This window comes from Trichormus sp. NMC-1 (assembly GCF_001858025.1).
Classification (GTDB): domain Bacteria; phylum Cyanobacteriota; class Cyanobacteriia; order Cyanobacteriales; family Nostocaceae; genus Anabaena.
Map to the genome: position 1 here is coordinate 565,405 of NZ_LZQD01000001.1, position 57,671 is coordinate 623,075.

General features: G+C 40.6%; 47 protein-coding genes (2 of these 47 only partly in view). 17 read left to right on the forward strand and 30 right to left on the reverse strand.

The genetic code is table 11. The annotated features are described in order from the left end of the window. Together A9Y75_RS02510 and A9Y75_RS28140 are read right to left on the reverse strand one after the other, a co-directional pair. Positions 1-761: the 5' portion of a branched-chain amino acid ABC transporter permease gene (locus tag A9Y75_RS02510; RefSeq protein WP_071187907.1), read on the reverse strand. 373 nt of this gene lie to the left of the window's left edge; the window shows 761 of its 1,134 coding nt (coding positions 1-761); the start codon lies at positions 759-761; the stop codon falls past the left edge of the window. Between the two features lie 193 nt (positions 762-954). Continuing rightward, positions 955-1,113: a hypothetical protein gene (locus A9Y75_RS28140; RefSeq protein ID WP_177176078.1), complete on the reverse strand. Its 159-nt coding sequence runs from the start codon at positions 1,111-1,113 to the stop codon at positions 955-957. 8 nt (positions 1,114-1,121) lie between these two features. Here A9Y75_RS28140 and A9Y75_RS29270 point away from each other — a divergent pair, with 8 nt between their 5' ends. The 6 genes from A9Y75_RS29270 (at position 1,122) to A9Y75_RS02535 (ending at position 4,282) form a co-directional block, all read left to right on the forward strand. Then, positions 1,122-1,319 carry a hypothetical protein gene (locus A9Y75_RS29270; protein ID WP_071187908.1) on the forward strand — a complete coding sequence of 66 codons (198 nt, stop codon included), beginning with the start codon at positions 1,122-1,124 and terminating at the stop codon, positions 1,317-1,319. 45 nt (positions 1,320-1,364) lie between these two features. Beyond that, positions 1,365-1,625 (forward strand): cytotoxic translational repressor of toxin-antitoxin stability system, encoded by a 261-nt coding sequence (locus A9Y75_RS02520; RefSeq protein ID WP_071187910.1) that lies wholly within the window; start codon positions 1,365-1,367, stop codon positions 1,623-1,625. Then, positions 1,618-1,776, forward strand: a complete 159-nt coding sequence (locus A9Y75_RS28145) for a hypothetical protein (protein ID WP_177176061.1) — start codon at positions 1,618-1,620, stop codon at positions 1,774-1,776. Before A9Y75_RS02520 ends, A9Y75_RS28145 begins: the two co-directional genes overlap by 8 nt. A 120-nt stretch (positions 1,777-1,896) precedes the next feature. Beyond that, complete coding sequence (locus tag A9Y75_RS02525) at positions 1,897-3,483, forward strand: glucose-6-phosphate isomerase (RefSeq protein WP_071187912.1); 1,587 nt, start codon at positions 1,897-1,899, stop codon at positions 3,481-3,483. A gap of 128 nt (positions 3,484-3,611) precedes the next feature. Beyond that, on the forward strand, positions 3,612-3,923 hold the full coding sequence (locus A9Y75_RS02530; RefSeq protein WP_071187914.1) for a hypothetical protein: 312 nt from the start codon (positions 3,612-3,614) through the stop codon (positions 3,921-3,923). Continuing rightward, positions 3,920-4,282, forward strand: a complete 363-nt coding sequence (locus A9Y75_RS02535) for an aspartyl protease (RefSeq protein ID WP_071187916.1) — start codon at positions 3,920-3,922, stop codon at positions 4,280-4,282. Before A9Y75_RS02530 ends, A9Y75_RS02535 begins: the two co-directional genes overlap by 4 nt. Positions 4,283-4,329: 47 nt before the next feature. Here the strand turns inward: A9Y75_RS02535 and A9Y75_RS02540 are convergent, their stop codons facing one another. The 6 genes from A9Y75_RS02540 to A9Y75_RS28150 form a co-directional block, all read right to left on the reverse strand. Beyond that, positions 4,330-5,736 carry a DUF1802 family protein gene (locus A9Y75_RS02540; protein ID WP_071187918.1) on the reverse strand — a complete coding sequence of 469 codons (1,407 nt, stop codon included), beginning with the start codon at positions 5,734-5,736 and terminating at the stop codon, positions 4,330-4,332. A 10-nt stretch (positions 5,737-5,746) separates the two neighbouring features. Continuing rightward, positions 5,747-7,663, reverse strand: coding sequence for a hypothetical protein (locus tag A9Y75_RS02545; protein ID WP_071187920.1), 1,917 nt, complete (start codon positions 7,661-7,663; stop codon positions 5,747-5,749). Between the two features lie 38 nt (positions 7,664-7,701). Next, complete coding sequence (locus A9Y75_RS02550) at positions 7,702-8,364, reverse strand: hypothetical protein (RefSeq protein ID WP_071187922.1); 663 nt, start codon at positions 8,362-8,364, stop codon at positions 7,702-7,704. Between the two features lie 690 nt (positions 8,365-9,054). Beyond that, a complete protein-coding gene (locus tag A9Y75_RS02555) occupies positions 9,055-10,185 on the reverse strand; it encodes an aldo/keto reductase (RefSeq protein WP_071187924.1) in 1,131 nt (376 codons plus the stop codon). Positions 10,186-10,295: 110 nt separating this feature from the next. Further along, a complete protein-coding gene (locus tag A9Y75_RS02560) occupies positions 10,296-10,793 on the reverse strand; it encodes a bifunctional nuclease family protein (protein WP_071187925.1) in 498 nt (165 codons plus the stop codon). An 11-nt stretch (positions 10,794-10,804) separates the two neighbouring features. Continuing rightward, positions 10,805-10,963, reverse strand: a complete 159-nt coding sequence (locus A9Y75_RS28150; RefSeq protein ID WP_177176079.1) for a hypothetical protein — start codon at positions 10,961-10,963, stop codon at positions 10,805-10,807. Between the two features lie 170 nt (positions 10,964-11,133). Between A9Y75_RS28150 and A9Y75_RS02570 the strand changes: the two genes are divergently transcribed. After that, positions 11,134-11,811 (forward strand): riboflavin synthase, encoded by a 678-nt coding sequence (locus A9Y75_RS02570; protein ID WP_071187929.1) that lies wholly within the window; start codon positions 11,134-11,136, stop codon positions 11,809-11,811. A 100-nt stretch (positions 11,812-11,911) separates the two neighbouring features. Here the strand turns inward: A9Y75_RS02570 and A9Y75_RS02575 are convergent, their stop codons facing one another. The 8 genes from A9Y75_RS02575 to A9Y75_RS02610 form a co-directional block, all read right to left on the reverse strand. Further along, positions 11,912-13,558, reverse strand: a complete 1,647-nt coding sequence (locus A9Y75_RS02575; RefSeq protein ID WP_071187931.1) for a M23 family metallopeptidase — start codon at positions 13,556-13,558, stop codon at positions 11,912-11,914. A 92-nt stretch (positions 13,559-13,650) separates the two neighbouring features. Then, positions 13,651-14,463 carry a biotin--[acetyl-CoA-carboxylase] ligase gene (locus A9Y75_RS02580; RefSeq protein WP_071187933.1) on the reverse strand — a complete coding sequence of 271 codons (813 nt, stop codon included), beginning with the start codon at positions 14,461-14,463 and terminating at the stop codon, positions 13,651-13,653. 82 nt (positions 14,464-14,545) lie between these two features. Then, entirely contained in the window at positions 14,546-14,764 is a 219-nt protein-coding gene (locus tag A9Y75_RS02585; RefSeq protein ID WP_071187935.1) for a hypothetical protein, read from the reverse strand. Positions 14,765-15,002: 238 nt separating this feature from the next. Further along, positions 15,003-20,009 (reverse strand): response regulator, encoded by a 5,007-nt coding sequence (locus A9Y75_RS02590; protein ID WP_071188796.1) that lies wholly within the window; start codon positions 20,007-20,009, stop codon positions 15,003-15,005. Positions 20,010-20,615: 606 nt separating this feature from the next. Then, positions 20,616-23,570, reverse strand: a complete 2,955-nt coding sequence (locus A9Y75_RS02595) for a methyl-accepting chemotaxis protein (RefSeq protein WP_071187937.1) — start codon at positions 23,568-23,570, stop codon at positions 20,616-20,618. A 16-nt stretch (positions 23,571-23,586) separates the two neighbouring features. Next, the gene (locus A9Y75_RS02600; protein ID WP_071187939.1) at positions 23,587-24,114 is read right to left on the reverse strand and encodes a chemotaxis protein CheW; all 528 of its coding nucleotides are present in this window, start codon (positions 24,112-24,114) and stop codon (positions 23,587-23,589) included. A 13-nt stretch (positions 24,115-24,127) separates the two neighbouring features. Next, positions 24,128-24,493, reverse strand: a complete 366-nt coding sequence (locus A9Y75_RS02605; protein ID WP_071187941.1) for a response regulator — start codon at positions 24,491-24,493, stop codon at positions 24,128-24,130. A gap of 195 nt (positions 24,494-24,688) precedes the next feature. Beyond that, the gene (locus tag A9Y75_RS02610; protein ID WP_071187942.1) at positions 24,689-25,894 is read right to left on the reverse strand and encodes a response regulator; all 1,206 of its coding nucleotides are present in this window, start codon (positions 25,892-25,894) and stop codon (positions 24,689-24,691) included. Between the two features lie 623 nt (positions 25,895-26,517). Here A9Y75_RS02610 and hmpF point away from each other — a divergent pair. Continuing rightward, complete coding sequence (hmpF, locus tag A9Y75_RS02615; RefSeq protein WP_071187944.1) at positions 26,518-28,278, forward strand: pilus motility taxis protein HmpF; 1,761 nt, start codon at positions 26,518-26,520, stop codon at positions 28,276-28,278. A 71-nt stretch (positions 28,279-28,349) separates the two neighbouring features. Here hmpF and tilS read toward each other — a convergent pair whose 3' ends face one another. From tilS to A9Y75_RS02645, 6 genes are all read right to left on the reverse strand, one after another. Next, on the reverse strand, positions 28,350-29,345 hold the full coding sequence (gene tilS / locus A9Y75_RS02620; RefSeq protein ID WP_071188797.1) for a tRNA lysidine(34) synthetase TilS: 996 nt from the start codon (positions 29,343-29,345) through the stop codon (positions 28,350-28,352). Positions 29,346-29,402: 57 nt separating this feature from the next. Further along, complete coding sequence (locus A9Y75_RS02625) at positions 29,403-29,669, reverse strand: type II toxin-antitoxin system ParD family antitoxin (protein WP_071187945.1); 267 nt, start codon at positions 29,667-29,669, stop codon at positions 29,403-29,405. Between the two features lie 150 nt (positions 29,670-29,819). Beyond that, positions 29,820-30,878, reverse strand: a complete 1,059-nt coding sequence (locus A9Y75_RS02630; RefSeq protein WP_236721308.1) for a LuxR C-terminal-related transcriptional regulator — start codon at positions 30,876-30,878, stop codon at positions 29,820-29,822. A gap of 742 nt (positions 30,879-31,620) precedes the next feature. Further along, positions 31,621-32,481 (reverse strand): metal ABC transporter permease, encoded by an 861-nt coding sequence (locus tag A9Y75_RS02635; protein ID WP_071187949.1) that lies wholly within the window; start codon positions 32,479-32,481, stop codon positions 31,621-31,623. Next, positions 32,481-33,257: a metal ABC transporter ATP-binding protein gene (locus A9Y75_RS02640; RefSeq protein ID WP_071187951.1), complete on the reverse strand. Its 777-nt coding sequence runs from the start codon at positions 33,255-33,257 to the stop codon at positions 32,481-32,483. Before A9Y75_RS02640 ends, A9Y75_RS02635 begins: the two co-directional genes overlap by 1 nt. Positions 33,258-33,335: 78 nt before the next feature. Next, positions 33,336-34,319 (reverse strand): metal ABC transporter substrate-binding protein, encoded by a 984-nt coding sequence (locus A9Y75_RS02645; RefSeq protein ID WP_071187952.1) that lies wholly within the window; start codon positions 34,317-34,319, stop codon positions 33,336-33,338. A 671-nt stretch (positions 34,320-34,990) separates the two neighbouring features. Here A9Y75_RS02645 and topA point away from each other — a divergent pair. The 5 genes from topA to A9Y75_RS02665 all read left to right on the forward strand — a co-directional run bounded on the left by topA (position 34,991) and on the right by A9Y75_RS02665 (position 40,516). Further along, the gene (gene topA / locus A9Y75_RS02650; RefSeq protein ID WP_071187954.1) at positions 34,991-37,639 is read left to right on the forward strand and encodes a type I DNA topoisomerase; all 2,649 of its coding nucleotides are present in this window, start codon (positions 34,991-34,993) and stop codon (positions 37,637-37,639) included. Between the two features lie 56 nt (positions 37,640-37,695). Continuing rightward, entirely contained in the window at positions 37,696-37,896 is a 201-nt protein-coding gene (locus A9Y75_RS29275; RefSeq protein ID WP_236721309.1) for a hypothetical protein, read from the forward strand. A gap of 1,012 nt (positions 37,897-38,908) precedes the next feature. Continuing rightward, the gene (locus A9Y75_RS28160) at positions 38,909-39,046 is read left to right on the forward strand and encodes a hypothetical protein (protein ID WP_177176081.1); all 138 of its coding nucleotides are present in this window, start codon (positions 38,909-38,911) and stop codon (positions 39,044-39,046) included. Continuing rightward, on the forward strand, positions 39,024-39,524 hold the full coding sequence (aroQ, locus tag A9Y75_RS02660; protein ID WP_071187956.1) for a type II 3-dehydroquinate dehydratase: 501 nt from the start codon (positions 39,024-39,026) through the stop codon (positions 39,522-39,524). Before A9Y75_RS28160 ends, aroQ begins: the two co-directional genes overlap by 23 nt. Before the next feature lie 80 nt (positions 39,525-39,604). Continuing rightward, the gene (locus A9Y75_RS02665; RefSeq protein ID WP_071187958.1) at positions 39,605-40,516 is read left to right on the forward strand and encodes an ADP-ribosylglycohydrolase family protein; all 912 of its coding nucleotides are present in this window, start codon (positions 39,605-39,607) and stop codon (positions 40,514-40,516) included. A gap of 72 nt (positions 40,517-40,588) precedes the next feature. On the opposite strand, the gene A9Y75_RS27185 is transcribed toward A9Y75_RS02665, so the two are convergent. Then, positions 40,589-40,813 carry a hypothetical protein gene (locus tag A9Y75_RS27185; RefSeq protein ID WP_143046347.1) on the reverse strand — a complete coding sequence of 75 codons (225 nt, stop codon included), beginning with the start codon at positions 40,811-40,813 and terminating at the stop codon, positions 40,589-40,591. 155 nt (positions 40,814-40,968) lie between these two features. Here A9Y75_RS27185 and A9Y75_RS02670 point away from each other — a divergent pair, with 155 nt between their 5' ends. Both A9Y75_RS02670 and A9Y75_RS02675 read left to right on the forward strand, forming a co-directional pair. Continuing rightward, complete coding sequence (locus A9Y75_RS02670; RefSeq protein ID WP_071188798.1) at positions 40,969-43,566, forward strand: HD family phosphohydrolase; 2,598 nt, start codon at positions 40,969-40,971, stop codon at positions 43,564-43,566. Between the two features lie 166 nt (positions 43,567-43,732). Continuing rightward, positions 43,733-44,875: a cold shock domain-containing protein gene (locus A9Y75_RS02675; protein ID WP_236721310.1), complete on the forward strand. Its 1,143-nt coding sequence runs from the start codon at positions 43,733-43,735 to the stop codon at positions 44,873-44,875. A 134-nt stretch (positions 44,876-45,009) separates the two neighbouring features. Here A9Y75_RS02675 and A9Y75_RS02680 read toward each other — a convergent pair whose 3' ends face one another. From A9Y75_RS02680 to A9Y75_RS02690, 3 genes are all read right to left on the reverse strand, one after another. Further along, the gene (locus A9Y75_RS02680; RefSeq protein ID WP_071187962.1) at positions 45,010-46,245 is read right to left on the reverse strand and encodes a DUF445 domain-containing protein; all 1,236 of its coding nucleotides are present in this window, start codon (positions 46,243-46,245) and stop codon (positions 45,010-45,012) included. A 129-nt stretch (positions 46,246-46,374) separates the two neighbouring features. Then, a complete protein-coding gene (ubiE, locus tag A9Y75_RS02685; RefSeq protein WP_071187964.1) occupies positions 46,375-47,064 on the reverse strand; it encodes a bifunctional demethylmenaquinone methyltransferase/2-methoxy-6-polyprenyl-1,4-benzoquinol methylase UbiE in 690 nt (229 codons plus the stop codon). A 339-nt stretch (positions 47,065-47,403) separates the two neighbouring features. After that, entirely contained in the window at positions 47,404-48,357 is a 954-nt protein-coding gene (locus A9Y75_RS02690) for a response regulator (protein WP_071187965.1), read from the reverse strand. 177 nt (positions 48,358-48,534) lie between these two features. Here A9Y75_RS02690 and A9Y75_RS02695 point away from each other — a divergent pair, with 177 nt between their 5' ends. Then, on the forward strand, positions 48,535-49,620 hold the full coding sequence (locus A9Y75_RS02695) for a RuBisCO accumulation factor 1 (RefSeq protein ID WP_071187967.1): 1,086 nt from the start codon (positions 48,535-48,537) through the stop codon (positions 49,618-49,620). A 46-nt stretch (positions 49,621-49,666) separates the two neighbouring features. Here A9Y75_RS02695 and A9Y75_RS29280 read toward each other — a convergent pair whose 3' ends face one another. Further along, on the reverse strand, positions 49,667-51,517 hold the full coding sequence (locus A9Y75_RS29280) for a glycosyltransferase family 39 protein (protein ID WP_236721311.1): 1,851 nt from the start codon (positions 51,515-51,517) through the stop codon (positions 49,667-49,669). A 99-nt stretch (positions 51,518-51,616) separates the two neighbouring features. Between A9Y75_RS29280 and A9Y75_RS02705 the strand changes: the two genes are divergently transcribed. Next, positions 51,617-54,046, forward strand: a complete 2,430-nt coding sequence (locus tag A9Y75_RS02705) for an ATP-dependent helicase (RefSeq protein ID WP_071187969.1) — start codon at positions 51,617-51,619, stop codon at positions 54,044-54,046. 175 nt (positions 54,047-54,221) lie between these two features. Here A9Y75_RS02705 and A9Y75_RS02710 read toward each other — a convergent pair whose 3' ends face one another. The 3 genes from A9Y75_RS02710 to A9Y75_RS02725 form a co-directional block, all read right to left on the reverse strand. Then, entirely contained in the window at positions 54,222-55,778 is a 1,557-nt protein-coding gene (locus A9Y75_RS02710) for an NAD(P)H-quinone oxidoreductase subunit N (RefSeq protein WP_071187970.1), read from the reverse strand. A gap of 410 nt (positions 55,779-56,188) precedes the next feature. Next, complete coding sequence (locus tag A9Y75_RS02720; protein ID WP_236721312.1) at positions 56,189-56,983, reverse strand: PAS domain S-box protein; 795 nt, start codon at positions 56,981-56,983, stop codon at positions 56,189-56,191. Between the two features lie 306 nt (positions 56,984-57,289). Continuing rightward, on the reverse strand, positions 57,290-57,671 hold the 3' portion of the coding sequence (locus A9Y75_RS02725) for a CheR family methyltransferase (RefSeq protein ID WP_071187974.1). Its footprint extends 1,481 nt past the window's final position; only the last 382 of its 1,863 coding nucleotides appear in the window; the start codon falls outside the window, past its right edge; the stop codon is at positions 57,290-57,292.

A 57,671-nucleotide genomic window follows, 5' to 3' on the forward strand; every position in this document is an offset into this window, starting at 1 on the left:
CCTAATGCTTTGGGAATTTCTTCATCTTCACGGATAGCTTTAAGAATTCTACCCCAAGGCGATCGCACTAAAATTTCTAACCGCCAAAATACAAAAGCCAGTACTAACAACGTTAACAGCATCAAACCGGCTTTAGGGTTGTAGTTATAAAGTCCAGTCACACCAGACACATAAATTGCTAATGTCAACAATCCCAGGATTACACCCACTCCTATGCGGGATAAAAATTCTTGTTTGCTACTGTTGGTTTTAGCTACATCGTTACTTAAGGATGTTTTCGCTGATTTTACCCAACGCCCTAAATAAAAAATAGTGACAATTCCTAACAGGGTAAGTATCCCAATCATTACCAATCGCAAAAATAAACTGGGAGTTGCATTCCAGGGTATGGCATAACTTTGGATACCAAAAGTCCCAGCTACCCAAGCATCACCTACAGGTAACTCCTGATTATTCACAACCAAACGAATCAGTTCTCCTGTCCCGATTGTGACAATTGATAAATAATCTTCCCGTAACCGCAAAGTGGCAAAACCAATTACTAAACCTAACAAAGCGGCGACAATTGCCCCAATTAATGCTGAAAATAATAAGGGTACACCTTTTAAACTTAACAAAACGGTAGTGTATGCTCCCAAAGTCATAAAAGCAATATGACCGAAGTTAATTAGCCCTGTAAAGCCCCATTGTAAATTGAGTCCTAGTGCGAACAGCGCAAAGGTTGCGGTAGAAATGGCTAGAAAAATCAGATATTCAATCATAATTGGTGATTAAGTTATTCGTAACTCCCCATCTATTAGTGTCAACTTAAGCTTAAACGCTAGTCCCACAGCCGTTCTACCCCACCCCTTAATCCCCTCCCCTCATGAGGGGAGGGGAGATTTTGCTTTAGCAAAAGCGGGGGTGGGGTTCTTCTGGATTGATTGGTAATTGAGTAAGTTTGATATAACGTCATTACAAGGCTTTCACGTTAAGTTGGCACCAATGCTCCCAATCTCCCCATCTCCCATGCGGACGAATAGATCGTAGTGTACGGTATTGTCGGAGATTGCTGTAAATCATTGCTATGCTGGTGGAAAAAGTATTCTTATTAAATACAGTGTTGATATTCATTAAATTTTATGAATTTACTGCGAATTAGAATGCATCATCTGATTGAGCAATTAGCTAATGAGGATTTACAGACGGCTTGGGAACTAGTCCAAGCTGTACATTTTGACTCTTATATGCTTAAAAGTATGGAACAAGTCAAGTCATTGCAGCAGCCGTGGGACATATTAACCCATGACGAGGCGATACGATTATTAATGTTCCTTTAAGATTAGACATCAAAGTTAGCAAAAAAATACATTTGGTGAGCAAGAGTGAATTTGGAAGTGCGCTATGCTAGGTCTTTTCTAATCGACCTGAAGAGTTTAGAAGCCGTTGCTTATGAACGGGTGTATGATTTTGTCTTTGTTGAGTGTGCTGCACATAAGTGGAGTTTGCATGGCCTACCAGAATTGCGACAGCTTGATGAACAAGGTATTTTTTATCGCTTTACCATAGATAATTATCTGATTGGCATAGAAATTAGGGGTGAACTAGTCAAATTTTTGCGTGTAGTCCCGATGCCTGATGTCTAAGCTAGGATTGGGGAAATGGGGAGATGGGGAGATGGGGAGATGGGGAGATGGGGAGACGCGGAGACACGGAGACGCGAGGAAAATTAAGAATTCTCTGTTCCCTATTCCCAGTTCCCTATTCCCTGTTTACGAATTACGAATTACCTTCTAACTGTTCCCCGTTAAGAGTTCCCTGTTGTCTCCTAAATGTAAACTGTATAAGACAAAGCAGGGATCGCTAGAACCATACATTAAACTGGTGTTTGACCAATATATTTGAGATTTCCCTCTTATGGATGCTAAGGCACTTTGGCAACGATACCAAGATTGGTTATATTTCCACGAGGGATTGGGACTGTATCTAGATATTAGCCGGATGCGGTTCGATGATGCCTTTGTGAAATCGTTGCAGCCGAAGTTTGACAAAGCGTTTGCGGATATGGCGGAACTGGAAAAAGGTGCGATCGCAAATCCAGATGAAAACCGCATGGTAGGACATTACTGGTTGCGGAATCCAGATTTAGCACCCACTCCAGAACTGACGCAAGAAATTGTCCAAACCTTAGAACAAATCGAAGCTTTTGCGGAAAAAGTACACACTGGTGCTATTCATCCGCCTAAGTCTAGCCGCTTCACCGATATTATTTCTATAGGCATTGGTGGTTCTGCCTTGGGGCCACAATTTGTCGCTGAAGCCCTCGCACCTGATTTTCCCCCGCTCAAAATTCACTTTATCGACAATTCCGATCCCGCAGGAATTGATCGGGTTCTTTCCCAACTGCAAAACCACCTTTCCAGTACTTTGGTATTGGTGATTTCCAAATCTGGAGGAACACCCGAACCTCGGAATGGCATGATTGAGGTGAAAAAAGCCTATGCAGGACAAAATTTAGAATTTGCTAAATATGCGATCGCTATTACCGGTGCAGATAGCAACCTGGATAAGGTAGCAAAATCTGAAAATTGGTTAGCCCGGTTTTCGATGTATGACTGGGTGGGTGGACGTACCTCAGAAATGTCCTCTGTAGGGCTAGTTCCTGCGGCATTACAGGGCATTGATGTCCGTGCCATGCTGGATGGTGCAAAAGAAATGGATGACGCTACACGCGTCGCTAATTTCAAAAATAACCCAGCCGCTTTATTAGCCCTTGCTTGGTATTTCTCTGGAAATGGCAAAGGTGAAAAAGATATGGTTGTCCTTCCTTACAAAGACAGCTTGTTGCTATTTAGCCGTTATTTGCAACAACTGGTAATGGAATCTTTGGGTAAGGAAAAAGATTTAGACGGGAAAACCGTTTATCAAGGTATTGCTGTTTATGGTAACAAAGGTTCAACTGACCAACACGCTTATGTACAGCAGTTGCGGGAAGGTGTACCCAATTTCTTCGCTACCTTGATTGAAGTTTTGGAAGATCGTCAAGGAAAATCCACAGAAGTTGATCCTGGTGTGACTTCTGGTGATTATTTATCTGGTTTTCTGTTAGGAACACGTCAAGCGCTGTATGAGAATAACCGCGATTCGATTACAGTCAGTATTCCTCAAGTTAATGCTCGCACTGTTGGGGCGTTAATTGCTTTGTATGAACGGGCTGTAGGTTTATATGCCAGTTTAGTAAATGTCAACGCTTATCACCAACCAGGTGTAGAAGCTGGTAAAAAAGCCGCTGCTGTCATTCTCGATTTACAAAAACGAGTTTTGGAAGTTTTGCAAAAAGAGCAAAAAGCACTTTCTATTACTGAAGTTGCTGATAAAGCCGGCGTTGCTGATGAAGTTGAAGCGGTTTACAAAATTCTCCGTCATTTACACGCTAATAATCGCGGTGTGGTGTTAACTGGTGATTTAGCTAAACCTGGTAGTTTAACTGTTTCTCTCGGTTAATAAAATTATCTTTGTTAATTAAATCCTCGATTTCTTTAGGAAGTCGGGGATTTTGTTTTTGTATAATTTTGATGTTGAGATAATTATTTGTTATTATTAACATAGTTGTAAAAAGCGAGGTTACAAATATGTTAACGTCAGAACAACCGAGAAGAAGAGGAAGAATTTTTCCTGAATTGACTTTATCACCAGAAGAGTTAGCTAAACGTAAAGCAGAAAAAGAAGCCTTTCATAAACGTTGTAGGGCAATTTTTGAGCGTGTCCGTCCTGAGTTGATAAAAGACCATTATAACTGGTATATTGCCGTAGAACCGGATAGCGGCGATTATTTCATTGACCAAGATATAGAAGTTGCTAGTCAGCAAGCACGGGATAAACACCCTCATGCTGTACATTGTATGTTTCGGTTAAATGAAATTGGGGCAGTTGGCAGAATATGATACAGGGTTATTTCGGTGATGGGGGGCAGCTATTTTTTGAAATTGATTTGATTAATGCTGATGGTTTAAACTTACCTGTAGAGACAATGTTAGATACTGGCTTTACAGGGTTTCTAGCTATTAATAAACAAGATTTAGAATCACTAGATTGGCAGTTCATTCGTGAACAAGAATTGATAACAGCACAGGGATTAAAATCTTTTGATCTTTATTCTGGTAAGGTTATTTTAGATAATCAAGAGTATGAAATTCCTGTTTATGCTGGAGATGAATTGACGGAGATTTTATTGGGTTCAGCGTGGTTAGAGTTTTTGCCTTTGGTGGTGAATTTTCAAGTTGGTGTTTTGACTTTGGGATGAGTTTTTCTCACGCAAAGACGCAAAGAACGCAAAGATAAGAGTTATTTTTAAATTGTTAGTTCTCTTAAATAGTAAAATTTATCGCTTTTCCAATCAGTTGTTTTAATTATTCCTAAATAGCCTGTTAATGGTGATGATAGTTCTATCAGTAAATCATGAGCTATTTCATCTGTTAGTTTTGGGTTATGAGTTACATTATAATGAACACGAATCTCTGTAACTGTAACCTGTTGATGAATAATTTGTGAACTTTCGTGGTTTTGTTCGCAGAGTTCTTTGATACTTTTGATAATCTCGGAACGCAATTTAATCTCTTTTTCTATTTTATCTATATATTCATTAATTTTATCATCAATTTGCCCCGGTTCTAAGTATTGCTTTAATTCAATTAAGTTTATCGCACCTGGATATTTTGCTTTCAGTTCTACTAATTTTTGTAATGTCATAGCTTTAATAATACTAGTTTTAGATATTTTCGCAGATTTCTGAAGAGATTGTCTGAGTTGTTTCGTAGGTTCACCAGGTCCAATAATTAAACGTACAGCTTGAAGATAATTTTCTTGAAGATGTCTTTTTCCAATTCTATCTAATTCTTCTACTGCACGATCTGGAATACTTCTACCTGCTTTACATTCGCAAACTAAAGGATAAGGTTGTGAACAATATAAATCTAAACCTCCAGCACCACCTTTATAAGCATTTTCTACTTGAAATCCTAAAAAATCTAGGCTTTGACGTGAGATGTTTTCAAAGTCTGTACCTGCTTGATAATTGCTTTTTTTCTCTTCAAATTCTATGCTTCTATCTCCTAAAGATGTAATTGTTTTTATCCAAGCTAAATCAGATGTATTTGTAGTTGGTGCATTACTCCAACCTAAAAATACTTTGATGTCATTTTCTAATTGCTGTGCTGCTGGGTTATTGTTGGCTATTTGTGATAATCCACTTTGTAATTCTTCTAATTCAGGATGTAAAGGAGGTTCTAGGTTTTCTAATTGGCGTTTGCGTTGAATAAATACATGATCACTTAATACGGGTTTAGCTTCAGAAGCAGAAATATTATTCGGTAAAGGTGCAAATTTTCCTAGTTTATCTTGAATATTTGGAATAGCAGGAATTTCAAAAGGTTCAGACAAATTATAAACCCGCAAATAAGCTATAAAAAAATGCGGTTGTTTCTGTAATATTTCCTCAAATGTTTCTGGTTTCCAGATTGTTAATTGAGATAAAATTTCTAAAGGTGTTGTTTTATCTGGAATTTGGCAAAGTTCACATTTAGCCCAAGCTTTAACTGAAACTACATTTATTGAAATATCAACAGGATAAAGAGCGAATTTTTGCCCAGGACGAAGAAACATTTTGGGTAAAGCTGCAATTGTTCGCCCCTGTATTAAAGCTTCAATATCAGGAACTGCTAAACATAATGCTGTTGGAAGTGAAAATGATTGATTCATTTTTATTTAATTAGAAGTCAAGTTCAATATTATCGGTATTATCAACACTTTGAGGAATGCTAATAGGTAATCCATCATCAGTTAAATTAGTTGGTTCTTGTCCTGAAGGATCACTTAAAATTTCTCTGATTAAGGGATTATTAATTACTAATTGTGTTTTCTCCAGAAAATCAAAAATTTGTTCATCTTTCAATTCATAACTATTTTGATTCTCATAAACAAACCAAATAGCTAAGAGAGGTTTAATATCTTGTTTTTGTAATCCAACCCATTCTCCACCTTTTTCTGTTAATAGTTTTCTCAGAAGTTCTCTAGCTTGAGTTGCACCTTGATTAATATATTTAGAACGAACCAAACATCCACGAGTAATATCAAATTTCTTGTAATCAATTAGTCGTCTCAATGCTGCACCTATAAATTTACCATCTTGCTGAACTACACTTACTCCTATTTTTACTTTTTTCTTATTACCAACGATTTTGAAATTAATATATCCTTGATCTGCTGTACTAGCTACTATTTCTTCTACTGATTGAATTGATACACCTTCTAAAGTTTTACCTACTAAGCTAGTAAAAGCTAACCAAATAGAATTAATAATAGCTATTTCATCTTCCATTAATGAATCAATAGAATTATCTACATTAGCTAACTCGCTTTGGTAGTATGGTTTAACTGTATGAAGAGTTGTGGATGTCCACCTATTGGTAGAATTTATTTCTGGTTCTGTTGGTTGGTCATCAATAATAATTGATGGAGGAATAAAATTATCAGCACACCATTTTAAAACCGATCTCACTGTAGGTTTTCCTTTACCAAGTTCTCTCAACTTATTTTCATCAAATGGGTAAAGAGGATGAGAAGGTGTTTGTTGATGTTCCTGATAAAATTCTTGTAACCATGTTTTAACTAAGGCAACAATATCATCAGAATTGAGATATTTTAAAGCTATGGGTTGTTTATCAGATTTTTCACTAACTAATCTATCAATTACTGCTTCAGCTTGTGGTAAATAAGTGATTTGATCACGCCATGTTTCAGGATACATTGCTAATAACAAAAGACCTTTATCAAGGTTGTTATATAAGTCCTTGACTAAATTAGCGATAATCTGCGCTGCGGTAAATCCATTATCAGCAATGTCGGCAATATCCAATTCATCAAAGCAAATTACAGGAACTCTATAATCACTAATAATATCGAGAATTTGGCGAACATTACTTAATGCTTGACTTTCTTTATTGTCACTTTGAATATTTGGTAATCCCATTATTTTAGCGGTTTCTTCTGGTAATTCTTGTCCCGAAAGCCAGAAATTTGCAGCATTAGCATAGTTTGGATAAAGTGTCCATAAAAGTGCTTGAATTATGTATGGGTTAGTAATATTAGGCTTTTTTTGTTCAATACGACTTCTTAATGTCTCAATTACTGCTGTAACTGAATTTTGTTTTAACAAATGCGGGAATACGTTACTAATATATTGTTCCGTAGTATATTTCCACTCCATTACTTCATTAATTAATGCCGCTACTATTTCTTGACATGGCATTACATTAGGTCGGATAATTGGTCTTAAACTAGACGTAACACTTTGCAAGAATTGATTTTGAATTTGATTCAGATTATCATATTTACTCATGTAGATAAATAAGCTATCTTTTCTTGTTTGTAATTGATGGCGAATTCGGCTAATGATGTGACTTTTACCTAGTCCTTTTTCCGCAGTCATTGTAATACCTACTGTCTGACGTTGACCTTTGTTAATTTTGTCAATTGCATCAAATACAGCATTAGAAGCATGAGCATTAATTGAAGGAACATCAGGAAAACTTTTACCCCATATTTGCTGAGGTCTAACTACAATATGTCCTGCAAATGGGTTGTGAGTCTTAATTAGTTCATCAATGCTAGATGTGTTAGTAGTCATAGAATTGTGAGGTTTGTGTGTGAAGAGTTGAAGAAAGTTTAAGCTTTGAGAAGTCTCGCGTAACAACGTAATCCATCTAGTTCTGTAGTGACAGAATCTTCTATTTTGTCAGGTGCGCTATCTTCTACACTCCCTCCTTGAAGTTGGAAAATATCATTAGCTTGCATTTCTAGTAAAAAATCATTAAATTCTGTCCTATTAACTCGTTCTCCTATTGTTCTTCTAATGCGATAAATAGGTACTAAATTATTAAAGTTGTGTTCATAATTCAACTTGTCATAAACATCCAACGCGACAGACTTAAACTCCTCATAAGAACCAATCACCCCACCACCAGACGCAACCGACGCAGCAACCACAACATCAATCTGACCTATCCACCGCAACAACGCATTAGCAGCCCAAGTACCAACAATAGTCCCCTCAAACTTAAACTCACCACTACGCAAACCCGCACCCAACACTTCTAAACCTATTGGTGAGATGAGAGTATAACCAGTCCTAGAAACAGTAATAGCCCCCTGCGTTTGCAAATCCTCTAAAATCTCTTTATAGTCGGCCATTTTCTGACCCTTAGCCACTATCCGCTTCGTCAGCAAGCCTTTTTTCACTTCCTGTTTATTTGCTCCCAAATCCCACAACGCAAGCAGCAAGCGAGTTTGAGCGTAACCCGCCTGTAATTCCTTTGTTTTTGAACTCATGATGATGTGTGTTAAATAACTAAGATTATTATAATAATGATTGTATTTTTTATTGCGTCAAAGTCAAAATATTCTTTATTTTCTAGATTTTGCTGATAAATAGCTCAATTTATCGACATAAAAAGCAATAGAGAATTTACGTAAATTATAAAGTTACCAGTTACATAACACTGAATATCAAAATGTTATGATAATTGATTAATGAATTTCTCAATCTTTTATTGTCAGAATCAGGATTTACAGGATTTTTATTGGATGATCATGGATATGATTTGCTCATTTTTATTGTCAGAATCAGGATATCCAGGATTTTAGGATTTACAGGATTTTTATTGGATGATCATAGAGAGGATTTGCAGATTTTCAGAATATAGTATTTATCAATAAAAGATTTTATGTTGAAAGTAATTAAATCATAGTCATGCTAATTCAGCTTAACAAAATGTGGGTGTTATTTAAAATATTGAATATATTCATCCTGAAAATCCTACAGCGGATTCCTTTGTTATAAGGTACATCATAGCCCCCTCATCGCTTGCTCTTAGGGGGTTGGGGGTGGGGTTCTTGTACCTCATGACACTGGGAAGTGCTGTAAAATCCTAGAAATCCTGATTCTGACAATAAAAATATAATGAAAATCTTCATCCTGTAAATCCTTAAATCCTGTAAATCCTGATTCTGACAAATATCTTACCCCCACAATCTTCTCCCAGCTTTCCCATTTAATCTCTCATGGGTATCTGCTAACAAAGCCGGAATATCTAAATTTTCAGGACATTTAGGTAAACAATCACCGCATTCTGTACAACGATTTCCCTTCATTCCTGGAAACCAATGACCAGCATTTTCAAACATTCCATAACGATATTTTCCATAATCGTTCATGTCATAAGCTACAGCTAAATTTCTCAGTCTTAAAACTTCAGGAATATTGATATTTTCTGGACAAGGTAAACAAGCATAACATTGACTACATTTATCAGTATTTAAAACCTTATTTTGCTGATTTTCTAATTCTTCAAAAACAAGAATTTCTGCTGAAGTTAACTCACCAACATGATCAGCAACTTTCAAAGGTGCAATTAATTCTTCTGGATTTGCAGCACCTACACTTAAAGTTGTAATGCGGTTGTCACTCAGCAAAAATCTATAGTTTAATTCTAAAGGTGTAAATGGCTGACAAAGTTCTTTTAAACTTGATGGTGGTGTATAAAGTCTTCCTCCTTTATCAGCAGGAGAAATAATAAAAACACCCATATCTTTTTTTGTCGCTGCTTGAATAGCTGAAGCATTGCGTTGGAAAAAATAATAATAGTGCAAATTAATAAATTCAAAAAAATCTGTATTAATAGCTGCCAAAATTATATCTAATGAAGCGTGGGTAGAAAAACCAACGTGTTTTACTCTGCCATCATGTACTGCTTCTTGTACAGCTTGCATACAGCCATTTTTAGCTTGTACCCATTCTAGATGTTCTGGGGTATTTAAACCATGAATTCCCAAACAATCAAGATAATCTATATTCAAGCGTTGTAATGATTCATCAATACATTGACGCATCGTGTCAGCATCGGGTGTGGGAGGAATTTTTGTAGTAATATACAGTTGATTTCTGGGTACTGACAAACCAGCTTTTATCGCTGCACCTAAATACTCCTCACTTTTACCATAACCTCTGGCTGTTTCAATGTGATTAATTCCCAAAAATAAAGCTTTTTCAATAGTTTTTTGGGCTGTTTCTGCGTTAGCCAAATAACGCATTGTTCCCAAAGAAAAAACTGAGAAGTGTAAATTAGTTTTACCAAAACGCCGATATTGCATAAATCAGTTGTAAATTCTGTAGAGACGTTTCATGAAACGTCTCTACAATTAAAATATGTAAATGCAGAATCATCGATAACTGGTATCAATAATCAGCATTTATTACTTACTTAACTATCACCATTATCAAATCGTTTAATCAGATCCTCAGGACGAAGATTGGAAACAAATTCGCGGAAAGCTTGCTGTTCAGCTTCATCTGCATCTCTATCAACTGGGATAGAAGCATCAGCTACTACCTCTTCCATCACCCAAATAGGTGCATTTGTACGGAGGGCAATTGCGATCGCATCACTAGGACGGGCATCAATTTCTTTTTTTACTTCGCCTTGCTGAACAATCAAAACTGCATAAAATGTATCCTTTTGCAAAGAGTGAATAATGACCTTTTCTAGAATCATATTCCACGCTTCCAACATATTCACAATTAGGTCGTGGGTTAAAGGTCTAGGAGGCTTTTGGTGTTCCAGCGCCCCCATAATTGCCCTAGCCTGTTCTTGACCGATATAAATTGGTAAAGCTCGACGATCAGAGCTATCTTTTAAAAGTACAATTGGGCTGCGGGTTATGGCATCTAATGCTATACCAGCGACTCTCATTTCAATCATTGGCTAACCCTCTACAATCCTTTAATTGCTTGAGTACTAAGTTGTAAATAATACCCTTGGCTGGGTTTTTCTGGGACAGAAGTAAACATAGGGCTTTTCTTCTCTATAATTGCTTCTATTAAACTGCGAACTTGTTGTGAATGCCAGAGTAAGTCAAATTGCTTTACCAAAATAATATTCTTCTTACCCAAGTATGCCTTGAGATTGATGTTAATGTGTTAATGTTCATCTGGCAAAAAAAATCTGAAAATTATATTGAAAGGTTTTACATTGTTTTCAGAATTAACAGTTGATTTCCGCCAAAATTAAGCAATAAATAGAGTTAGTTTGGTAAAAAACAGTGTTTACAGGATTAATTCAAGGCTTAGGTACTATCAAACCCTTAGGGAAAGATTCTTGGCAGATTAGTTTGGTCAGCCAGTCTGAGACAATTATGCAGGATTTGACTTATGGTGACAGTGTGGCTGTAGATGGAGTATGTCTCACAGTAGAAGAAATTTTAAAAGATGGGTTTATTGCCACTGCTTCACCAGAAACCCTGCGGCGCACGACTTTAGGTAGAGAAGAAACCCAAGAAAGCTATGTCAACTTAGAAACATCACTGCGAGTTGGCGGCAAAGTCGGTGGTCATTTTGTCATGGGTCATGTAGACGGAATTGGAAAATTACTTTCTTCAGAACAGACTGCTACTTCTTGGGAAATGACTTTTGTGGCATCAGATGCGATCGCTCGATATATTGTCCCCAAAGGTAGCATCGCTGTCAATGGAATTAGCCTAACCGTAGCCACATATCAACCTGAACAATCTGTGTTTACTGTAGCAGTGATTCCCGTAACTTATGCCGAAACTAATCTCAACTCTTTAGTTCCTGGCAGTTGGGTGAATCTCGAAGGAGATATTCTGGGCAAATACGTGGAAAAATTCCTTTATCCTGGCAACCAACACAATAAAGATGTAGATGAGGTTGGTTTGGATATGATTACACCCGCATTTTTAACAGAACACGGGTATTTGTAAATTGGGGCAGGGGGTAGGGGGTAGGGGGCAGGACGCAGGACGCAGGAGGCAGGAGGCAGGGGGTAATTATTTTTCCCCATCACCCCATCACCCCATCACCTTACTGCGCTGGAACTGTCCTTGTGCTTTGCGCCAAGTTTCTGGCTCCAGATTGCAATTGTACACCTGGGTCAACAGCGACCCAACCGTTTGCTGTGAGGTGGCGGACTTCAAAGTGCAGGTGAGGCCCTGTTGAATTTCCAGTGCTACCAACCCGGCCAATCACAGTTCCTGGTTCTACCCATTGACCGGGACGAACAAGGATTTCTGACATATGACCGTAGAGAGTTTGTTGAGCAGAACTATGATTAATAATTACTGTTAAACCATAACCACCCAACCAGTCAGCAGTTTCGATTTGACCTTTAGCAGCTGCCAAAATTGGTGTTCCTGTGGGCGCACCTATGTCTGTACCAGCGTGGAAACGTCTATTGCCTGTAATGGGATGAATCCGCCAGCCAAACACAGAAGTAATCGGCGCGGAGAAAGACAAAGGGTACATCATTCCTGTTCCCCTAAAGGTGGCGTTACCCATACCACCACCATAAGCAACTGCACCAGTATAAGGAATTTGTGGTAAGACTGATGCTAGTGAAAACTCGTAAGACACGTTACTGGGGCGGGGTGCAATGTTACCCTCTGCCATTGGTGCGGGTAAACTACCAAAACTAGGCGCAATGGGAGTAGCACTCACGCTTGTAGTGGCGAATTCGCTTGGTTGAGGAATAAAACGATTGGAGCGATATCCAGTCTTTGTATTACTGCTACGACCAATGTGGGAATTACTCCAACTTCTATTATTATTTACAGCACTAGCAACAGTCCGAACTACACTTTGGGTTTTTGGGCTGGACTCAGTAGCTATTTGCCGGACTATGGGCGCTTTATCTAAACTAGCGGTTTCACTTTTTCTCAGCCAAGTTGGTGCTGATTTTTTGGGAGAATCAGCTACACGGGGATTGTCAATTGCTTTTTTACCACAAGCACCACGAGCAATTTCTCGTTCTGAGAAAACCGCTTTACAGCCTCCAGCGTGTTCTGTGACTATTACAGAACTGGGTGCTTCATATTTACTCGTAGCAGTACCGTTGTAATTCGTGGGGTCAATGAGGGTGTTATTGTAATCCTGAGTTTTCCTCGCACTGTTACTAGCAGTTCCGTTTGAGTTATTTGCTGGTTTAACAAATTCTACGCCTTGATCAGGTGCTGAATTAGCAGTATTTTGCGGTTTTTCTGCCTGTGCGTTTTCTACTTTGGGTTTAGAGATTCTTACAGTAGCCTTAGGTTCAGAATTCTCTACTTTAGGTTTAGAGAATCGGACAGTAGGCGCAGGTTCAGAATTCTCTACTTTAGGTTGAGAGATGATGACTGGTTGTTTTGATTGGGAAACTTTTTCTCGGTTGAGTTTTTTTCTGAGTCTAGTGCGACGTTCAACAAAATCTGGCTGCGATCGCTCTGCTTCTGGCTCATTAGTAGCTTTTTTTACAGGCTCGGCAACCGCTGCGGGTTGGGAATTGTCATTAGTAGGAACAATGTTATCTACCGATGTTTCCATTTGAGCAGACACAAAACCACCACCAAGGAGGCTAATGCTGCTCAACCAGCAGAGACTTTGGGCTGGTAATGTGGATGCAAAGCGTTTCTTTTTTAAACCTTCTGTCTGCAAATTATGCAAGTGGTTATGGGCAGATTTATGGCGCTGAGTCATTTGTTCTCTCAGTTGTGAGTAATTAAGTTTAAAGAGATGATGTCAGTGGTTTGTCTTGCCCAAAGAGCTAAATTTTTAACAAACCTAAAAAGTTAAACAGAAGATTTACAGTAACCTAAACTGATTGTACCGGGTTCGACGGAAATTTCTGGTGTTATGAGTTCCTTGGTATCATATGCAGCCATTCTTAAGCGGAGATTTCCTTGGGATGTCACCCCAACTACAGTGCCTAAAAGATTATTCACATATACCTGATCACCCATATTTATCAGTAAATCAAGATAACGAGATAATAGTATGCCTATTCCTTCGTCACTCAGGCACTCTAGACCGGATTCTATTCCTAGCAAAACTCTGGAGGTGAGAATTTCCAGACAAGGAATTGGTTGTCTATTTTGGGACTTTTGCCACAATTCTAAATTGATGCCGGTTTGGGGTACTGGATTTACCCAGTTAATACCCACACCAATCACTGCTTGGGTGACTTGTCCTTGATAGACTTTGGTTTCCGTCAAAATGCCGCCTAGTTTGCGACCATCCAATACTAAATCATTCGGCCATTTTATGCCCACGCTTACGCCACACTTTCGCAATTGGGCTGCAATTCCCCAAGCACTGGCTAAAGTTAGCTGATAAGCATCCGTTGCTATTAGTTTAGGAGAAATGCCAACCGAGAGATATAGTCCGCCAGTAGGAGATACCCACTGACGACCCCATTGCCCTCTACCAGCGGTTTGTTGTGTGGCAATAACGACACAGGTTGATTTTTCTCCTTGGGCGAGTAATTCCCACAGAGTTTGATTAGTTGAGGATAAGCTGTCAAAAATATGTAGAGAATATGGTAAATCTGTATACTCACGCTCTGCTTTCAGAGTATTTACCAAAAGTTGCTGATCAAATTCCACAGCTGTTCCCCTAAATCCCGTTGTTCACTTTACTTCAAAAGTCTAAGGCTCAAACGCCCTGGATGAACCAGGGGTAAATGACTTATAAAACAGTTTTTTTCAACTCTTTAAACAGCAACCTACAACCATAAGCAGCGGTTTGACTGATAACGAGATTACCAAAACCTTTTTTAACTTCCTTCTCTTTCACACCGGATGCGACCTGATCCGTGTTCATTGAAGCCGTTAAGGAGATTTGCATGGTTTGCATAGTCAGGTTAATTGTGTCCTCAAGTTGTGGTGCTAGTTCCTTGTTAACCATTGGTAACAAGTTCTCAGTTCGATGCTTAAATTGTGGAACCGAACACGACCGAGATGAAAATGCTGCCAAAAATATAAATAAATTCGGGATAGGGCATTGCCACGACTCTAAACGGACGCTCCAGACAGAATCAGACTAGCAACGCTTAGTATCAGTCAGTGAAGCGTCAAGTGTTTCCCCGCACCTAGCCTTCGGCGGCAAGCAACAGGTCGGTGAGCTTGTCAAATCCTACATCCACTTAAGCCATCACAAGTTTTTCCCCTTTCAACATTCTTGAAGCTGCTTCTAAAAGTGCTTCTTCGAGATAAGGCTTAGTAAAGTAACCACTAGCACCGAGTTGAACTGCCATTTGTCGATGTTTGTCTGCACCCCGTGAGGTGAGCATGGCAATAGGCAAGTGGTTAAGAGTACTATCTTTCTGGATGCGTGATAGCAATTCTAGTCCATCACAGCGAGGCATTTCGATGTCGCAGAAGACGATATCACAGGGAAGTCCGGAACGGAGCTTATCCCAAGCTTCCTGACCATCACGCGCCTGTTCAACGCGATAACCCGCCTTAGTAAAGGTAAGAGAAAGCAACTCCCGAACAGTAATGGAGTCATCGATAATCAGCACTGTTGGCTCAATTTTAGCCTCCAGAGTTTCAGGGAGCGAAGGAGCAGTTTTCCGTTGCCAAGAACCGCCACCAATTTGTTTGGACATCTTACCTTGGAAGATGTCAATGATTTCCAAAACGTCGGCAATGGGCATAATGCGACCATCTCCGAGAACTGTAGCACCAGCCACACCGCTAGGTTTGGGAGCAGGCCCTTCAAATTGCTTAATCACAATTTCTTGTTCACTGAGTACTTGGTCAATCTGTAGAGCAACCATTGTATTTCCTGAACGGACTACAACTACAGAAACCATGTCATCTTCTCTGGTGGCGCTATAGACGCTACCGCGACTAATCTGGCGATTAAAGGCTAAAATTTCCTTCAAAGGTCGGAATGGTAAGACTGTATCCCGCCAATAAATAAATGATTGTCCATCAGCATCTTGCTGAATATCGGTTTCGGCAATATCTAGTGTGTCTTCTACTCCGTCCATGGGAAAGGCGATTCTTGACTTATCGGAGACGCAGCAGAGAGCTTTACAGATACTGAGGGTGAGTGGTAGACGAATGGTGAAAGTGGTTCCTTTGCCAAGGGTGGAGTCAGTGGTAACTGTGCCGCGAATTTCGTTAATGTTGTTCTCAACTACGTTCATGCCTACACCCCGACCTTTGATATCATCGATTTCATCGGCAGTGCTAAAACTAGGCAGGAACAAAAGTTCATAAACTTCTTGGCGAGTCATACTTTGAGCATCTTCTGGTGTAATTTCACCTTTCTCAATCGCCTTGATTTTAACTTTTTCGTGATTGATTCCTGCGCCGTCATCAGCTACAGAAATTACAGTTTGGTTTCCTTGGTAGAAAGCACGGATGGTAATGATGCCTATGGGTGATTTGCCAGCAGCTTGTCTTACTTCTGGAGTTTCAATACCGTGAGCGATCGCATTATTGAGCATATGAGTGAGCGGGTCAGTCAGATGATCTAAAATCATCTTGTCAATTAATGTGTCTGCACCTTCTGTCACCAACTCTACTTGTTTGCCACACTTGATACCGTTATCGCGTACACCTCGGCGCAAGCGATCTATAGCTTGAGCAAAAGGTACCATTCGCGCTCTAGTCAGTCCTTCTTGTAGCTGAGTTGTGACTTGGCGGAATTGCCTGGCTACCCGCTCGGTTTCTTCGGTGACAAAGTCAATATCACTGGCTGACTCACGGACTCGGACAATGAACTCTATTGTCTCTTGGGATAATGTATGGAACAGGGTAAAATGATCCATTTCTAGCTCACTAAAACCCCGATCTTGAGAATTTCCTGATGAGTGGCTGTGTCCTTTGGAGCGGCTGCGGCTGCTAAGGAGAGAGGCTTCTAATAGCGATCGCTCGTACAACTCCTGCATCCTCCCTCCTACATCTGAGAGATGTTGTACTTGAATCAGCAAGTTATCTAATGACTGCCGCAGACGTTCATGATCCTGTTCTAATGTATTGCGATTGACTACCAACTCCCCAACTAAGTTACTCATCTCATCCAGTTGCTTAACTGGAATCTTCATGCTTTCTTCTCTAGTCACACGACGACTATTAGGACGTTGTGTTTTGCTGCTGTTGGATTTGGGACTTTTCCCTTGGGCATTCATTGTTTGATCCGCTTTTCTCAGCAGTTCTTCCAATTCATCAAAGTCATCAACTTTTTCTGAGGCTAAACCAGCATTGTCAGATTTTGCTAATACCGATGGAGTCACTGCTGGCCGCTCTTGAGGTATTTCTGTTGCTTCAAAATCATTATCCAGCAATGCTTCTAAAGCTGCAAAATCTGAGTCTGGCATTGAGACAGAATTGGTAACGCATTCTAATGGATCATCTAGTAATGCGTCTAAAAAGGCAAATTCATCTGGGAAAGATAACTCATTTTCATCGGTATCGGCTGCTGTCGTTTCTACTTCTAGTTCTTCAGTCTTTTCTTCCTCAAACATCAGGTGAGTTTCATCTGTCTCACTCACCACTCCCTGTTCTGCTGATGCATCTGCTGTGATTTCGTCTTCTTCCCAACTGAACCCTGAGAAATCAAAATCTAAGGCTGTGTTGATACTTTCTGCTGATTGACTATCTCCCAATTCATGACTGTGAATATTAGCAATTAACTCTTCTTGATTTGTTGTCTCTGGTAAATCAACAATTAAATTTAATATTCCTGTTTCCGGCACATTTATTGCTGTGAATTCTGAGGCATTTACCAAGGTTTCGCTCACCTCTGTCTCGTCAATCAGACTAATATCTATGGTGTCCTGCTGAATATTAGCTGAGTGAGTTACGGCTATATCCTCTAAGGGAACTGATAAATTCTGACTGTTGTCTTCAAAACTCGCAAACACATCTAGTTCCAGATCAATTAATGTTTCCAGAGACTGGTTAGTAAATTCTGGGACGAAGTCCACCGCTTCTAGCTCTTGCGAGAAACTCTGAATTTCTGGTAAGGACAATTCACCATCATCAATGCTGAAGGAAGAACCAAAATTAGTAAAGAAGTCATCCCCAGCATCTGGTGTGAATATGATATCTCCTACTTGTTCTTCTTCTGCGATGTCAAACAGGAAGGAATGCTGACTATCACCTAAAGCTTCTTCAGATGCAGATGCAAATATACTTTCTTCTAATTCCCTAGCCACATTTTGCTCAACTACAGCTATTTCCTGTATTGGTGCTGCCTCTGTATAGTTCCAGAAGTTGTTGAAATCGTCTGACGCAGTGGAAACTTCTGTTGCTGTTGTTGCTGATATAGCAAATATATCATCAACGGCGGAATCATCAATTGCTGGGATTGTATTGTTTTCTAATTCATCAAACAGATTGTCTAAAGACAAGCTTTCTGGTTGAGATTGGGTTACTTCTGAGTCTATGGTGTCACTAGAGGTAAGTTCTTCTAGAGGAGCGGTATTCGTAGCTGCTGATAAGAAGTCATCAAAACTATTTTTAGATATGTTAGATACTTCTGTGGTGGGAATAGTTTCTAGTGGTGCTGAAGTGACTTCCTCTGTAAACAATGATTCATTTTTGTCGAATACCAGTGAGAATATGTCGGTTTCTCCCTGATTCATATTGACATTGCTAGGAGGGATTTCTACAGGTAACTGAGGCAATTCCTTAGCAGTTACTGTCGATTCTTCATTGGCAACATCAGCTGGGAAAAAGTCTAATGCACTAACAATATTATTAGTTTCTGTAGTTTGATTTTTCGGTTCTAAAATGTCTGTTTCTAAAAAGATATCATCAAATAATAGGGTTAGGTCTTCTGTAATATGGGGAAGATTTTGACGACGATTATGATTTTTAGACTCAAATAACATGAATTCTTCTAAATCGTTATCATCATTTTCTAAATCACCGTTACTAATTCCTAATTGATGGATATTGGTATAGGGTATTTCTGGTTGTTGCCAAGTTCTATCTATGTCGAGAGTATCGTCTTTAAATATATCAGCTAGAGTATGTAACTCGGCAGCGCCTACTTCCAGTCCCTCAGCGTCAATAATATTACTATTGCCGTTGAGTGTTTCGTCTTGATGAGTGAAGAAGGGGTGAGAAATTGTTATCTCTGATAGATCAACCGAGACATCGCTGATTGCGGCTAAGTTTAGTTCTTCTGTTGGTGCAAATATAATTGTGCTGCTTTCTTCTAGCGGCAAAGATTCTGTTACTGCTTGTGGTTGTTCATCAACGGAATCAAAATTTAGTTCTAATAACTTCAATTCTGGCAGCAGTTCCAGTGCTTCTAGTTGGGGACTAGTGGTGATTTGGGCTTCTTTTCCTTGCAGAACTAATTCTTGGGCTTGTTTGATTTCCGTAATCACGATTTTGGCTAAAGTCAGATAGCTATTGTCGGGATTAGCGATCGCATTGGCTGCTGATTGAGATAAACTGCACCAATTGGGCAAATTTAATTTTTCACCCAGTTTTACTAACTGGTGACAGCATTCCTGAAGCTGTTCTCGTGATGATGGTGTGGTACTTTGTTTAAACAGTTGCAACATTTCCCGCAGGGATTGCAGCACCTGGTTTTGAAATTCTGACCGATGATCATTTCTACTCTCTGCTACCAGAGGTTTCTGTACTTGTGGTATTGATACAGGAGCTTGAGGTTGAAGTTTGGTAGATGCCGAAACCATAGCTATAGGAAGCATCTGGATTATGGTTGGGTATTCAGCAATTGGGGCTGCATTACTCCCTGGTTGTACAAGTAGTTCTAAATGCTGAATCAGCCATTCAAAGACTGGTTCAGTTTCTGACATCAAGGTATTCGCCGTTTCTTCTGAAAGACCAAAGGGACTGCTAAGATGGTCTAATAAAGATCTCAATGTATCCGCAACACCAAGAAACAGTGACTCTAACTTTTGGTCAACTTTAACTGGATGTTCTTTGAGAACTTTGAAACAATCTTCGAGGCGGTGAGACGTGTGCTGGATACTACTCAACCCCAGCATGGCCGCTCCTCCTTTGATGGAGTGAGCAGCCCGGAAGACTTCGTTGATCATTTCTGGGTCATTCAGGGTATCTTGAAGCTTCAATAACCCCTGTTCGATGGTATTCAGGTGTTCTCTAGCTTCTTCGATAAAATAACCCAAAATCCGCTGTTGTTGTTCCGGCTGCATCTGCATAAGAAGAAAGGATGAATGATATAAGCGGTAAATCCCCGTACTCTACATGAGAAACTTAGGAATAGATTAAGTCTGAAGTATAAATTATACTTCATATAGCAGGAGTCAGGAGTCAGGAGTCAGGAGTCAGGAGTCAGGAGTCAGGAGTCAGGAGTCAGGAGTCAGGAGTCAGGAGTCAGGAGTCAGGAGTCAGGAGTCAGGAGTCAGGAGTCAGGAGTCAGGAGTCAGGAGTCAGGAGTCAGGAGTCAGGAGTCAGGAGTCAGGAGTCAGGAGTCAGGAGTCAGGAGTCAGGAGTCAGGAGTCAGGAGTCAGGAGTCAGGAGTCAGGAGTCAGGAGTCAGGAGTCAGGAGTCAGGAGTCAGGAGTCAGGAGTCAGGAGTCAGGAGTCAGGAGTCAGGAGTCAGGAGTCAGGAGTCAGGAGTCAGGAGTCAGGAGTCAGGAGTCAGGAGTCAGGAGTCAGGAGTCAGGAGTCAGGAGTCAGGAGTCAGGAGTCAGGAGTCAGGAGTCAGGAGTCAGGAGTAAAACCCTCTTGTAGTGGGAGTTTCATTATCAATTGATGTCCTAACTACCCTGTCCACGGCTATACTTTATACTTCATCCTTTACCTAGTTTCAATAGTCTCCACTCGGAAGCGTTCCACAGAGGCGATTAAGTCGCGGGATACACCCACTAAGTGCTGTAGTGCGCCAGAAACTCGCTGTGCTTCTTGAGAAGTTTCTTGGGCTGTAAGTTCTACTGATTGCATCACCTGAGCTACAGCACGGGAGGTTTCCGTCTGTTCTACAGTGTCGCTGGTAATTGAGCGCACCAAAGTGTCAATATGTTTAGCAACTTCAATGATGTTTTCGAGCGATCGCTTGGCTTCTTCTGCTAGTTTTGTCCCTTGAATTACTTGTTGTGTGCCTTCTTCCATTGCAGTCATTACAGAACTAGTTTCGCTCTGAATTTGCATGACTATTTGTTCGATTTCTTTTAAAGATTTGGCAGATCTATCTGCTAACTGGCGGACTTCATCGGCTACGATTGCAAATCCACGACCTGCTTCTCCTGCTCTGGCTGCCTCAATACTAGCATTGAGTGCCAATAAGTTGGTGCGAGAAGCAATTTGGGAAACCAAGGCGATAATCGAGTTGATTTCTTGGGAAGATTCTGCTAATCGCTTGACTTTGCGGGTAGTTTCGGCGACTGTTTCCCGAATTTCCAAAATCCCAGCCACGGTATTTTCTACTGCTTCGCCGCCTTTGAGGGCGATCGCACTGGCATCACGGGCTACAGTTTCTGCTTCTTTTGCTGCCACTGCTACCCGTTGGATCGATTCGGTCATCACTTGTACGGAATTCAAAGTCACAGCCAACTCTTCTGCTTGGCGCAAAGCATCACCGGATAAGGCTCTGGCAAAGGTTTCTGAATTAGTTGAACCTTTGGTTACTTCCCGTGCAGCTACTTTCACCTGTTGGACAATATCCCGTAGGTTTTGAATTGTCAGGTTAAAGGCATCAGCTACGGCTCCTAGGACATCGGCTGTCACCTCTGCTTGCACGGTTAAATCTCCCCTAGCGGCACCTTCCACATCGTCTAAAAGACGAATTACTTGGCGTTGTAGGTTTTCTTTGGCTTCTTCTTGTTCAACTGCTTTCCGTTGCGCCTCATTAGTAGTTGTGAAAATTACCCGCGACATATCATTGAAGCTGGTAGCTAAGTATCCTAATTCGTCTTCTGAGTAAACTGTAGCTTGAACATTCAGATTTCCTTCCCGCACAGCATCAAACTGAGCTTGTAGATCCTTGGTAGTTCGGCGAATTTGCTTGAGGGTGAGATTGCCCATAAAGCCTGCTGTCGCTCCACCTGCCAAGCCAGCGGCTAAAGCCATTGCCCAGCCTGTATTCCTGACAGATTCTCGTTGTGAAGTTGGCGAAAATGAAGTAGCTCCAAAGCTGATTAAAGCTGCTACTACTGCTGAGGTTAAGCCCACAGCCCCAGCAATGTACCATTGCTTTTTCTCTAGAGAGGCATTCTCAAAGAATCCAAACAAGCCTTGATCAACACTGACGTTAGGTTCTAGCTTGGGAACATCTGACTGAGTAAATACCGCAACGGCATCTTGCGACCCTGTAATTGTGAACTCTTCATCCCGATCAGCAATGCTATTACTGGAGAAACTGTCAGTAAAACTACTGGTCATACTATCCCTGTTTTCCCGTAATTCAGATTCTGTTCTATCACTAAAGTCAGAATCTCCTGTCACATCAAAGTTGGGAATACTACCAATGTCGTCAAAGTCCCCAAAGTCCCCAAAGTCGTCTAAAAACCTAATTTCGTTATTGTTTTGAGAATTTTCTCCACTGACGATACTATTGTTATCTTCATGCTCTGAGAAGTTTTCTGAGCCAAAAGCCTCTTCAAATGCTTCTAAATCGAAACTTTCATGATCAAAGTGATTTGGCTCCTGATAACTCTTGACATTAACCTGCTGGTCATGCACAGGCAAATTGCTGTTCAAAGATGAGGAAACTTGATGATTTAAGTTGGGCAATGGTGCAGAGTTTGTTTCCTCTGGGATCTGATTTAACCAATTATCAGGGCTGTCCAAAGATATATCTTCATTACTGTCACTTAAATTATTAGTTGTCAAACCATTGTTAATTTCTGGTTCGGCAACTATCAGCATATCTTCCTGACTATCATTGGAGAAGTTCAAATTCCCCATACTCATCTCTTCCAATTCTGGCGAATCTTCTTCCCTCAATAATTCAGGCGTAGGTTGCCAGGTATTGTTAAGTGGTAAATTAATTTTTCCAAAATGTGAATGAATATCCTCTTCACTAATTGCTAAATTTTCGTTAGCTGAATTCAGATCAAAGTCTGCGAAAGGACTATTCCCGAAGGATTGTTCCAGATCGAGTTGGGAATTATCTTCTTGCCAGAAAGAAGGTAACTCTAAAGCTTCTGATGCTTCACCGCTATTTTCTGCTGGCTCTAGAAATTGTTGATCTAGGGCAAAGGGGTCATCGCTAAAAGCTACTGAGTTATTTGGTGCGGGGCGAAATTCTGTATTCTCTACGGAGGTATTAAAAGGATTACTCACAGATATATCTTCCAGAGCATCCTCTGCTGGTTGATAATCACCAAAAGAATTCAGATCAAAGCTGGTGTTAACCAACTCTCCATCAACTCCCAAATCTAGTAATTCTAACTCACCAGTTACTTGACCATTGGATATTTCCCCAGCATTTTTTAGCCCACTAGGCTCTTCTGTCAGTTCATCAGATTCTAATGCCTGTAGGTATATATTGATATTTTCCAGCCCATTATTGGCAAAACCAATGATTTCTTGATCATCTGTAAAATCCAACACCTTTTGATATTCTGCTTTAGCGATATCGTACTGCTGCAAAACGTAGTATGTATGCCCCCTCAACAAATGAGAGTTGGGGTCATCTGGAAAATTTTGCACCACTTGATCTACTAAAGTAGCGGCAACTTCATAGTTGCCTTGGACATAGGCTGTCATTGCCTGTTGATATGTTGAATTATCATCATTTATATTTATTGCCATTTCCGCCCTCCCGACTTCATCCTGCCCACCGCGCACTTCGCAAAATTGCTGTTTGATCGATTAGTCGCAGATACTTATTTTTTGTAGTATCTAACCATTCGCCACGCAAAAAAGGAGCCATAGTATCTGGTACGTTATTTGGTGGCATCAGATACTGTACATCAAGCCAGTCCATACCACAGATTTCTTCTACTCCTAAGCCTACTATGATGTCTTGATCTTCAATAGCAATTACTGGTATCTCAGACCGATCCGTGTTTAATGCCGTTCTTTCCCCCAGAAATTGACCCAAATCTGCTACCCAAATTAATCGCCCTCGTAAATTGAGAGTACCTAAAAGTAATGGAGAAACATTAGGAATTGGGGTGATACGATCAGGACTTAGTTCAATCACCTCCCGAATGCCAGTTGCTGGTAATGCAAACTCCTGAGTAGAAGAAATGTAAAACCGCAAATGTAACTCACCTTCAGGACTTTCTAGTTGTAATTCTGGACGAAATTGGTCTTGACCACTGCCAGTTAAAAAGTCTGGTTTGCTGACCATGTTGTTGTCATTCCTATCCCCGCAGCAGTTGTTTGACTGTTCCTACCAACTCGGTTGGTTGAAACGGTTTGGCGATGTAAGCATCAGCCCCTTGTTTCATGCCCCAGTAACGATCAAATTCTTCACCTTTGGAAGAACACATCACTACTGGGACATTTTGGGTTTTCGGATCGGACTTTAATCGCCGACAAAGTTCGTAACCGTTCATCCGGGGCATGACAATATCCAAGACTACTAAATCTGGAGGTGTGCTTTGAATTGCTTCTAAAGCTTCTAATCCGTCACAAGCATGGGTAACTGTTAAGCCACTGGCTTTGAGGAGGTCTGTAATCATCTCCCTTTGGGCAATACTGTCTTCCACAATCAGAACTGTACTCATAAATGCCTATCTACCTCCTGATTTAGACTTTCCTTTCTGGAATATTTCCTGATTCCCTAACAAAATATTAATTGTATAAATTAATTCTACTATTGCACTAATTTACTGAATCTGGATGTTTTACTGGGGTTAGCTGATTCTGTGATAACATTTTTTACCCTATGTTTGAGCAAATCCACAAGTCTTGTATTCTGTTTATATTCCCACAACAGAATCTATGTTGATATATTTTTCTACCAGCATCAGTAATTCAGTGTCTACAAAAGGCTTTGTTAAATAATCTGTAGCTCCAATCATCCTAGCTCTGACGCGATCAATAAATCCTTCTTTTCCCGTCAGCATGATAATTGGTACCAGCCGAAATGCTCTAGAATGTCGCAGCATGGCACAAATCTCATATCCGTCTAATTCCGGCATGGCAATGTCGCATAAAATTAAATCCGGTTTAAGTTGAAACACTAAGCTCAAAGCTTCTAAAGGTTTGGTGATAGAAATCGCTTCATACCCTTGTGGTTTCAAGATTGACTCTATAGTTTCGCAGATTGCGATCGCATCTTCAATACAAACTATCCGCTTTTTGCGTTTGTCTACTTGCTCCCAAGTTTCAATTTTGACATTATGGCTGGAGGTGGCTGAATATACTAATTGCAACCAACCTTGTTGTACGTAAGGATATATGGCTTTGGCAACGGTTAATATATCACGGTTGAGATAGCGAGCCAGTTGACGTAGGGAGGTTTTCCCATCTGCCCAATGTTGTAATTTATTCACTGTTGATGCTGGTAGTGAGTCATTCAATCTAGCTATGTCAGCTAGAACTGGTAACTGTTCTGGTGATTGAATATGTGGATATAGCTGCTTCCACTCTTGCACCTGCTTTGTAATTTTTGTGACTAGAATAGTAATTTCCAAGCTAGTTAATTGGGGAACAAGTGCTGTACCTAAATCAAAAATGAAACTACCCTGGTGTAAACTCAGTAGATCAAATAGTGTCTCATGCACTAACCCATGAATGATATTCCGCGCTACTTTTGGGGTGATAATATTATGTTCCAAGAGCGCCCAGAGATAAGCATACTCCGGAGAATTTGTTGATTCTAGGGTAGCAAGTTGTATGTTATTAAGTCGCTTATCGATTCGGTAATGACGTAAGTAATCATCAATCCGAGATAAACTACTTTCCCCAGCTTGACAATAAACTATTTGACCGTTTAAGAAAAATACAAACCAAGACTGTGGTTTGCTCTCCCAGGAAGGACGATGTTGGGAAATATCTTCTTCGCTCAGTTTATGACTTTGGTAAGAACTGTGAGCTTCTACCCACAACTGGCCAGTTCGTTGTCCTAACTCGATCAGTTGTAAGATACTGCAAATATCAATCTCGCTTAAATTTCCTTGCATTTAGCTAAAAAGCACTCCTTGGCATCTAGTTAAGAATACTTGATTAATTATGAATCAGCGTTTATCTATCAACTATCAGCATTCTGCAATCATTTGGTATATGACGTTTACTTCGTGATAGACTCAAACTTGTTTGAATCGTGCTACAGCTATTAGGCATAATTCTTTTTCGTTTCAAGTTTATACGCATACATGAACGCATAAACGCAGAATTTCATTTGTAGCTTTAATCGAGTGAATTGATATAAGCTCACTGCTTAACGCTGACAATTGTGAAGTTCAGCTTTTTCATGTTTCCAGTAGGCAAATGAGGTATTATACTGGCAAGACTATTCTTTATATCAGCATTTGGGCAAGCCAAAGATAAAGCTTTTGTGAGCGATATTTGACAAAGTTAGTGATCTTACGGTAGTCATAATCACTATCATGAATACAGGATATAAAAGATGCGACTTAACCGCGTCTACCAAATATCAAGATATATCAAGATGTGAAATATCACTTCCATAAGTAGTTTTGTCTATCTTGTGCTGCTAAACTTAGGTTAAACAAAACAATTTAACAGAATAATCTCAGGTATATCCCAAAACCCGGACGTAAAGTGCATCAAAAGGACTAACGGTGTGCTGTATTTAGCAGAAGTACAAAAGCAGAAAGGCGGCTTACTCGGTGGGGGTTCCAAAACGGAACTAAAACTACTGGCCTGTCAACGAAGCGACCAGAATTGGAGTACTGTGTCTGAGGAAACTATTGCTTATGAGGATGGAAATAAATTAAATGATGGCGGACTGGTACTAGTAGAACTGAGTCCGAATCGTCAGGTACAGCGGATTCAAGAGGCTGGCCGCCCCCTAGTGAACATTTTGCAGAATTTTTCCCGTCAAGTGGAAAAATTTAAGCTCAAAGAAGATGAAATTGACCAGTGGAAGCAGTCACTGATGTTTCAAGTCCAAGAGCTAAATCGCCGAGAAATGGAGATGGAATCGCGCTTGGAAGAAGTTGAACAACTGGAAAATGATGTTCAACGTTTAGAAACACAAAAACAGGAGGTTGATACCAACCGTGAGCAAATTGAACAGTTGCGGGCAGAACTGGAACGGAATCGGCAGGAACTAGAAGGCGCTTGGGAGCATCTCCGGGGAGAGCAGCGTCGTCTTGATGAGAGCAAAGTAGATACCCAACAAGGAACATTTTTGGATGCAGGGCAAAGTCAGATAATTACTGATTTACTTGAGCGCTTGTCTAATGGTGTTAGTTCTACTGGAACACTACAAGAAAATCTCAATTTTGCCTTTGAACTCGTAGAACAGCAACAAGCAGTTCTGAACCCACATTGGCAACAACTAGAGTTGCAACGCGGTTTAGCTCAACAACAACAAGGGAAAGTTGAACAATTGTCACGCACTTTGCGCGATCGCCAAACTGAACTTCAACAAGTACAAAATTCTTGGGAGCAACAAATCAGTCAGTTAAAACTATCTACGGCAACACTTGACAACAAACAAGAATTTGCGGCCATACTCAAAGAACAGTTGCAAAACCAAGAAAATTTATACCAACAAACCCATGCCTTGGTAGCAACAGTTGGTAATGTGGTTTTTGGACAGCAAGTTGATGTGGAAACTTTGCAAAAAATGCCCCTTGAAGAACTGCAAAAAATTGTCCAGGACTTGCAGGATAAATTAGAAATCGATTCTAGTTTCGTTCAAGATCAAGAACAAGAACTAAATTACAAACAAGAAGCTATAGAAGAACTGCAAACAAAGATCCAACAGGCATCTGGGGAAGATTTAAAAAATTTAGAACTAGAATTAGGAGATGAAACTGTCCTCTCCCAAATGCTCAATGAGAGTTTGGTAGGACAACGCCGCAATTTACTAGAGCGGCAGCAAACTCTCTCTCAACACCAAACTATACTGCAACAACGACAAGGACAGACTGTTGTCAATTCTCCTGGGGATAACACAATTAATTTAGGGTCAATTCTTTTGCAAATTGATAGCCAACGACAACAACAGTCCCAAGAAGTGCAGAAGCTAGAAAGTGAGATTTCGCAGTTGCTTGTAGATATGGAGATGATACAGGGAGCAATTGGTAATCAAACCGATGATCTAGAGGAAAAGCGCCAAGAACTCAAAACGATAGAAGAACAATTACTCAATTTGCAAACAGCAACGGCTGAATGCTGGGCTAAGGTAAATCTCTATCAAGAAGCGCTACAGCCAATTCAAGATATCTTGGATGGATTACGGGATCGCCTGCAAGCAATTGCGGATTCTTTAACTCACGTTCAAGAAAGTGGTGATTCTCATCTTCAGACTATTACTGAAATGCGTCAGACTATCCAGAGTTTAATTAATCTGTCGGAAGTAGCCGCATCTTAGTGGGTTGTATTCAGTCGGGGTTTCCATCCCTGTCTGAATGCTCTTCCCGCGTCTCCACGTCCCCGTGTTCTTCATCTTTGCTGGTGGATACAAATATAGTCACCTTGTACGATCGCTATCACACCACCAGGAAAAGGATCAGTTTGGGAACGGTTGGAGGCGGTAATTAAAGCCGTTAATTTCTCGATATGTTCAAAGTTGGGAGCATCAGGAAGTATTTCTTGCAGTACCTGACGCATGACACGGCGTTGTATTGCTAAGGGTGCTGTTTTTAATATTTGCCGATTTAGCCTCAAGGAATGGTTTAAATGATTATTTATCTTTTCCTCCATCGCATCTTGTCGCAATTTGTGGGCTGCTTGTTCTAAATATTCCACTTCTGCTTGTAACAGTTCGGCTGTTTGAGCTAAATTTAACTCTACTTTGGGGTTGAAATTTGTTTGTAAATATGGTAATAATTCCTGGCGAATCCGATTTCGCGCATATTTAAAATCTTGATTTGTCGAATCTTGCCAAATTGGTAAATTAAACTCTTGGCAAAATTGCTCTGTTTGGGAACGAGTAATTTCTAATAATGGACGTATTAACCTAATGTTATCAGTAAGTGGACGTTGCCAAGTCAGGGCTTGTAAACCGTCAGCACCAGTACCACGGATTAAGTTGTAAAGAAGAGTTTCCGCGCGATCGCTTGCAGTGTGTCCGGTAATAACATATTGATAATTATGAAGTTGGGCAATTTTAGTTAAAGCTTGATAGCGCCAATTTCTAGCTGTAGCTTCAGTATTTATCGGTTCATTAGCCGTTTCTAAATAAAAAGGTGTTTCCCAAAATTTAGCTAGATTTTCGACATGGTGAGCATTCGCTTGGGAGTCTTCACGCCAACAATGATCACAGTGAGCAATACCTAAATCCCATTGCCATTTGGGTTGTAAATCTAATAATAATTTAATTAAACATAGAGAATCTTGTCCACCAGATACAGCCACTAATAGCCGTTGTTTATGTTCAAATAGACGACGTGCGCGGATGGTGCGGTGTATTTGGGCGTGTAGAGGAGTCCATGTCATAAAGAAGGGAAGAGGGAAGAGGGAAGAGGGAATAGTAAACAGACAAATATTATTCATCTAAATTTCTTTTTCCCGATGCATTTGTAACTTTTGTTGTAATTGCTGAAAAACCGCTTCACCATCAACAACTTCTCCAGATTCCGAAGCTGCTACACCAATCATAATTTCCCGTTGTAATTCGGCAAATCTACCTTGATAAATAGTTTGCTGTAATTCTAATAACTTAATAGCGGTAATAATCAAATCTTCAATAGAAGAATATTTACCACTTTCTACCTGACTTTGAATAAACTGTTCAAGTTGTGGAGTTAAAATTAAATTCATAATTTTCCAATTACTCAACTATATTTAATATTACACCTTACCGAATTTGTTGAAACTCTCCATTAGATACTTTAACAAGAATTGTTGTACAGATTTAGCAATGCGGTAGAGGTTTAGCATTCCTAAACCCCTACAGACTGCTGCTGTAAATCACATAGTTGAAGATTTCAGAGTTCTTATAGCATAAAGCTTCCATGCTTCTAACTCTGGTAATTTCCAAGGTACTTTGTTAACTTGCTGATCATGAGAATAATACTCAATAAACTGTCTCCATGATGCTAGAGAGCTTTGCTGATCTCCCTCCGCTTCTTGAACTTGTGCTAATAGACAATAAGCTGGAGCATAATCACTTTCTAATTCTAGACAGATGAGTAAATGTTGTTTTGCTTGCTCGTAAGCATCTTGCTGAAAATATGCCCAACCAAGATTTTTGTGCAATGCAATTTTGACTGTGTTATCTTTCACCCTTGACAAAATTGGTTCAATAATTTCTACAGCATCAGCGCTATTTCCTTGGAGAATTTCCAAACGAGCTAAGTTATTCACAGCAGCATCAGCAGCGCGATTATTATATCTAATTGCAATTTGATAGTGTTCAAAAGCACCGCTCAAATTGTCTAATCTTTCATAAGCTGCTCCCAAATTATAGTGAGCAAAACCATAGCTTGGGTTAAATGCAACAGCTAATTCTAGATAAGCTACAGCACTGGGAAAATCATAGTTGAGGTACTTTTTATGCCCTATTTCATTGAGAGATTTAGCAATTTGTTTCCTTTCTTGCTCATTGAATTTAATGCGACTTAGTACTTTCTTTAAATCCTCTAGGATATGCTTGCTAACAGATAACAAGCGCAAGATAGATTCACTAATATTTACGTCTTCTTCATCTACCGATTCTCCTCCTGTTTCTTCTTTTCTAAATTTAGGTTCACGATCTGTTACTAACTCAGGTTTGTGTTGAGCAAACAGCGCAACTAGCTCTGAGCGTTTGTAGCGACGACTATCAGAAGGTTCATTATTCAGTCCAAATTCGTAACATATTCTTTCCACATATTTTCTGACAGATGCTTCTCCAATATTCATAGCTTCAGCTATATCAGCGTCCGTTTCGCCAGCTAGTATCTTTTGCAACACTTCTTTGCGTCGATCTGTCAGTTTGTTGAAAATGTGTTCAAACTCTGGTTGATTCATCCTTAGTTTTAATTGCATCAGTAATTATTGAGTTCACGGTTGTGACTATTTTACAGCAAGTCAACACCAATTACTCTCTATCACTATTAGGAGTTAGACAAGTGTGATACTTGTATAAGTTTTATAAAATATAAATCCGTGTTCTGGGGTTGACACCTGTAAGCAAATATGTCACATTTATTGCCAATACAAAGTCACAAAAAGCCTTATCGAAGTTGTTGTGACATAAATACGTTCATTAGTAACAAAAAAGATCAACTGATTGGGTGCGTTTAGAAATACAGCACTTCCCGATGTTATGAGGTACAAGAACCCCACCCCCAACCCAATACTTGTCGGTTAAGCTCAAAAAAATGAAATTACGTAGGTTGGGTTGAGGCACGAAACCCAACATTTACAGGCATTTGTTGGGTTTCACTTTGTTCAACCCAACCTACAAAAATCCTTAACCGAACAGTATTGACCCCCAACCCCCTAAGAGCAAGCGATGAGGGGGCTAAGATGTACCTCATAAGAGCGGAAACCGCTGTAAGTGGTAATCAAGTAAGAGTAGTACATACAACAAGAACAACCAATTGGTTGACTCAGTTTTCTAAATAGTGGGATCATCCTGTCAGAAAATTCGATTCTTTTAGAGTTTATCCAAGCCGCATTATTAACTATAACTAACTAATACCAATTTAACTAATTTAGGAGCTTTAAGTCCCCCGTTTCTATAAGCAACAAGTATGTTATGCGGGGTCTAAATCTCCGTTACGAATTACGAATTACGAATTACCTTCTGTTTTTTGGCTCTAACTAATAAACCATGCTTGGGTGCAAATATCATCGCTGTAACAAATAATGAAGTTTGCAACACCACAATACAACCGCCAGTTGCACCATCAATGTAATAGCTAATGTAAGTTCCCATCACACTCGAAAATACTCCAGAAGCCATAGAAATTAGCATCATATGATCAAAGCAATCTGTTAATAAATAAGCAGTTGCGCCGGGTGTCACCAGCATCGCTACAACCAGAATAATCCCCACAGTTTGTAGTCCAGCGACAGCAGTTAAAGATAGTAAAGATAGCAAAATATAGTAGAGCGCTCCTGTATTTAAGCCTATGGAACGGGCATGGGTGGGGTCAAAACAAAATAATAAAAGGTCTTTGCGTAGAATAGCAATCGCTACCAAAGTAATGACGCTAATAATTACAGTCTGAATAATATCTGATTGAGAAATACCCAGAACATTACCAAACAAGATGTGTGTCAAATCTACGCTGCTTGGTGTTTTAGAAACTAGCACTAAACCCAAGGCAAAAAAACCAGTAAACACCAATCCAATGACCGTATCTTCCTTAATTCTTGTCTTTGACTTGATAAAACCAATAGCAATAACTGAACCTACGCCAAACACAAACGCACCAATAGCAAAAGGTATTTTCAATATATAAGCAATCACCACCCCAGGCATCACCGCGTGGGAAACTGCATCCCCCATTAATGCCCAACCTTTCAGGGTCATGTAACATGATAGAACTGAACAAACAACTCCAACTAAGGCACTAATAAGAATTGCCTTAACCATAAATTCATTTTGCAAAGGTACAGTAAACCACTGTAGTAATTCCATTAGATTTCCTCCTGATTTTCACGACTTAAAAGGCTTTTACTAAACGTCAAGTCACCCAAGGAACCACCAAAGGTGCGAGACAAATTTTCTGCTGTGAAAACTTCAGAAGTATTGCCGTAAGCTAAGATAGTCCGATTGATCAAAACGACTTGGTTACAGAAGGTGGTAATTGATGCCAAATCATGGGTAGAAACCAAAATTGTATGACCTTGTTCTCGTAATTCTAGTAATAGGTCAATCATGGCTTTTTCTGTTTTGATATCTACCCCTGTGAATGGTTCATCTAGTAATAGGATGGTTCCCTGTTGTGCTAAAGCACGCGCAAAAAAGGCACGTTTCTTTTGTCCACCGGAGAGTTCTCCAATTTGGCGATCGCGCATTTCCCACATTTGCACTCTCTCCAAACTTTCCCTCACCACCTGTTTATCCAAAGCTTGGGGAATTCTAAGTATATTCATATAGCCATAACGCCCCATCATCACCACATCGTGAACACTCACCGGGAAATTCCAGTCTACCTCTTCTGACTGTGGCACATAGGCCACCAAGTTATTTTTTTGTACCATTCTGATGGGTAAGCCATTAATTAACACTCTTCCTGTTGTTGGCTTGACAAACCCCATAATTGCTTTGAACAGCGTTGATTTCCCGCTACCATTCATTCCCACCAATCCACAAATTGAACTGGCGTTGAGTTGGACTGAAGCACCATGCAGAGCCACCTTGCCATGATAGGCAACTGTCATATTTTCAACATCAATACTGATTGAGTTCATAGTCACTTGTTATTTGTGATTGTGCAGAGACGCGAAATTTTTATTCCCTACTAAAAACCTTAACTCACTTCCCTATTTCTAATTTCCCTGTAAACCTTGAATTAAAGTGTTTACGTTATATTCAAGTAACTTGAGATAAGTTGATGCTGGCCCATCTGCTGGAGAGAGAGAATCTACATAGAACACTCCACCGAACTTTGCACCTGTAGTATTAGCAACTTCTCTTTGGGCTTTATCATTTACCGTACTTTCGCAGAAAATGGTAGGTATTTTATTTGCCTTAACAGTGTTAATCACCTTTTCCACCTGTTTAGGAGTGGCTTGTTGTTCTGAATTTACCGCCCAAAGATAAACTTCTTTCAAACCGTAGTCGCGGGCAATGTAGGAAAAAGCACCCTCGCAACTGACTATGTAGCGTTGATCTTGAGGAATAATTGACAAGTCTTTTCGCAATTTTTGGTCAATTGCCTTAATCTTCTGGCTGTATGCTTGAGCATTAGCATTGTAAGTATCTGCATTTGCTGGTTCTAAATCTACCAGTGCTTTGCGAATATTTTCCACATAAATCACAGCATTTTGTGGTGACATCCAAGCATGAGGATTTGGTTTACCTTTGTAAGCATTCTCCGCAATTTCCACAGGTGTGATGCCAGCACTCAGAGTAATGTGAGGAACTTTGGGAACGCTGTTGTAATATTTCTCTGCCCACCGTTCTAAACCCAGACCATTATCCAAGATGAGGTCAACTTTTTTCGCCCTAACTAAATCGCTAGGTGTCGGTTCATAACCGTGAATTTCTGCTCCCGGTTTAACAATTGATTCCACAATCGCCTTGTCACCCGCTACATTTTGTACCATGTCTGCAATCACGGTGAAAGTTGTGAGAATGACCTTTTTCTCTTTTTTCGCAGGATTCACAGCATTGGTAGCCTTTGGCGTAGCAGTTACCTGGGACTGGTCAGTAGGAGCGGTAAGACTGCATCCACTTAGCCAAAAACTTAATAATAGCCCAGATGCAACAGCCGATAGCCTGGCATGAAAACTGTTGAAAGTTATATTCATTTAGTAATTTTCATAATTTTCTCATTTTTTAACTTTAACATAGGGCGCATAATCACAGATATGTTTCTGGTTAGAGGTTTTCTTAAAAATTTATGGCGAATATAATAGAGCCTCCGGCTCTCGTAAGGCATACGCTATTACACAAGCAAAGTCTAACGAAAAATTAGGGTTTTCAAACCTGCGTAGGTGTGTATCTTTATCATCACCCAAGTTAGACTTTTCAAACATCCCTTTTACCCAAATTTTCCCCAAGAGATAACGAAGCGCTCAGAAGCGATCGCAGTTTAGTTTGTTTAGTTAAATTTAAGAGAACTATCCTTGACCTTGCTCCACAGATAGTCAGGTAAATTAGAATTTCTAATTGCTCAGAACCCCCACTCCTCAAAGATAACAGGTATAGCAGTGTGACAGTTGCTGTATGTTTTTACAACTTTAGTCGCCAATTATGCGTTAGATAAGTTAAAGATTGAAATATCTGACAATTCACACTCGACCATTTCCGCCCCTGTTTCCTGGGAAGGACTAAACCTGAAGTTGAGCAGATTTTCCCCCTAACGGGCAGTTGTGAGGATTAGATCACCACCTAAGGGTGACGTTTCATCTTGACATTTCGCCAAAATTATCTCAACTTGACTGTTTAGCTTCACAGCTATTCTTTTTTTAAAATTTCCATGTCAACTCTCGTCATCGTCGAATCTCCGACCAAAGCTCGTACCATTCGCAACTACCTGCCAAAAGACTATCGGGTAGAAGCTTCAATGGGTCATGTGCGTGACCTCCCGCAGTCGGCTAGTGAAATTCCCGCCGCCGTCAAAGGGGAAAAATGGGCGCAGCTTGGGGTGAATATAGACGCGGACTTTGAACCGGTCTATGTCGTCCCCAAGGATAAAAAGAAAATTGTCACCCAGCTTAAAGAAGCCCTCAAAGGTGTTGATGAATTAATTCTGGCAACGGACGAAGACCGGGAAGGTGAAAGCATCAGTTGGCATTTATACCAATTGCTGAAGCCAAAAGTGCCGACTAAGCGAATGGTGTTCCACGAAATTACCCAAGATGCCATCAAAAAGGCTTTGAAAAATTGCCGTACCATTGATGAACAGTTGGTTCGCGCCCAAGAAACCCGGCGAATTTTAGATCGATTGGTAGGATATACCCTATCTCCCCTGCTATGGAAAAAAATCGCCTGGGGTTTATCCGCAGGACGAGTACAGTCTGTAGCCGTGTGTTTATTGGTAACAAAGGAACGCCAACGCCGTGCTTTCCATGAGGGTACATATTGGGATTTAAAAGCCAGCTTGCTACAGGAAAAAACCGCCTTTAGCGCCCAATTGGTAACGCTAGGAGGCACGAAAGTTGCCACAGGCAGCGATTTTGATCCCGCCACGGGAAAAATTACCGCTGGGCGCAATGTAGTATTGCTGACGGAAGAACAAGCAGAAGCTCTCAAAGAACGACTGACAGGTAAAACCTGGAATGTCAACGACATTGAAGAACGCCCAGTTACCCGCAAACCCGCCCCACCCTTTACCACTTCGACGCTGCAACAAGAATCTAACCGCAAATTGCGCCTTTCGGCACGAGACACCATGCGGGTTGCCCAAAATTTGTACGAGCAAGGGTATATTACCTATATGCGTACAGATTCAGTGCATTTGTCAGATCAAGCGATCGCAGCTGCTCGGAGTTGTGTAGAAGAAAAATATGGCAAACAGTACCTCAGCCCCCAACCTCGGCAATACACCACCAAATCCAAAGGCGCACAAGAAGCACACGAAGCCATTCGCCCCGCAGGTAGCAGTTTCCGCACCCCCCAAGAAACCGGGTTAGGCGGCAGAGAATTTGCGGTATATGACTTAATTTGGAAGCGCACCGTTGCTTGTCAAATGGCTGACTCTCGCCAAACCCAAATTACTGTTCAGTTACAAGTTGAAGATGCTGGTTTTCGTTCCTCTGGAAAGCGCATTGATTTTCCTGGATACTTACGGGCATACGTCGAAGGTTCCGATGATCCCGAAGCCGCATTAGAAGACCAAGAAGTAATTTTACCGCCCTTAAAAGTTGGGGATCATCCAACTTGTACAGAACTAGAAGCAGTGGGACATGAAACCCAACCCCCAGCTAGGTACACCGAAGCCAGTCTAGTCAAAACCTTAGAAAGTGAAGGTATTGGTCGTCCTAGTACCTACGCCAGCATCATTGGCACTATCATCGACAAAGGTTATGCCCAGTTGGTCAGTAATGCCTTGATTCCCACCTTCACCGCTTTTGCTGTCACTGACTTACTAGAGAAACATTTCCCTGATATTGTTGATCCCAGCTTTACCTCCAAAATGGAGCAAACCCTAGATGACATCTCCACAGGAGAAGCCAAATGGCTACCCTACTTGCAGAAATTTTATCTGGGTGAGAAAGGTTTAGAAACTCTGGTCAGGGAACAAGAAAGTCAAATTGATGCCACTATTGCTAGAACCGTAATATTAGAAAATTTAGATGCTAAAGTCCGTATTGGTAAATATGGCCCTTACATCGAAGTAGAAAATGGTGAGGGTGTTGTCACCGCTTCCATTCCCAAAGACCTCACACCCGCAGACCTCGACCCCAAACAGGTAGAAGTTCTACTGCGACAAAAAATCACCGGTCCCGACCAAGTGGGACGGCATCCTGAAACTGGTGAACCGATTTATGTTAAAATTGGTACTTACGGTCCCTATGTCCAGTTAGGGGATAAAACCGACGAAAACCCCAAACCGAAACAAGCTTCCTTACCTAAAGGTGTCACCCATGAAAATGTCACCCTCGATATGGCTGTGGGTCTTTTGGCACTACCCCGAACCTTGGGAGTCCACCCGGTCACTGGTGGTAAAATTCAAGCTAGTTTGGGACGATTTGGCCCTTACGTTGTTCATGACCAGGGGAAAGAGGGAAAAGATTACCGCTCCCTCAAAGCTGCTGACAATGTATTGACAATTTCCCTAGAACGTGCAATTGAGTTATTGTCTGAACCGAAAAAGGGACGCGCTTCTAGCAGTAGCAAATCCAAAGCAGCTATACGCGAACTGGGTACACATCCAGAGGACGATTCGCCCATAAATATCTATGATGGACCTTATGGCCCTTACATTAAGCACGGCAAAACTAATGTGAGTATTCCTGAAGGTCAGACAGTAGAAACAGTGACGCTGTCAACAGCCCTGGATTTGCTGCAAGCTAAAGCATCTACCAAATCTACTCGCAAGACCAGTAAATCAACGAATTCTAAAACTAAGTCAACTACCAAGTCATCAACAACGGGTGGGAAAAAGAAAGACACCTCAAGTTAGGAAATCTTGACTGGGGACTGGGGAAATACAGACACGGTGACGCTCCAGATGGGGAGATGGGGAGATGGGGAGATGGGGAGATGGGGAGATGGGGAGATGGGGAGATGGGGAGATGGGGAGATGGGGAGATGGGGAGATGGGGAGATGGGGAGATGGGGAGATGGGGAGATGGGGAGATGGGGAGATGGGGAGATGGGGAGATGGGGAGATGGGGAGATGGGGAGATGGGGAGATGGGGAGATGGGGAGACGCGGTGAGAAAGAGAGATTGTCTTATGGCAGTCAACTCTTTCCCAGTATCCCCGTTTCTTCTTTTCCCATATCTCCGTGTCTCTTTACTCTTTCCCCGCGTCCCCGTGTCCCCGTGTCCCCGTGTCTTCTTCAAGCGCGCCAGCAATAAATTTGATTTTGCTCAACTACTCACTAATTACCTCTGAATATTCTGTCTGTTTGAATACTTATTATTATAAAACCGCACGGTAACAGGGGGACGGGTCGAGTTTTTTTGAGCAGCAATTAGCCGTAGTTGATATTAATCCCATCGCTAACAGGATGTGGTAGTCTAAGAATAAGGTTTGTAAACAGTAACAATCAACTTACTCAAATCTCACTAATTCTTTCCAGAACATCTGTGTAGACAGCATACTTAGGTAAGTGTTATGATCAGGAAACCGAACACAAAGGTTAACAGCTAGTTAGTGTTTTACTAACAAAAGCTAAAAGATGCTCACATTGAATCAACATTTATCTCTACAGTTCGACAGGCTCACTGACCACTCGTTGACAGAAAAAATTGAGACAGCACAGAGAAAAATGCTATTATTGATGGGTATTTTAGGTGATAACCAAACCTAAATACACAAATAGTAGGATGAGATACACCCAAACAATCAAGCCTGTAGACTAGACAGTGCCTACACTTCTAGGAGTTCAGTGAGCGTAGTCGAACTGGTGAAGCAGGAAAAAAAGCTGGCTCTTGTTAGCATTAGTTAGCTTTTTGTATCGGAAACCTACTCCCCGATTTACGCCTGTGGACAATCAAGAGACGAATCCCTTGGGGAAAACAGGAAGCAAACCTTTTGGAGTCTCATGAGTAGATTTAGAGTAAATTTTATATAACGGAAAACAAAAAACCAAACTTTAGAATTGGCTTATGCCTTAAATACGCGAGTGTGTCAGCCACGTTAGAAACCAAAGGTGGGACAAAACACCAGTTTCTACAACGAAAGTTAATTAAAATTGAGGTAGTATCTCAGGAGCGGTCAGTTCAATGGACTATATAGAAAAGGTACTGGAAAAGCTGAAGGAATTAGCCAGGAAGCTAATTGAAGCATTGGTAGGGCCAGAAGCACAAGCAGAACCGGAACTGATTCCGATTCCTGTAAATGAACGGTCACGCCGTCGCTAATAACCTCAAGGTTTTGGAGTTGACGTTGACACCTTTAAGTATTTTAGTACTGCACGGGCCAAACCTGAATTTACTAGGACAGCGAGAACCGGGAATTTACGGTTCTCTAACCCTAGAGGATATTAATCGCCTGTTAGAAGCAGAAGGACTCAAGTTACAGGCGAAAATTACGACTTTACAGTCAAATCATGAAGGAGTTTTGCTAGACACGATTCACGGGGCGTTAGGGCAATATCAGGGTATTGTGATTAATGCCGGAGCATATACCCACACAAGTATAGCTTTGCGAGATGCGATCGCTGCTGTAAACTTACCTACAGTAGAAGTACACCTGAGTAATATTTACCGCCGAGAAGATTTTCGACATCATTCTTATATCGCCCCAGTAGTAATTGGTCAAATTAGTGGTTTTGGTGTCCAAAGTTATTTGTTGGGTTTACAAGCACTAGTGCAGCATCTGAGAAAAGATAGCTTTTAACAGTGTGTTGTAGATTTTAGTTTTTGGACTAAATGCTGAAATATAAAATCCAAAATCTAAACTCCAAAATCCTAAATTGTATGCGTTATTCTCTCATAAATCGAGTTAGAGGTGCTTTCCTGGGAGCATTCATAGGGGAAAACTTAGCTAGACAGAATCCTAGTGCTTTAGGTAAAATGGCGATTCTGGGTAGCGAAAGTTTAATTGCCTTAGGTAAATTAGATGTAGATGATTGGTTAAAGCGTTACCAACAAGCATCTGTAGAGTTAGAAACCAGTGATATTGCTTGGGGAGAAATAATTTTAGCCACCTTACCAGTGGCAATTTTTTATCACGAAGATAATATTAAGCTTAAACATAACTTGCAGCAAGTATTACAAATTTGGAAGACTGAGCCGATATTACAAGATGCTGCTTTAGTTATAGGATATGCGATCGCACAATCCCTCACAGAAAAACTTCACCCCCTGACGCTCATTCCCCAAACAATTTCCTTTCTGGAAGAAACATCAACTTCTGTACCACAAAATTTAATAAAAGTCAATAGCTTACTGCAACAAGGGGCAAGATTAGAACAAGTGCGAGCCGAATTGAGTAAGCAAGAAGAACTGAGTCACAATATTGCATTAGCCTTTTACTACTTTTTGAGTACATTAGAAGACTTCCGGCTGACAGTTTTACGGGCAACTCATCAAGACCATGATCGGCGGACAGAACACTGCTCTTTAAAGTCACAATTCATCAGTGCAATTACTGGGACATTATCAGGCGCATATAACAGCACAGCAGGTATTCCTGTAAATTGGCAGGTTTTATTCTCAGGTACAAAGCCAGCATGGGGCAACAGTAATTTTACTCAGATATTAGAATTAGCCGATGCACTGGTAGCAGTCTGGGCAGGGGTTTATAACCTTGACCCAGAAAAAAGTGTATTATCAGACTTGGCTTTGCTACCAATATTTGCAGCGCCTCGCGTCATTCGCCCGCGATAAAAAATCATTGTCTGGCAATAGCATTTGATATACATTGGGAAATCAACTGGTACAATTCACACAAGCCAAAGCTTAATAAGCAAAGGAGTTTGAAGAAGACACGGGGGGACACGGGGACACGGGGACACGGGGAAAGAGGGACGCGGGGACACGAGGATACTGGGATACTGGGAAAGAGTTGACTGCCATAAGACAATCTCTCTTTCTCACCGCGTCTCCCCATCTCCCCATCTCCCCATCTCCCCATCTCCCCATCTGGAGCGTCACCGTGTCTGTATTTCCCCAGTCCCCAGTCAAGATTTCCTAACTTGAGGTGTCTTTCTTTTTCCCACCCGTTGTTGATGACTTGGTAGTTGACTTAGTTTTAGAATTCGTTGATTTACTGGTCTTGCGAGTAGATTTGGAATTGTCTTGTTTTGGGTTATCAAAGTAAGCAACTAGAGCCAAAGGCAATGAAAACGCAGCAATTTTTGCAATCTTTGACCCATCAATTAACGCAATGGCGCAGACAGTACAAAGTGTTATGCCGTAAAGTAAAGTCGCAGGCTGTGGTTAGCAGGGGTCAACGCCATAAACAGGAAGTCTACAGAATTATCCTCAAAAATCTACTCCTGTATTTATTACCAAATACTGCTGACAGCGGACATAGACAACGAAGACAAGCACCTAAATCAACTGCAAAATCTCTTAAAAATAATGTTTTCAGTTGGGTACATGAACAACGTGCTTCCGTAATTTTGGCCATTGCGATAGTATCCCTCACAGGTGTTATAGGGCATGAATTATACAATCAGCCCCAGATGAAAGTCGGCACGATTGCACCACAGACATTTATTGCTCCCCAGAGGGCAAATATAGAAGATCATAAACAAACAGAAGCCGAGCGCAAAGCAGTTAAAACAAATTCCGCCCCGGTGTTGATGGTTGATGCCCAAAAAAATGAACAAATCTACGCACATTTACACCAAGTTCTCAATAATGGCAATGAAATTCGTGCTGTTGCTGGGTCTTTTCCCTTTTTCGATATTTCAGTTTTGTCTATACCTAGCCAGCGCTACCTCCGTTCTTGTCTGGAATCAGAATGGCAAAAGTTATTAGTAAATTTAGACAATCTTCAAAAACAACACTTTAAATTGTCGATACCCCAGCCGAGTCCAGCGGCTAGACAAACACCTTCTACCTTATCTACTCCAACACTTCAGCAGGGAAGTCATCATCTTGACTTTAATCAAGCGCTGGCAGAACTAGCAGCTTACCGCTTCACAACATTAGAAAAAGACACGTCTTCACTCATTACCCAAATATCCCAAACGAGGGAAAGATATGCCCAAGCTATCACTAAAATTTCGCAAATAGAGGATGAAGGTTCAGAAAGAGTTTATGCGGCAACATCTCTATTGGAATTATCAGATGAAGACTGGACAGAAACCCAAAGGGGAATTTATCAAAGTGCAGAACGAATACTCACCCAAGGGCTACCCTCTGGACTACCACGTCGTATTGTAGAGGATGCGGTCAGCCTACAAGTGCAAATCTCTGTACCTGAAGAAGCAGAATCCTTAGCTACTAAAGTTTTGGTAACTGTACTGAAGCCAAATCTGAAACAAGATGAAGCAGAAACGAAACAACAGGCTCAACAAGCAGTTGAGAAGGTTTCATCTGTAATGGTAGAGGTGCGCCAAGGGGAGGTGATTGTCAAAAAGGGAGAACGGATTACAGAATGGAAATTTAATGTACTGGAGCATTATCACTTGATTCGCCGACAGGTAAATTGGCTGGGTTTGATAGGATTGGCAGGCTTGGTTAGCGTCGCTATTGGCATTTTTATGTGGGTAGAACGACGGATTGGCAGCCAGTTGCGAGAACGCGATCGCTTATTGATATTGTTGCTGGCTGTCAGTGTCCCTAGTGTCATAGCAATCGGTGTGCCATATACTACTTGGAGCGCCATTGGTTTATTGTTAGGTAGTTTCTACGGATCGACTTTGGCTGTGACAGTTGTAGGGCTGTTATCGCTAATACTACCAGTAAACATAGAAATCAGTAAAATGGCGCTGCTGGCTGGTATGGCGGGGGGAATCTTGAGTAGTTGTGTAGCACAAAGATTGCGATCGCGTGAGGAACTGGCATTATTAGGTATTTTTATTGCTTTAACCCAAGGGGGTATTTATTTATTTCTAAATATAGTTGTTGGTGCAGCATTCCGTTCTGGCTGGTATCTCGTCCTCCAAGAGGCAGCTTTTTTCGCTTTATCTGGTTTGGTGTGGAGTATTATCGCTTTGGGGTTAAGTCCTTATTTGGAAAAACTGTTTGATCTAATTACCCCTATCCGCTTGGCAGAATTGGCTAATCCTAACCGCCCTTTGTTAAAGCGACTGGCTACGGAAACGCCGGGAACTTTTCAACATACTTTGTTAGTTGCGACTTTGGCTGAAGCTGCGGCGAAAAAACTCCGCTGCAATGTCGAGTTAGTCAGGGCTGGGACATTATACCATGATATCGGAAAAATGCACGACCCTTTGGGATTTATTGAAAATCAAATGGGTGGTGCAAATAAACACGATACAGAAATTAAAGATCCTTGGAAAAGTGCAGCGATAATTAAAAAGCACGTTACCGAAGGCTTGGTGATGGCAAAAAAACATAGTTTACCCACAGCAATTCAGGCTTTTATTCCCGAACATCAGGGAACAATGGCGATCGCTTATTTTTATCACCAAGCCCAGCAAATGGCGAAGAAAGATCCTACTCTAAAGGTAGACAAAGCTGATTTTTGTTATGATGGACCGATTCCCCAATCACGGGAAACAGGAATTGTCATGTTAGCAGATTCTTGTGAAGCGGCGTTGCGAAGTCTCAAAGATGCTACTCCAGAACAAGCATTAAATATGCTTAATAATATTTTGCGTGCTAAATGGCAAGATGAGCAATTAATAGATTCGGGATTGACAAGGGAAGAAATGCCAAAGATTGCCCAAATCTTTGTGGATGTATGGCAGCAATTCCATCATAAACGGATTGCTTATCCTAAATTAAAAGCTGGTAGTTAGCAACTGGCTAATAGTTGAGAGGTGACAGAGATCACTTGTTAAGGCTTCACTTAACTGCCACAATTGTGCGAAAATATATAATATCAAAATTTTTACACCTGAAACTGTGAGATTGTGCGGTTTTTGGGGAATTATATATTTACCACTTTTGAGAGATTTTCAGTCAATGAGCATGAGATTCACAGGTAAAATCAGAGCTATTAGTCTTAAAGAAGGTAAAACTGGTCTTGGATTTATTGATTCTGATAGACCAATACCTGGACATGAAGGCGACATACTTTTCTTCGGTGATAAGCTGATTGGTATCGGGATTGAATATGTAGAACGAGCAGATTTAGTAGAATTCAGTGTTACAGAATGGAAGAGAAAAGATGGCACTATACAAAAAATTGCTGAAGAAGTACGCTTCTTAAATAAGTCCATCAGCTTAACAGGTGTGATCAATTGGGTAAGTGTAGAAAAAGGCAACGGCTTTATCAAACCCGACAAACCATTAGACAATTTGAATAAAGATTTATTCTTCTTTAAGGAAGATTTAGAAGAAATAGAAATAGAAAATATTGCCAAAGGAGATAAGGTCGAATTTATAGTACAAATTATAAATTATAGAGATGGAAGAGTTATTAAATCAGTTAAAAATATTCGACTGCTTGCAGCTAAAGTTAATCAAACTACAGAATCATTAACTAATACACCCACTTCTGATATAGAATTAGTTACAAATTCACCAATTTCTCATATAAAATTAGTTTCAAATTCACCAACTTCTGATATAGAGACGTTAAATCTCAAATTAGTTAAGGAAAAAATTTGCTTATCATTGGGTAGTTACAAAACACTATCAGATCCATCAGAGTTTGAGGATTATACATTCATGATTCTCAGGCTACTTGGTATCCACAGCTTATATCAATATGACAAAAAAAACCAAGCTGGTAGAGCAGACGGTTTTTTCATAATTGGTAGCCTTGCAGTTATGTACGACTGCACTCTTAGAAATAATTTTGAAGAACACAAAAAAGAACAAATTGAAAATTATGTCAACAAATTGAAGAATTCTCAAATCACAATTGATTTCAGATTAACAGATGGCGGTGTTAGAAAAAAAACTCTGCAAATTCAAGGTAAAAATTGTCAGGTATGGATAATTAGTAAAAATATCACGAGGGAATTGTACGATGTTGACGGAATTCGGGTGAAAGAAGTTTCGATTCAAGATTTAATCAAAGTCTTTAATAAAAGACTCTATTCAGATGCTTTTGAAGAAGACGAACTATCTGCAAATCTAGCTGTAATAGATAAATCTTAATTTTTTCTAGGCTGTAACCTTGAAAATCTGTCGATTTACCCGATAGTGATAAAAGTGAGTTAACTTCTCCGTTACAAAACTTCATTACATATCCCTAACGGGACTGTAAGCACTATTACGAATTACGAATTATTTTAATATCGACTTAATATTAAAAATCCGACTTGAAATAAGCCGACAACAAAACCCAAAACTCCGCCTAAAGTCACAATTGCTTGTAATTCATTTTTAACAATTCCCTCAATTGCAGCTTCTAAATCAGCCGGTGAAGTTGACTTGACTCGATCCAGAATTACTTGATCTATAGATAAAATGGGGATTATTTCGGCGACAATTGCTTCTAAATCTCTTTCTAAATACCGTTCCAAAATCAAAGCCAATTCTTGAGAAACAACTTCCAAAGAAGTACTGACAACCGGGGAATTGCTCAATCGCTTCAGCAACACAACAGCAATATTTTCCCAATCGGCTGATTCTGTCAATTCTTGTAATAAACTGCTACCACTATTTTGCAAGTAATGACGAACACTATCCCTGGTAGTTTTTCTTAATTGACGGACTGTACCAATTGGTAAATTTTGGAAAGATAAATCTTGTAATAATTTTCTGAAGCGATCGCGCATTTGCAAATCTTGAATTAATTCTTGCAAGCGTTTATTACTAGCTTCTTTTTCATCTAAGCAAAATGTTCGTAACCTGGTGAGAGTATTGCGTAAACCAAATAGATTAGCGACTACCCAGTAAGTACCGCTGGTTTTTTCCCGAAAGCTGTCATCAATAGTTTGAATTGTCCGATCTGTTAAAAAATCAACTATTGCTTGTCTTAATATATCCGGTGGTAAAACAACTTGTAACAGCCAATCAGCTAACCTTGTGGATTGTTCTTCACTGAGTTGAAATTCCAGCAATATCTGATCAAAAATTTGGTTGATCTGCGTTTCTAAAAAATTCTCTTGTCGCGCCAAAACTTTGAGGAGGCGCGGTAATGACTCCCCTACTAAATCTCGTAAAATGCCGGCTACAATTTCGGCACTTTTTTGGTTTTTCTCACCTTGGAGTTGTTCCGTAGCCAGCCGCAATAACCAGAGAATTGCGCTTTGTACCCGTTCAGTTTGTAGGAGCCGTTTAGCCAGTTTTTGTAATTCATCTGGCGTTAACAGCGATCCCATGATGGTGTCAGAAATGTTTTTTGCCAAACGCTCCTGATTGCTGGGAATCAATCCAGGAGTAAACGGTACTTTTCGCCCCAGAACATAAATCGCTCGGTAGGGGCGAAATAACATTTTGATGGCTATATCGTTAGTGAAGTAGCCGATAACTCCACCCAGAATTGGGGGTGATACATAAAGCCAAAGATGAGACCAATCCACAGGATTTTGGATTAGGGAACAGGGAAATATAGATTAGGGATTGGGGAGATGGAAAGATGCTTTGACGCAAAGAATATTTTTAGTGAATATCTCTTTTTCTGCCTTTTGCCTTCTGCCTTCAATTACCAATCACCTAATTACTACTAATACTCCCATCATACCGTTAGATATGGGGTAGTGTGTGGCGTTGGTAAAACCGACTTGATAAGCTAACTCTACTTGCTCTGTACCAATGGGGAAGCGATCTAAGCTAGGACTGATATAAGCATATTCTTCCTTGACCCCTAAATTAGTGGCGATGGGAACGACTAAATTGTCCAAATACCATTGCTGAAAGAAGCGGATTGGTATATCCCCCGGTCGATGAAAGTCTAAAATTGCGGCTTTGCTACCAGGTTTGAGGACGCGATATATTTCTTGGAGACTACGGGGAATATCTTTGACATTTCTTAAACCATATCCCATTGTGACTGCATCAAATTGATTGTCGTCAAAGGGTAAATCGAGGACATCGGCTTCTAACCAAGCGATCGCTCTTTGGGAGTAACTTTTTTGGCGGCGTTCTTTGGCAGTTTCTAGCAGTTTGGGGGAGAAGTCTACTCCATAAACCTTTCCCGTCGCTCCTACCCGCCTTGCTAACCTAAAGGTTAAATCGCCGCTACCGCAACACAAATCCAAGCAAGTATCACCGGGTTTAGCTGCGCTCCATTTAACCGTCATTTCTTTCCAAATCCGGTGTTGTCCCAGACTTAACCAGTCATTGAGTTGGTCGTACACTGGAGCAATCCGGTCAAAAATTTCACGAATTTCATTACTCATATCATGTTCGCTTAATTACTTTATAACTTACGCAAAAGTAAGGAAAAAACGAACCGCAAAGACGCGTATCGCTAAAGCGTTCGCAAAGCGTGCCGTAGGCATAAGCTCCGCTAACGCGGTAGCGTTGCGTAGCAAAGAGCGCGTATCGCTAAAGCGAAAGCTCCGCTAACGCGTAGCGTCTCGAAGAGAAGGAAAGAGGGTTTAGAGAAATTTTGCGTAAGTCCTGTACTTATCAAAAAAACTCTTCTCATCAGAGCCTCAGAGCGTCCTCATCTTTTCGGGTCAGCCCTAATTATAAGTCTTTAACCGAACAGGATATCATCAGTCATTAGTCGTTAATCAATTCTGGGTTGAGAGACGGCTACTAGCAAGAGCGATCGCTACTAGTTCCACTGATAAATGAATTAGTTTCAGTTCATCTGCTCTTAAAGTGCAAGGTTCTTGCCACTGTAGTGATAATACTCCCAACATTTGATGCCGATAAATAATTGGGATGATTAAATGTGCTTTAACTCCAGCATCTTGGTAGTAACTCAGACTACTGAGACGAGAATCTTTAGATATATCTAGGGTTGATTGTATTTGACGAGTAGCGATCGCTTCCCTTGTCAATGGATCTTGGGAGAGCCAATTTTCCACAGTCCCAGTTTCACTGTAAATACCTTGCCCTACAGCCAGAACATTTGCTTCTATGAGTTGTATAATACAACCATTAGCTGTAAATGCCTCACTAAAAGCCTTGGCAATTGGTGCAAGAGTTTCCTCTAAGCTCGAAGCAGCTTGAGTTACTTCCACTAAAACAGTCAAAAGCTCCATTTGGGCATTGGCGCGGCGCAATTCTTCTGTTCGTTGTTTAAGCAAATCATAGGTTGCTGCTGCTCTTTGTACAACCTCCTTCAATTCTCCAGAGTCCCAAGGTTTGGTAATATATTTAAAGACTTGTCCGCTATTAATCGCCTCTACCAAATCTTCAATATCAGTAAATCCTGTGAGAATTATTCTGACTGTATCAGGAAATTGAGGTAAAGTCCTGCTCAGAAATTCAGTTCCTTTCATTTCTGGCATTCGCTGATCAGAGATAATCACCGCCACTTCCCCCTCTTGTTCCAACAATTGCAAAGCGCTCAAGCCACTCTCAGCTTTGAGGACATTAAAATCTCGGCGAAAGGTACGATAAAGTAGATCCAGATTATCTGGTTCATCATCAACTACCAGAATTTTCAGTTTTTTTGGACGTTCACGGGTACTTAATGGCGGAGGAACTTGATCAACTTCGAGATTGAGATTATTCATAAATTAATTTAATATCTTCACGTTTTTGTTATATTCCATACTAAGCTGAGTTGAGAAGACTCTATTAGTTATGAGTATTGAGAAATCAGTATTTTCCTGCGGACTAATTAGAATACATAAGACAGCAGCAAAGATGCTGGCAAGCTTAATATTTATTCATAGGAAAATCTCCAAATTATGACTGAACTATCTCCCAACGCCCAAAACCCTGAGAATGCTACGAACGATACAGCACAAGAATTACTAGTTAAGCTGAGACAAAAACAAGGTAACTGGGTGGAATGGGGAGTAGCCATTGCCTACCTACAAAAATCCGGTTACAATCCCCAAGAAATCTTTGAAGCCACTGGATTTGAGCCAATCCAACAAAATCAGTTAATTGTTGGTTCTCAAGTATATAGTTCTTTAGAAAAGTTTGGCGCGTCAGAGGCAACAAGAGCATACTACGGTATGAGAGCTAGTGATATTTTGTATGAACTACGCCTACTTGCACAAGAAGACAGGGCTGCTGCTGCTGATTTGATTTTTCTCCATAAACTCGATGTAGACGAGGTGAGAGATATTGCCAAAGCGCTGAAAGATTTTTCCCGTTTTTCTGCCCCACCAGTGGGTTTTACAGCCCATCCAGGGGATGCTGTAGCTTATCAAGTTTGGAAATTGGCTAGGCAAAACTCAGACTTACAACAGCGATCGCGTTTAATTGCTAAAGGGTTACGTTTTGCTCACTCAGCAACAGCCAGAAAACAAATAGAACAATTACTAATTGATTTTACCAACATTGCCAGCAAACCGGCACCAACTTTACCCTTTTTCCGACTAGAATCGGACGAAGATTTACCCCAGCTTGTACCTGTTGTGGGTGAGTTGCCGTTAACACCCAATGACGTGAAAGCTGTACCCATCATCACAGAAGTTGGTCCATTTAGAATTGTCAAATTTACCGGAGAACAAGCTTGGGTATCCTTACCAGGTTGGCACGTGCTACGCTCTGCTGAAGATCCGGTAGGAATTATTGCCAGTAGTGATATCTTCCCTAACCCCACCCACCTGAAAATAGAACCAGTGCTAGTTGTCATAGATCGCGCTCAAAGAGAATGGGATGCGTCTAGCTACTTTGCAGTTGATAATGGTGGGGAAATTGATTTTCAGTGGTTTGAAACTGCACCAGAAAATCAGCTATTAGGGAAAATAATTGTAATTTTACGTCCTAAGAAAGTTCTCGATGAAGACTTTACCAAGGATGCTTGGCAGATTGACGAATAGGGTTGGGTAATTGGTAATTGGTAACAAGAATTTTCCTATTGCCAAATCACGAATTACTACAGCGATAAAGCTGATAGGGAAATTGACCGATACGATAGTGCTGGGTAAGTTCTATATTACAAGTAATTTGCCCAGCCAGTGTCAACTGTGATGGGTAATCTTGTTTTCTCATTCCTGAGCCTACAAACCATAAATTCAACTGAGATACATCAGGTATAGAAAGTTGAGTCAACTTGTTACTCAAGTCAGAAAAATTAGGAGATTTATTTACAAAAGCCAAACTATCGGGATGTAATTTGCTTTTTATTTCATGACTTCTCACTTGTTCCAATGCCAAAGCAAAACTTAATCCTGCTGCGACATCTTGATAACTTTCATATCCTACAACTAACATCAATGGTATAGCCGGATCTCGATTCATATTTTGGGCAACTTGTTCAGGTTGAAAAGGTTTTTGGAATGCTAAATTAGAAACAACAAAAATACAACTGACGATACCAACTAGTAAAAAGATAAATTTTTGAATTTTCATCGAAGATGATACGAGGACGCAAAGATGCAAAGACGCATTAAATGCCCCGCATTCTCGTGTCCATAACGAAAGATTCAGAGGATTGAAATTGAGCGGGGTTACAATCGGAGTCAAATTTCTGTCTCCGTGTCCCCGCGTCTCCGTGTCTCCGCGTCTCTTTGTGAATTTCCCCAAGCTTGCTGCTAGTAGAGCGCAAAAACTAGGATAATAGACAAAGCTATAACGGGGAACAACAGTAATATCTTTACCTAATAAATAAGCAATCAAGAAAAATTGTAATAATACAAAAAAAGTAAAACTTAAAAGTGTGAATGTAGATAAATGAGTTGTATTATTAGACCAGAGTAATTTTAAATTAGGAAAGATTTGGAACCCAACCCAAATTGTAAACATCACCATTAAGAAACCACAAATAACTGCAATTAGTAAAGGCTGACTTTCCACTGGAAGTATAATTATCATTAATACCCAATGCATGAGAGTTTGATAGATAGGTTCAATGTGATGAGGAGATGGTAGCCAATTAGTTTCTGATTTGGGAAAATGGCTAAATATCATCAATAGGCAGGGAATAAAGCTAATCAAAACGCTGCTAATAGAAATAATTAAATATAGCCAGATTTGGGGTAATTTTAGGATAGTTGCTTTACCCCGATAAATCAGTGCGAATAGTGTAGCAAGTTCGGAGATAAAAGCGATCACAAAAAAGTAGTGAACATAAAGAGCCATACTATTAACAATTGCCCATAATAGCCAAACTGAAAATCTCAGATGCTGCTTTTCAAAGAGATCTCGTTGAATTTGGATGAGCAAAAATAATGATAAAATAATCAAAAGCATAGGTAGAGTGTAGTGCCTTGCTTCTTGAGAGAGGTAAACAGCAAAGGGAGATAACGCCATGAGCAATGCTGCCATAATTCCAGATGTGGGAGAAAAAGCAACACTATTAAGAGCATAAATGGCAATGATTGCAGCTACACCAAATAAAGCAGGGAGCGATCGCAATGTTGTCACCCATTCTATACCCAAAGGACTTATCCAGCCTAACCAACGGTACATTATGCAAAAAAACAGCGGTGGATGAGTAGAATAATTAGCAAGATTTTCTGCAATTTGAGCGCAACTAACACCGGGCTGAAAAGTAAAAATTTTCTGAACCTGGTTGAGAGGAAAAACTACATCCAAAGGCAAATCACGGTAATTTTTACCTAAACTGAAAATGGCAGTAATGATTTCATCCATCCACAGAGATTTTGAGTCTAAATGCCAAAATCGTAAGACAGTGCCAATGGCGATGGCTAGGCTCAAAGCAGGTAGCGCTCCTGCTAAAGTTAGATAATGTAGAAAAGGTCTGCAATTTATCATTACTGGCTGGAAGATTTGTAACTAAAAATGCACATAAATAATAAATCAATGTTGTTCATATCTGCGCTGTAATCATCAAAATCAAAGTCTAGATATTATATGTCAGAAGATAATTTTACAGTTACAGTTCCTCAAGAACCTCAAATTGAAGGGATGTTTCCACCATCATCTGTTGCTAAATTGCAAGATCATATAGTAGCCATTCGCGCCAGTTTGCGAACTGGACAAAAGCAGATGGCTGACTGGGAATCTGGTTCATTGGCTGTATCTGCTGTTCCTGGTGCTGGTAAATCAACAGGGATGGCTGCGGCTGCGGCAATTGCTATTGCGCGTCAGTATCAGCATTCTCGTTCCACAGAAAGCAATTATCGACGACAGTTGGTAGTTGTTACCTTTACCCGTTCCGCTGCTGCTAATCTTAAGTTAAAAATCCGTAAATATTTACGAGATGATTTATCTTTACCGCAAACAGGCTTTGCTGTTCATACCTTACATGGTTTAGCTTTAGATATTGCTATTCGTTATCCTGATTTATCAGGTTTGCAGTTAGAAAATATCACATTAATTACACCAAACCAAACTCACCGCTTCATTCGCACCGCTGTAGAACAATGGATTGCTAACCATCCCGAAAGTTATGGGCGTTTACTCAGAGGTAAGCAATTTGATGGAGAAGAAACAGAAAAATTACGTCGTCAGTCAGTACTGAGAACAGAAGTATTGCCAGATTTAGCTTATACCGTTATTCATGAAGCGAAAAGTTCAGGAATATTACCAGAAAAGCTGCATAAGTGGAGTCAAAAAACCACAGACACATATGGAATTTTGCAGGTAGCAGCGGGTTTGTATAAAGAATATGAAAAATTGATGCGTAACGGAAAATCATCGGAGATATCGCCAGAGTTTATTGACTACGACGATATGATTTTAGCCGCCTTGCGAGTTCTCGAAAATGATAGCGCCCGACGCATTGAACAGAATAAAGTTTTCGCTGTATTTGAAGATGAAGCCCAAGATTCTAGCCCATTGCAAACTCAGTTGTTAGAAATATTAGCGAGTGAAGCAGATAGGGAGAATTTAAATAAATCAGCACTGAATTTAATCAGAGTTGGTGATCCTAATCAGGCGATTAACTCAACTTTTACACCTGCTGATCCTATTTATTTTCGGGAATTTTGCGAAGATTGTCAAAAGACAGAACGACTGGCAACAATGGATCAAGCCGGTCGAAGTACGCAAATTATTATTGATGCAGCTAACTTTGCTTTGAAATGGGTAAATCATCAAGGTTTAGCAACAACTAAAAATGGACAAACACCATTTCTCAACCAGAAAATTCAACCAGTTAATCAAGCAAATGGAAATCCTCAACCAGTAGGAAAAGGATTAGAACTGTATACGCCTCTTGATATTCATCAAACAGTTGAATTACTTTCCCAAAGAGTAATTGAGTTATTTACACAAAAATCTGATTCCTGTGCGGCGGTGTTAGTGCGAGAAAATCGCCAAGGAAGATGGTTAGCGGAGGCTTTAGAACCGATATGTAAAGAGCATAAAATTCAACTTTACGACGTGGGAGAAAGGGAACGGCGTTCTCATGTACCCCAAGAAATTTTATCATTATTGCAATTTTGCGATCGCCCTCACTCCCCCGGAAAACTAAAAGCCGCCCTGGATGTACTTGTTCAACGTCAATTAATTCCTACCCAAGATATCAATACTCTCGCTAGTCTCCCAGAAGAATTTTTATATCCTAGTCCCTTAGCCGCACCCCAAACAGATATAGTCCAAAAAGCGGCTCATCTTTGTCGTAGTTTACTCCGCGCCCGTTTAGAACTTCCTTTGTATCAGATAATTTCTTTTTTAGCCTTAACCTTAAATTATGACCAAGCCGAATTAGCAACCGCTGACAAACTTGCAGAACGTGTAAACCAGCAACTATTTGGTAACACCTCAATGGGAGCAATGTTATCAGCTTTAAGTGAAATTGTCAGTTCCGAAAGATTTGAACCAGTAGACACAGAAAATGTAGAAGAACAATATACAAAAAAAGGTCAACTGACGATTATCACCATGCACAAAGCCAAAGGGCTAGACTGGGATTATGTGTTTTTACCTTTTCTGCACGAAAATCTCATTCCTGGTAAATTTTGGGTTCCTCCCCAAAGCCAATTTTTAGGTGATTTTACTTTATCAGAAGTCGCACGCGCCCAAATTCGTGCCGCACTCCATGAAAAAGCAGAAGGTATACCTGGTGTCAGCCAAGCTTGGGAACAAGCCAAGCACTTAAAAACCGCAGAAGAATACCGTTTACTCTATGTTGCCATGACCAGAGCCAAGCAGTTGTTATGGATGTCTGCGGCTCAACAAGCCCCGTTTACTTGGAATAAACCGCATAATTTACAAGCTTCACCTTCTTGTCCTGTATTTGCAGCTTTAAAGCGCCAGTTTCCCCAAAATGTAGTTATAGCAGGAGTCAGGAGTCAGGAGGGGCGAACGGCCGTTCGCCCGTACAGGAGTCAGGAGTAAAACCCTCTTGTAGTAGGAGTTTCATTATCAATTGATGTCCTAACCACCCTGTCCACGGCTATACCTAGAGAACTCCACAAAAAACATGATCCAATAGTAAGCGTGAAAATTTCCACAAACCATTAAAACAGGATCAATCATTCTATGGAGTTCTCCTATTACCTGTTACCGACAATTACTCTGCTTGTTCAGTAATAATTGCACTTGCTTGAGTACTGGCAATTTTTTCAGCTTGCAATATGGGAGTATTCGCAACTGAATTATTTGCTAAGGTAAACAACGGATTTGACAAAATTCCCGCTACAGTAGTAGCGATTAAAGTTGCGATCAAACCCACTTGTAAAGGTCTAAATCCAGGTAAATTCCAACGGATTTCGGGATAATTTTTCACCACGTCGGACATTTCTTGGGGTTCTTTGACTACCATCATCTTAACTACACGAATGTAGTAGTAGATGGAAACAACGCTGGTAACTAAGCCCAGCAAGACTAACCAGTAAAGACCGGCTTGCCAACCTGCCCAGAATAGGTAAATCTTCCCAAAAAACCCAGCTAGTGGGGGAATACCACCCAAGGATAAGAGAGAGATGCTTAATGCTAAAGTGAGAAGTGGGTCTTTTTGATACAAACCTGAGTATTCGGCTATTTGGTCAGTTCCTGTCCGCAAAGAAAACAGAATCACGCAAGTAAAGCCGCACAGGTTCATGAACAGGTAAACCAGTAGGTAAAATATCATACTGGAATATCCGGCATCAGTCCCAGCAATTAAGCCAATCATCACAAAACCTGCTTGGGCAATGGATGAATAAGCTAACATCCGTTTCATGCTGGTTTGGGCTAGAGCAACGACGTTACCCAACACCATACTCAGCACTGCAAGGGCAGTGAACACAAATCTCCATTCGTCGGCGACGAGGGGGAAAACTACTGTCAATAAGCGGATAGCAAGAGCAAAACCTGCTGCTTTGGAACCAACGGATAAAAAGGCAATGACTGGGGTGGGAGCGCCTTCATAAACGTCTGGTGTCCACTGGTGGAAGGGGGCAGCGGAGATTTTGAAACCAATGCCTGCAATCACGAAAACAAGGGCAATGACAAAACCAAGAGATTGACTGACGTTAGCGGCAGCGATACCATTAGCGATCGCACTCAGTTCTGTTTGTCCACCGGATAAACCATACAGCAGTGATACACCGTACAAAAATACTGCTGTACTGGAAGCTCCAATTAACAGATATTTCAGCGCCGCTTCATTGGAGCGAGGGTCACGCTTGGTATAACCTGTCAACAAATAAGAGGAAATACTCAGGGTTTCTAAGGAGATGAAAATCATCACCAACTCACTAGCACCTGATAAAAACATTCCTCCCAAAGTCGCAGTCATCAAAATGGCGATGAATTCTGCTAACGCAGTGCCACTCTGCTCAATGTAGCCAATTGACATCAGTATTGTCACAGCGGCAGACAAAGCAATGATACCGCGAAAGATAATACTGAGGTCGTCTCCATTAAAGCTACCAGTAAAGCCGATAGGATTGGTAGCATCCCATTGGAAGCATAGGGCGACAATTGCAGTTAGTAAACCTGCGATCGCTAGATATCCAATCCAGCGTGAAGATGTACGCCCCAAAATCAAATCCACAATCAAAACCCCCAAGAGGGTGATAATTACAATCCCCTCTGGTAAAATCGTTCCAGCATTTAACTGGGATGCAATATTAGCAAAATCCATGAGTTGTATAGGTTCTGGCGATTAGATATTAAGGCTAACTCTGTTCATTCTATCTATAGTTCTTGACCATAATTGCATTTATCCGTATATTTTAAAGTCTCTGATGCTGGTTAGAGATTAAACATAAAGAATTGTAATTATAAACATATAGATACACAATGCTTTGTTGTGGCGATAAACATTGAAAATTGCTCTCAACTAGTTAAATTTTTCCCAATCTATCCTCACTTGAAGAAGATACGGGGACACGGAGACAATCTCTCCGCGTCTTCCCCTCTCCGCGTCCTCTTCGGTCACTGACTGTTCTATAGTTGGCAAGAACACCTGAAATATTGTCCCTTTACCTACCAGACTCGATACTTGCACAAAGCCGTCGTGATTCTTGATAATACCTAAAACCGTTGACAACCCTAGTCCTGTACCTTTGCCAATAATGATTCTTTGTAGAAAAGTTCATGAGTTGTTTTACTTAAGCTTTCTTCTGTCGTCCAACCATATAAGCGTTCAGCCCCTTGGCTCCAGAATAAAATCTGGTTTTCCAAATCGCAGACAAAAATAGCATCAGTAGCAACATCAATTAAAGCCGCTTGTTCACGGATTTTCCGTTCCGCTTGTTTGCGATCGCTAATATCTCGTAACAGCCAGCGTAAACCAGTTACTTTGCCTGTGCGATCGCGTTCAATAACTGCCGTCACTTCAGCCGGAAAGTCTGTGCTACCTTTATTGTGAGATATGTGTAACTCGGTGATGCGGATTTGACCTTCTTGTTGCAACTGAAACATTAAGTTGCAAAAGTTTTGCCGTTCCTGTGAATGCACAAACACAGTCAGTGGTTTGCCAATTAGGTAAGAATGTCGGACATTCAGTAACTGCGCGGCGACATAGTTCGCTTCTTGGATGACACCATCCACATCCGTAACGAAATAACCATCGGGGGCAAAGTTGAATAAATCTAGGTATCGTTGGCGTTCAGCATCTACTTGCTGACGGGTAGCGATTAATTCCTCATTTTGCTGTTGTAGCTCTTCTACTAATACGTTTAATTCTTCTAAAGAAATAGAAATTTCAGCGATCGCTTCATTTAAAAGAACTGCGTGAGCATCTTGTGATCTACGTTGCTCTTCTGGTTGATTGGCACGTGTTAACAGATTATCTAGCCTTGTTTGAGCTACTGCCATCAGTTGCTCTAGATTTTGTTGTGTCATAGTAAAAATGCTTCTATGGTTTAACTAGATTGCCGCAAAAAACCAAACTACAGCAGGAGTCAGGAGTAAAACTGGCGAATGTGTATAGGTTTCAATTTAGATTCTGTACCTCATTGATCTGCAATCTGCTGTATAGGACTCCTATTTGATTTTTGAACTATACGTAGGGTGGGCAATGCCCACCGTATGCGGGTTTTGGTGGGCAATGCCCACCCTACTCGTTGAGAGAGGGAATTCTTAACAGGGAATTCTTAATTTTCCCCGCGTCCCCGCGTCCTCATCTCCCCATCTCCGTAATACGCCGACCTAGTTATTCTGCTGCCTTCGTTCTTCAATATCTTCGCTAGACATCATACTGTTAACTGCTTCTACATCTGCTATCATCACAACTGCTCCTTTCATATCTGTACCCCACATAGGAGTAATAGAAACGTAACATTTGATTTGTCTACCCCGACGGTTGATCCCATTTACAACCATTTCTTGAAATCCTTCTTTGCTGGAGAGAGTATCAAGAATGGGAGAGCGCAATTGCTCGATTGGTAAACCAATATCGAGGCTAAACAAGGAATTACCCACTACTTCATTGTTTCGCAACCCCCACATATCTTCAAGAAAATGATTCCAAACCAAAATAGTGAAATTTTGATCGATAACTAATATGCCTGTTTGTAGACTTCTGAGGATG

Excerpts from the sequence above, each read along its gene's own strand:
- A9Y75_RS02600 (WP_071187939.1), bottom strand. The coding sequence starts at position 24,114 with ATGGTCAGCAAACCAGACTTTTTAACTGGCAGTGGTCAAGACCAATTT.
- A9Y75_RS02605 (WP_071187941.1), bottom strand. The coding sequence starts at position 24,493 with ATGAGTACAGTTCTGATTGTGGAAGACAGTATTGCCCAAAGGGAGATG.
- A9Y75_RS28140 (WP_177176078.1), bottom strand. The coding sequence starts at position 1,113 with ATGAATATCAACACTGTATTTAATAAGAATACTTTTTCCACCAGCATA.
- ubiE (WP_071187964.1), bottom strand. The coding sequence starts at position 47,064 with ATGAGTAATGAAATTCGTGAAATTTTTGACCGGATTGCTCCAGTGTAC.
- A9Y75_RS02540 (WP_071187918.1), bottom strand. The coding sequence starts at position 5,736 with ATGAATCAATCATTTTCACTTCCAACAGCATTATGTTTAGCAGTTCCT.
- A9Y75_RS28145 (WP_177176061.1), top strand. The coding sequence starts at position 1,618 with ATGTCTAAGCTAGGATTGGGGAAATGGGGAGATGGGGAGATGGGGAGA.
- A9Y75_RS02530 (WP_071187914.1), top strand. The coding sequence starts at position 3,612 with ATGTTAACGTCAGAACAACCGAGAAGAAGAGGAAGAATTTTTCCTGAA.
- A9Y75_RS02720 (WP_236721312.1), bottom strand. The coding sequence starts at position 56,983 with ATGACACAACAAAATCTAGAGCAACTGATGGCAGTAGCTCAAACAAGG.
- topA (WP_071187954.1), top strand. The coding sequence starts at position 34,991 with ATGTCAACTCTCGTCATCGTCGAATCTCCGACCAAAGCTCGTACCATT.
- A9Y75_RS02635 (WP_071187949.1), bottom strand. The coding sequence starts at position 32,481 with ATGGAATTACTACAGTGGTTTACTGTACCTTTGCAAAATGAATTTATG.
- aroQ (WP_071187956.1), top strand. The coding sequence starts at position 39,024 with ATGAACGGTCACGCCGTCGCTAATAACCTCAAGGTTTTGGAGTTGACG.
- A9Y75_RS02640 (WP_071187951.1), bottom strand. The coding sequence starts at position 33,257 with ATGAACTCAATCAGTATTGATGTTGAAAATATGACAGTTGCCTATCAT.
- A9Y75_RS02610 (WP_071187942.1), bottom strand. The coding sequence starts at position 25,894 with ATGCAAGGAAATTTAAGCGAGATTGATATTTGCAGTATCTTACAACTG.
- A9Y75_RS02550 (WP_071187922.1), bottom strand. The coding sequence starts at position 8,364 with ATGAGTTCAAAAACAAAGGAATTACAGGCGGGTTACGCTCAAACTCGC.
- A9Y75_RS02595 (WP_071187937.1), bottom strand. The coding sequence starts at position 23,570 with ATGGCAATAAATATAAATGATGATAATTCAACATATCAACAGGCAATG.
- A9Y75_RS29270 (WP_071187908.1), top strand. The coding sequence starts at position 1,122 with ATGAATTTACTGCGAATTAGAATGCATCATCTGATTGAGCAATTAGCT.
- A9Y75_RS02590 (WP_071188796.1), bottom strand. The coding sequence starts at position 20,009 with ATGCAGCCGGAACAACAACAGCGGATTTTGGGTTATTTTATCGAAGAA.
- A9Y75_RS02670 (WP_071188798.1), top strand. The coding sequence starts at position 40,969 with ATGAAAACGCAGCAATTTTTGCAATCTTTGACCCATCAATTAACGCAA.
- A9Y75_RS02630 (WP_236721308.1), bottom strand. The coding sequence starts at position 30,878 with ATGCAATTAAAACTAAGGATGAATCAACCAGAGTTTGAACACATTTTC.
- A9Y75_RS29280 (WP_236721311.1), bottom strand. The coding sequence starts at position 51,517 with ATGATAAATTGCAGACCTTTTCTACATTATCTAACTTTAGCAGGAGCG.
- A9Y75_RS02560 (WP_071187925.1), bottom strand. The coding sequence starts at position 10,793 with ATGATTGAAATGAGAGTCGCTGGTATAGCATTAGATGCCATAACCCGC.
- A9Y75_RS29275 (WP_236721309.1), top strand. The coding sequence starts at position 37,696 with ATGGGGAGATGGGGAGATGGGGAGATGGGGAGATGGGGAGATGGGGAG.
- A9Y75_RS02575 (WP_071187931.1), bottom strand. The coding sequence starts at position 13,558 with ATGACTCAGCGCCATAAATCTGCCCATAACCACTTGCATAATTTGCAG.
- A9Y75_RS02545 (WP_071187920.1), bottom strand. The coding sequence starts at position 7,663 with ATGACTACTAACACATCTAGCATTGATGAACTAATTAAGACTCACAAC.
- A9Y75_RS02625 (WP_071187945.1), bottom strand. The coding sequence starts at position 29,669 with ATGAATTTAATTTTAACTCCACAACTTGAACAGTTTATTCAAAGTCAG.
- A9Y75_RS02585 (WP_071187935.1), bottom strand. The coding sequence starts at position 14,764 with ATGGTTAACAAGGAACTAGCACCACAACTTGAGGACACAATTAACCTG.
- A9Y75_RS02535 (WP_071187916.1), top strand. The coding sequence starts at position 3,920 with ATGATACAGGGTTATTTCGGTGATGGGGGGCAGCTATTTTTTGAAATT.
- tilS (WP_071188797.1), bottom strand. The coding sequence starts at position 29,345 with ATGACATGGACTCCTCTACACGCCCAAATACACCGCACCATCCGCGCA.
- A9Y75_RS02695 (WP_071187967.1), top strand. The coding sequence starts at position 48,535 with ATGACTGAACTATCTCCCAACGCCCAAAACCCTGAGAATGCTACGAAC.
- A9Y75_RS28160 (WP_177176081.1), top strand. The coding sequence starts at position 38,909 with ATGGACTATATAGAAAAGGTACTGGAAAAGCTGAAGGAATTAGCCAGG.
- A9Y75_RS02690 (WP_071187965.1), bottom strand. The coding sequence starts at position 48,357 with ATGAATAATCTCAATCTCGAAGTTGATCAAGTTCCTCCGCCATTAAGT.
- A9Y75_RS02645 (WP_071187952.1), bottom strand. The coding sequence starts at position 34,319 with ATGAATATAACTTTCAACAGTTTTCATGCCAGGCTATCGGCTGTTGCA.
- A9Y75_RS02710 (WP_071187970.1), bottom strand. The coding sequence starts at position 55,778 with ATGGATTTTGCTAATATTGCATCCCAGTTAAATGCTGGAACGATTTTA.
- A9Y75_RS02555 (WP_071187924.1), bottom strand. The coding sequence starts at position 10,185 with ATGCAATATCGGCGTTTTGGTAAAACTAATTTACACTTCTCAGTTTTT.
- A9Y75_RS02675 (WP_236721310.1), top strand. The coding sequence starts at position 43,733 with ATGAGCATGAGATTCACAGGTAAAATCAGAGCTATTAGTCTTAAAGAA.
- A9Y75_RS02665 (WP_071187958.1), top strand. The coding sequence starts at position 39,605 with ATGCGTTATTCTCTCATAAATCGAGTTAGAGGTGCTTTCCTGGGAGCA.
- A9Y75_RS02705 (WP_071187969.1), top strand. The coding sequence starts at position 51,617 with ATGTCAGAAGATAATTTTACAGTTACAGTTCCTCAAGAACCTCAAATT.
- A9Y75_RS02525 (WP_071187912.1), top strand. The coding sequence starts at position 1,897 with ATGGATGCTAAGGCACTTTGGCAACGATACCAAGATTGGTTATATTTC.